This window comes from Rhizobacter sp. OV335, from assembly GCF_900142965.1.
Taxonomy (GTDB): domain Bacteria; phylum Pseudomonadota; class Gammaproteobacteria; order Burkholderiales; family Burkholderiaceae_C; genus Rhizobacter.
In genome coordinates this window covers 1-56359 of record NZ_FRCQ01000036.1, presented here as the reverse complement: position 1 = coordinate 56359, position 56359 = coordinate 1, and the positions used below count along the sequence as shown (strand labels likewise).

Here is a 56359-nt window from a genome sequence, read left to right as displayed (position 1 = left end):
GCTGCGCGAAGGCAGGAACGTTCGCCAAGTCCAGGCGCACGTGCAGCAAGGCGGCGAGACCGCAGCCCTGCTGCTGGGCGTGTTCGGCAGCGAGCGCGAAACCACGCTGCCTGGGCTGGCGCCGGCGATGCCGGCGGCCGGGCGCGGTCCGGACGACACGCCGGCGCTGCCGTTCATTCCCGGCATCGCCCCGAATTTCATGCAGCACCTGGACATGCGCTGGGCCGAAGGCGGGCTGCCGTTCACCGGCACCGACACCTGGCACAGCCGCATCCACCTGCGCACCAAGGGCGAGCCGCAGCCGCTGCCGCTGGAACTGCTGACCGTGCTGCTGGCCGACGCCCCGCCGACGCCGGCGCTCAGCCGCTTCAAGCGCCCGGTGCCGGCCAGTTCGGTGTCGTGGGAGCTGGAGCTGCGCCCGGTCGCGCACGAGCTGCCGGCCGACGGCTGGTGGCGCATCGACACCGAGGCGCTCGCGGCGGCCGGCGGCTACGTGAACCAGGTGTCGAAGCTGTGGTCTCCGAGCGGCGACCTGGCAGCGCTGGGCTACCAGGTCGTGACCGTCTACGCCTGAGACCTGCGGACGCTCAAGGCGTGGCGGTGTGCCACACGCCGTTGAACCCGTCGCCGGTCTTGTCGCCCGGCTTCGCGTCCTTGGCCCAGAAGTACAGCGGCTTGCCCTTGAAGGCCCACTGCTTCTTGCCGTCGTCGCGGGTCACGACGCTCCAGTCGCCGTTCGCCTTCGCGGCATCGTCGGCCATCAGCGGCGGCCAGTTGGTCGCGCACGGGCCGTTGCAGACGCTCTTGCCGGTGCCGGCCGTGTCGCGGTCGAAGGTGTAGAGCGTCATGCTGTTGGCGCTGCCGACCAGCGCGCCATCGGCGGTCTTGGCAGGTGCCGGGCCGCCCATCATCGACGACATCGACGAGCAGGCGGCCAGCACGAGTGCGCCGAGCAGCGGAACGAGGGTCTTGGTCTTCATCATCTGGGTCTCCGTGGGTGTGAGGATCCCCTGTGTACGCCTGGAGGGCCGCCCCTATTGCAAGCCGGGCAATCTATTTCTTCTTCAGCGCCTTGCCCAGCAGCTCCACCAGCAGCCCGGTCATGCCGCCTTCGTGCGCCACCGCCCGCTCGCTCAGCTGCTGCGCCAGCTCCGACGGCAGCTTGCAGGCGAACGGCACCAGCCCGGCGGCGGCGTCGCGGCGGCGCTGCTCGCGCTTGTCGACCGGGGCCGTGGCCTCCTGGCCGAAGCGGCCGGGCACCCCGCCCGCCTTCAGCTGGTTGTTGAGCTTCAGGGCCAGGTTCTTGGCCAGGTCGAACTTCTTCTGTGTCATTTCACGAATTTGAATGGGCGGCGATGTGCGAATTGTCACCCCTGCGGCGATTTGGCAGTGAGTACCTGCCCCGCGGGGGGCACTGATGCAGATACATTTCTACTGAGACAACTTGTCACTGCTTCGTCTACGTCGTCGCACCGTTCGATGACGTTCGTTCACACTCTGGAGAACCCCGCATGCGCATTTTCCGTCCCGCCCGGCTGTCATCGGTCGTGGCTGCCGCCTCTCTCGCCCTGCTGGCGGCCTGCGGACCGAGCATCCCGCCCACCATCAAGATCGGCGTGGCACAACCGCTGTCCGGTCCGTCGGCCGCGCGCGGCCAGGACCTGCTGAACGGCGTCAAGATGGCGGCCGACGAGCTGAATGCCTCGGGTTTCAAGGTCGCCGGCAAGGTCGTGAAGATCGAGGTCGTCGCCGTCGACGACAAGGCCGACAAGGAAACGGCCAAGAAGGTCGCGCAGGAGCTGGTCGACCAGAAGGTCACCGCGGTGATCGGCCACCTGAGCTCGGACATCTCCGAGGTCACGATCCCGATCTACAAGAGCGCCAACATCCCGCAGCTGTTCACCTCGTCGGCGGTCGAACTGGCCAAGCTGGGCGACGGCAACACCTTCCGCCTGGTGGCCAATGACGGCCTGCAGGCCAAGGCGATCGGCGGCTACATCGCCGAGAGCCTGAACGCGACCAACGTCGCGATCGTCTTCGAAGACACCGCCTTCGGCCGCCCGATGAGCAAGGACGTGAGCGAGGCGCTCGGCAAGCTGAAGAAGAAGGTCACGCTGAACGAGTCGGTCAACAACAAGACCACCGACTTCGCGGCCTTCGTCGCCAAGCTGAAGGCCACCCCGCCCGACGTGCTGGTGGCCGTGCTGCGCGACAACCAGCTGCTGCCGCTGTTCGAGCAGATGAAGGCCGCCGGCCTGTCGGGCGTGCCGGTGCTGTCGACCAACTCCTCGAAGACCGAGAAGCTGGCCAAGTCGCCGAACGACGTGACCACGCTGTACGTCACCTCGAGCGCGCTGGAGCCGCGCGAGTTCGCGGCCGGCCCGACCTTCCTGAAGAAGTTCCAGACCGTCTTCAAGGCCGACCCGGTGTGGGGCGCCCACTACGCCTATGACGCGATGTACGTGATCGCCGATGCGATGCGCCGTGCGGACAGCGTCGATTCGGTCAAGCTGCGCGAAAAGCTGCACACGATCGACCCGGTGTCGCCGGTGACCAGCTCGATGCGCTTCACCGCCGACGGCGAGCAGGCCTATGGCGCGATCACGGTGTACCGCCGCCGTGACGGCCAGTGGGAACCGCTGATGCGCTCCGACCGCTGGTAAGCCGTTCCACGCTTCGCTGCGAATCTTCCTTCTGAAAGGGGTCTGGTCTAATCCAGGCCCCTTTTGCTTTTCCGGACTCCCTCCCGCCATGGCATTGAAAGCCACCATCTACAAGGCCACGCTGCAGCTGGCCGACATGGACCGCAATGTCTATGGCGACCACGGCGTGACGATCGCGCGCCACCCGTCGGAGACCGACGAGCGGATGATGATGCGGCTGCTCGCGTTCGCGCTGAACGTGCCGGCCGACAACGACAACGGCGCGCTCGAATTCGCCAAGAGCCTGTGGGACACCGACGAGCCCGACCTGTGGCAGAAGGACCTGACCGGCCAGATCATGCAGTGGCTCGAGGTCGGGCAGCCCGACGACAAGCGCCTGATGAAGGCCAGCCCGCGCGCCGAGCGCGTGGTGGTGTACAGCTTCAGCCACAGCACGCCGATCTGGTGGGGCGGCATCGCGACCAAGGTCACCCGCGCGCGCAACCTCGCCGTCTGGCAGGTGCCGGCCGAGCAGAGCCAGGCGCTGGCAGCACTCGCGCAGCGCACGATGCAGCTGCAGGTGACGGTGCAGGACGGCACGGTCTGGGTCGGCGACGGCACGCGCAGCATCGAGGTCACGCCGCAGCGGCTCACCCCGGAACCCTGAGAAACCCGGGGCTGCACACAAACCGTTCAAAAAACCGGCCCGGTGCTGGCAGACTCCGGCTGGTCTTTCAGCCGTTGAACACCGTCGTTGGAGAACAGGCCATGAGCAATCCCGTGCTCGTCACCCACAACCCGGCGCAGCAGCGCTTCGAAGCCACCGTCGAGGGCCTGCTGTGCGTGGCCGACTACCGGCTGGCCGGCAGCGTGCTGCAGATGACGCACACCGAGGTGCCGCCCGCGCTGCAGGGCCGCGGCATCGCGGCCGAACTGGTCGAGGCCGCGTTCGACCACGCGATGACCGAGAACCTGAAGATCGAGCCGCTGTGCTCGTACGTGCGCGTCTACATGGAGCGCCATCCCGAAACCGCGTTCCTGAGGGCCTGAGCTTGACCAACGTCTCCGCTTCCCGCCGCCGCCTGCTCGCAGGCACCGTCGGCGCCGTTGCCACCCCTCTGCTGAGCCTGACCGCCACGCCTGCCATGTCGCAACCCCCCGCCTCCGCTGCGTCCGCCGCTTCATCCACCGCGCCATCCACCACCGGCACCCCCGCCGATCCGTTCACCTGGCTCGAAGACGTGCAGGGCGAACGCGCCCTCGCCTGGGTGCGCGAGCGCAACGCCGCCTCGCAGAAAGAGCTGACCGCACGGCCCGAGTTCGCGCCCACGCGCAGCCAGCTGCTCGAGGTGCTGAACGCGAAGGACCGCATCCCGGCCGTGTCGCGCCGCGGCGACTGGCTCTACAACCTGTGGCAGGACGAGCACCACAAGCGCGGCCTGTGGCGGCGCACCACGCTGGCCGAGTACCGCAAGGCCGAGCCGGGCTGGGAGACGGTGATCGACCTCGACGCGCTCGGCGCATCCGAGAAGGAGAACTGGGTCTGGGGCGGCGCCAGCGTGCTCGGGCCCGACTACCGCCGCTGCCTGGTCTCGCTGTCGCGCGGCGGTGCCGATGCGAAGGTGGTGCGCGAGTTCGACGCCGTCACGAAGCAGTTCGTCAAGGACGGCTTCACGCTGCCCGAAGCCAAGTCCGATATCGACTGGCTGGACGCGGACACGATCTACGTCGGCACCGATTTCGGGCCCGGCTCGCTGACCGATTCGGGCTACCCGCGCGTCATCAAGCGCTGGAAGCGCGGCACGCCGCTGGCCGAGGCCGTGACGGTGTTCGAAGGCGAGGCCAAGGACGTGGCGGTCAGCGTCAGCGTCGACCGCACGCCGGGCTTCGAGCGCATCGTCTTCAGCCGCGCGCTCGACTTCTACAACAGCCACCAGTTCCTGCTGAGCGGCGACAAGCTCGTCAAGCTCGATGTGCCGGACGACGCGTCGGTCGGCTTCTTGCGCGACACCCTGCTGCTGCACCTGCGCAGCGATTTCCAGGCCGGCGCCGACACCTTCCCCAGTGGCTCGCTGCTGTACGGCGACGCGGCCGCGTACCTGCGCGGCGAGCGCAAGCTGCGCGCGCTGTTCACGCCGACGCCGACGCGCTCGCTGTCGGGCTACACCACCACGCGCGACCACGTGCTGCTGAACGTGCTCGACAACGTGGCGGGCAAGCTGGAGCAGTGGCACAAGGACGCCGCCGGCTTCACGCGGCGCGAGATCGCCGCGCCCTTCCCCGGCGCGCTGGGCATCAGCAGCCTGCACGACCCGCTGCTGAAGACCGACCCGCTGGCCGAGCGCTACCTGCTGACCTACACCGATTTCCTGACACCCGATTCGCTGTACCTCGCGAGCACCGCGAACGACCAGCGCGAGCTGCTGAAGTCGCGCAACGGCCTGTTCGATTCGAAGGGCATGCGCGCCGAGCAGCGCTTCGCGACCTCGAAGGACGGCACGCGCGTGCCCTACTTCGTCGTGTGGCCGCAAGGCGCCAAGCCTGACGGCAGCAACCCGACGCTGCTGTACGGCTACGGCGGCTTCGAGATCTCGCTGAAGCCTTGGTATTCGGGCAGCTTCGGCCGCGCGTGGTACCAGCGCGGCGGCGTGCTGGTGGTGGCCAACATCCGCGGCGGCGGCGAGTACGGCCCGGCCTGGCACCAGAGCGCCGTCAAGGCGAACAAGCAGCACAGTTACGACGACTTCATCGCGGTCGCCGAAGACCTGGTCGCGCAGAAGATCACCGCGCCGCGCCACCTCGGCATCATGGGCGGCAGCAACGGCGGCCTGCTGGTGGGCGCCACCTTCACGCAGCGCCCCGACCTGTTCAACGCGGTGGTCTGCCAGGTGCCGCTGCTCGACATGCGGCGCTTCCACACGCTGCTGGCCGGCGCCTCGTGGATGGCCGAGTACGGCAACCCCGACGACCCGGCCGAATGGGCCTTCATCTCGAAGTACAGCCCCTACCAGAACGTGCGCAAGGGCGTGAAGTACCCGAAGGTGCTGTTCACCACGTCGACGCGCGACGACCGGGTGCACCCGGCCCATGCCCGCAAGATGGCGGCGCTGATGCTGTCGCAGGGGCACGAGCTGCTGTACTACGAGAACATCGAGGGTGGCCACGGCGGCGCGGCCGACAACGAGCAGCGCGCACACCTGCAGGCGCTGGAGTACAGCTACCTGTGGCAGCAGTTGGGTCGTTGAGACCGGGTCGCTGAAGACGATGGACCCGCGCGCAGCCGAGCTGCTGGACTGGTGGTTCGGGCCGGAGCCCGGCGAGATCCGCGCGCTGTGGTTCACGAAGAGCGCGCAGACCGACCAGGAGATCGCCGAGCGCTTCGGGCTGCTGATCGACGAGGCGCTCGCCGGCGGCCTGGCCGGGTGGGAGGCACCGGCCGAGGCCGCGCTCGCGCGCATCCTGCTGCTCGACCAGTTCACCCGCAACGTGTTCCGCGACCGCGAGCGCTCGTTTGCCGGAGATGCACTGGCGCTCGATGCCGCCCGCGCGCTGTGCGCCGCCGGGCTCGATGCCAGCCTGCCCCCGCTGCGACGCGCCTTCGTCTACATGCCGTTCGAGCATGCCGAAGACCTCGCCTGCCAGGACGAAGCGGTGGCCCGCTTCACCCGCCTCGCCCAGGAAGCGCCGGCGCTGCAAGGCATGCTGGACTATGCGCACAAGCACCGCGAGGTCATCGCGCGCTTCGGGCGTTTTCCGCACCGCAACCCGATCCTTGGGCGCGCCTCCTCTCCCGAGGAGGCGTTGTTCCTGCAGCAGCCCGGGTCGCGCTTCTAACCGGCTCTAGATTCGTCCCATCAACAGCAAGACGATCAGGATGATCACCACCAGCCCGAGCCCGCCGCTCGGGCCATAGCCCCAGCTGCGGCTGTGCGGCCAGGTCGGCAACGCGCCGACCAGGATCAGGATCAGGACGATCAACAAGATGGTTCCGAGCGTCATGTGGTGCTCCTTTTTCTGGTGAGTGATTCAAGGCCTCCACGGTAAGGAGCCGGCCGGCTTTCCCAAGCGGGCCGACGGCGCGAGCCGCTGTAGTCGCGCAGCGCCACCGGTTGTCGCCGCTGTCCTACATGTTTTGGCCTGCGGCCGGAACTGATGGCAGAAAAAGCATCTATTCGCCGGATTGGTACCTTCGTCAGTTTTTTACGATGGATCAGGCGCTGCAAGGCCTCGTTGTTCAACTGACAGAAAGCGCTCCGATGAAGCTCAACCACCTCAAACTCGGCCAGCGGCTGGGCATGGCCTTCGGGCTGATTCTCGCGATCACCGCGCTCGTGTCGACGATCGGCGTGTGGCGCCTCGAGACGCTGAAGACGGCCAGCCAGGCGCTGGCGACCACCGAGATGCAGCGCCATGCGCTGGCGGCGCGCTGGGCGGCCCACATCAACCTGAACTGGGTGCGCACGGCAGCGTCGCTGAAGGCGAGCGATGCCACCTACATCGACACGCTGAAGCGCGACATGGACAGCACCTCCGCCGCGATCAGCGAGATGCAGAAGAAGCTCGACGAGCTGGTGCAGGATGAGACCGGCAAGCAGCTGATGGCCGACGTCGCCACGCGCCGCGAGAGCTACCGCGTCTCGCGCGTCGCGCTGTTCAAGCGCAAGCAGGCCGGCGAGGACGTCGGCGCGCAGGTCGACAAGGAGCTGCAGCCGCTCGCGCAGGAGTACCTGAAGGGGCTGGTCGCGATCGATGCCTACATGGACGAGCACCTGGCCGCGAGCCAGGCGCAGACGCTGGCGGTGGCGCTGAGCGGCCAGCGCATCCTGGCCGGCGGCGCGGTGTTCGCGGTGCTGGCCGGCCTGCTGCTGGCCGTGCTCGCGACGCGCTCGATGACGGGCCCGCTGCACCAGGCGGTCGGTTCGGCCGAGGCGATCGCCGAGGGCGACCTGTCCCGACCCATCCACGCCGAAGGGCGTGACGAATGCGCGCAGCTGCTGGGGGCGCTCGGCCGCATGCGCAACCGCTTGTCCGAGCTGGTGAGCGACGTGCGGCGCAATGCCGAGGGCGTGGCCACCGCGTCGGCCGAGATCTCGCATGCCAACAACGACCTGAGCGGGCGCACCGAAGAACAGGCGAGCGCGCTCCAGGAAACCGCCGCGGCGATGGACCAGCTGTCGAGCACGGTGCGCATGAACGCCGACAACGCCCGCCAGGCCAACGTGCTGGCGCAGAGCGCCTGCGAGGTCGCGGTGCAGGGCGGCGACGTGGTCGGCCAGGTGGTCGACACGATGAAGGGCATCAACGACAGCTCGAAGAAGATCGTCGACATCATCGGCGTGATCGACGGCATCGCGTTCCAGACCAACATCCTGGCGCTGAACGCCGCGGTGGAAGCCGCGCGGGCCGGCGAACAGGGCCGCGGTTTCGCGGTGGTGGCTGGCGAGGTGCGAACGCTCGCGCAGCGCAGCGCCGACGCGGCCAAGGAGATCAAGGCGCTGATCTCGACCAGCGTCGAGCGCGTCGAGCAGGGCACGCTGCTGGTCGACCGTGCGGGCACGACGATGCAGGACGTGGTGAACTCGATCCGCCGCGTCACCGACATCGTCGGCGAGATCAGCACCGCGAGCAGCGAGCAGAGCACCGGCGTGTCGCAGATCGGCGAGGCCGTGACCCAGATGGACACGACGACGCAGCAGAACGCCGCGATGGTCGAGCAAGGCGCCGCCGCGGCCGAGAGCCTGAAGGCTCAGGCGCAGGACCTGGTGAACACGGTGGCGGTGTTCAAACTTGCGGCCTAGCGCTGCAGACCTCGTTCTTCACGTCCGAGTCGACGTGGCACAGGACGAGGACGTGGTCGATGTTCTTGCGCTTCAACTCGGCCTCCATCTTGTCGATGTGACTGGCGCCGACGGATGCGATGTAGGCGTGGCGGGGATCGGCCGACGCCTCCGCATCCTTGCGGACCTGTGACGCGATCCGACGCGCCATGCTGATCGAGCGCTTGTCACGCACGTCCTTGAGCGAAGCGGTGTAGTCAGCCGAGAGGCTGAGTTCCTGCTGCAGCAGCGCCTGGTAGGGGGCGTCGCGCTCCAGCATCGGCTTGTTCGCTTTTTTTTGGGCCTCGACATCCAGTCGGCGGCGCAGATCGATCAGCGCGGTCGACCCCAGCCCATCCGGAAGGGGCGGCTGCTTCCACAGTTCGAGCAGCCGACCAAGCCGCTTCACGATCGCAGCATCCAATTTTTCGCGGATCGCCAGCGGTCGAGCTCGAAGCTTGTCGCTGTCGATCCCGACGCAGCCGCCCTGGTGTCGGTCCTGCCGGCGCGGGATGCCTCGGCACAGTCCCAGGTTCTGGTCCAGCTCGCCATCGGGAAACTCGACGAACAAGAGGTCGTCGGCGCGGAACACATGGTCGACCAACCGGTCGATCTGCGCCTGGACTTCGGCACCGTAGTGATCGGGATCGGCGATCAGCAGCACGACACCGTCGAGGGATCGATCGGGCCGCTGCTGAAGGGCCTCGCTCTCGACCAGCGTGAAGGCGCTGCGGATGAAGCGACGCAGTTCATCGATGCTCGTGTGCGCCGGCATGCTGGCGTCGCAATCGCCGTCCACATCACAGACCTCCTCCTGGGGTTGAGCCTGCGCGCCAGGCAGCACGTTCCACGAGGGGTACAGCGCGTCGTTGCCGAGGGCCACAACGTCGTTCAGCCACGTCCACCAGGCGCGCACGACCGAGACGGCATCGCGCGCATTGCGCTTCTGCTGCTGCATGCGATCTGACGCCCGCTTGGCGCGGCGTCGCACTTTGCGGTCGGGGCCGTGGATCCGCAAGAAGGGTGCAGGTCCCGAATGTCTCGGGATCGGCCATGGGGCTGCACCCATCGAATTCGGGGCGGCCGGGATTGTCGCGTTGCTCAGCATGGCAATGAGTGCCAGCCGCGTCGAGACGGTTCCACTCAGGGGACAAAAGCAAGAAGGCCCTGCCGCTTGATCGCGGCAGGGCCTTACCCGACGAACGCCTCGATCAGAAGCGGTAGCCGACGAACACCGCCGTGGTCAGCGGGTCCAGCTTGATGTCGAGCGTCTGCCCTGTCGACAAGGTCGTGGTCGTCTTCAGGAAAGTCTTCAGCACGGTCGCGTCGACGAACCAGTGCTCGTTGAAGCTGTAGCTCGCGCCGATCTGGATCGTCGGGGCAAACTTCGAATCGACCTTCAAGGTGGTGGGATTGCTGGCCGAGCCGCCGGTCAGGCCGGTCAGCGTCGCGGTGCCCTTTTCCTTGTAGAACTTCGCGTAGGTGATGCCGGCGCCGACGTACGGGCGGAACGGCGAGCTCGCCTCCAGGAAGCGGTACTGGCCCATCAGCGTGATCGGCAGCGCCTTGGTCTCGCCGATCTTGCCGACGCCGGCGATCGCACCGTCACCGTTGATGTCGTGCTTGAACGGCATCGACAGCGGCAGGTCGATCGCGAAGTTGTCGGTCCACATGTAGGTGAGGCCGCCGCCGAACTGGGTGCTCGAGTCGACGTCGGCCTTGGTGCCCGGGAAGGCCGGCGAGCTCAGGTCGCCGCTGTCGACCTTCGGCGAGATCTGCACCGCACCGGCACGCACCAGCCACGAGCCGGCGGATTGCGCGCTGGCGGTGCCGCCGGCGAACAGGCTGGCCACGCAACCGGCCAGCGCGATGCACTTGAATGTCTTGTTCATGGTTGTTGTTCCTTCGTGCATCCGGGTTTACAGCCAGCCCTTGGTGGCCAGGCTCCGCGCGATCAGCTGGCCCAGCAGCTGGTGGGCGAACGGCGTCGGGTGGAAGCCGTCGGCGAAGGCGTAGCTCTTCCACCAGTTCGTGTCGGTCACGCCGGTGGGCGGATGGGCCTGCAGGTAGGCCTCGGTGCAGGCGGGGAAGGTGTAGGTCGGCAGGCCGTCGGCACCGGGCGTCGCATCCGCCGGGCACACCGGCGTCTTGACGTTGCTCAGGCTGTACTGCGCCGGAATCGCCACCTCTTCATTGAACGAGGTGTAGAAGTCGACCACGACGACCTTGCCGTTGCCGGCGTAGTGCGTGGCGAGTGCGCCGTTGAACGCCTCGATCCATTGCTTGAACATGCCCTCGGAGGCGGCGCGAGCTGCGGCGCCTGCCGTGCCGCCGCCATTGCCAAGGGCGATCCGATCGAGCACGGCCTGGAAGCGCGGCGTGTTGGTGACGCCGGGCATGTTCAGGATGGCGACGTAGTTCGCGCCCTTGCCCAGGATGCTGGTGTCGATCGCGGTGGAGAACTTCGTCGCCAGCGCCGCCATGTACTGGCCGCCCAGCACCGGGAAGGCTGTCGGGGCGGCGGCATCGATGGCCGCCGTGTCGTTGACCAGCACGGTCTTCAGCAGGCCCTTGAAGGTGGCACCGCCATCGGTGCTCGTGCGCAGGTAGGCGCCCACCAGGTCGGCCGCGTCATTGCCGCCGCCGTCGATCAGCGCCAGTTCGCTGGCACCGATGTTGGCCGTCGCGGTGGCGTCCGTCATCTGCTGGATCACCGACAGCTGCGAGGTCGGCGCAGTCGGGTTGTTGATGCGGCTGCCGGCGATCGCGTAGTTGGTGCAGCCGGTCTTCGCGGTGTTCGGCGTGAAGGTGGTGGCACCCGTCGGGGTGTAGTAGTTGCACATCGACGTGATGCCGTAGCTCAGCGCGACGCGCTCCGGGTACACCAGCGCGTCCGAGGCCACCGTCGTCTGCACCGTGGCCTTGAAGCCGAAGGTGCCCGAGTCGGCCAGGCTGTCGCCGATCACCTTCACCGAGGTGATGTTGACCTTGGTCGTCGTGTCGCTTCCGCCGCCGCCGCAAGCTGCCACCAGTGCCACCGCGCCCAGCGCGACGACATTGCGTTTCCATTGATGCATCCGTGTCTCCTGCTTCCCAGTAATGAATCCAGCCGAGGCCGAGGGGGGAACGCCGCGCAGATTCAGCACGACCGTTCGATTTTTAAGATCAGGGCGAATGTTAGGGGCGGAGCAATACCCCTGGCCTGCTGGAAAGCCCGGATACCCGCGCAAAAAAAGCATGGTTCGTGGCCCGGAGGCCCATCCGGTCTACGGCGATTCCTGCTCCTGCAGCACGCGCCACAGCACCTTGCCGGCACCCGATTTCGGCAGGCTCTCGGCAAAGCTCACCAGCCGCGGCGCCTTGTAGGCCGCCATGTGGTCGCGCGCCCAGTCGACGATGTCCTGCTCGCTCGTCACGCCGCGCGCCTCGCTGCGCAGCACCACCACCGCCTTCACCGTCTCGCCGCGGTAGGCGTCGCGCGCGGCGATCACGCAGGCCTCCTGCACCGCCGGGTGCTTGTACAGCAGCGCCTCGACCTCGGCCGGCCACACCTTGAAACCGCTCGCGTTGATCATCCGCTTCAGCCGGTCGGTGATGAAGAAATAGCCCTCGTCGTCCATGCGCCCCAGGTCGCCGGTGCGAAAGAAACGCCGGCCCTCGATCTCGATGAAGGCGGCCCGCGTCGCCTCCGGATGCCGCCAGTAGCCTTGGAACACCATCGGCCCGCAGGTGACGATCTCGCCCACTTCGCCGACCGGCATCTCCTGCAGCGTGACCGGGTCCACCACCCGCGAGTCGACGCCGAAGATCGGGATGCCCAGGCACTGCAGCTTGGCGCGCTCCGGCGGGTTGGCATGGCTAGGCGCCGCGGTCTCGGTCAGCCCGTAGCCCTCGGCGAAGGTCAGCCCGAACTCCGCCTGCAGCCGCTCGGCCACCGCCTGCGGCATCGCCGCGCCGCCGCCGCTCAGGTAGCGCAGGCTCGACAGGTCGAAACTCTTGTAGTTGGGGCTGCCGAACAGGTCGATGATCATCGTCGGGATGCAGGTCCAGTGCGTCGGCCGGTGGCGCGAGATCAACCGCCCGGCCAGCTCGCGATCCCAGCGCGGCATCAGCACCGTCGTGCTGCCGTTCCAGACCGGCCCGAGCACGCCATAGACCATGCCGGTGATGTGGAACATCGGCACCACGGCCAGGCTCACCGTCTCGGCGCCGGCATTGCCCCAGCAGCCGCCCACCGTGTTCGACATCAGCGTGCGGTGCGTGTGCATGCAGCCCTTCGGCAGCCCGGTGGTGCCCGAGGTGTAAGGCAGCAAGGCCAGGTCGTCCGGCTGCGCGGTGTGCGGGCCGGGCGCGTGGCGCTGCGCGAGCGCATCGGCCCAGCGGGTGTAGCGCTCCGACGTGCCCTCGGGCAGCGGCGGATCGGCGCGCAGCCAGGCCTCCATCGCCGGCGGCGGGGCGATGTCGGCGTCGATCGCGTCGGGCAGCGCATCGGCATAGCGCAGCACCAGCACCTGGCGCAGCCGCTGCGCCTCGGGCAGCCTGGCGTTGGCCTGCGCGACGAAGCCGGTCAGGTCGGCGCTGCAGATCGCGACGCGCGCCTCGGGGTCGGTGATGTAGTGACTGAACTCCTCGGCCTTGTTCATCGGGTTGACCGGCACGACGACGGCGTTGGCACGCAGGATGCCGTAGTACGCCGCCGCGTACTGCGGGCAGTTCTGCAGGTACAGCGCGACCCGGTCGCCGGCCCGCACGCCGGCCTGCTGCAGCCAGCCGGCCACCTGCTCGGCCTGCGCATGCAGCGTGCGGAAATCGAGCGCCCGGCCGAAGAACAGGTAGGCCGGCTTGTCCGGAAAGCGCTGCGCGGTGACCTCGAGGTTGAACCACAGCGTGGTCGACGGTATCGCCAGCGCGCGCGGCAGGCGGCGCGGCCAGATCGTGTGGTGCGGACGCGGTGGAACTTCGGGCAACGGGTTCACGGCAGACCTCTCCTGGAGACCGGCAAGGTATACCGCGCCGCACCGGCAAGGCCTACGGCGTCAACCCGCAGCCGGCTTGTCGCCCCCGCGACAGCGGGGTCTCCGGCCGGGAACGCCGTTTGCCCTCCGGTCGCACCACTCACGGGGAGACTGTCATGGCGAATTGGCGATCGGCGATCGGATGGATGGTCCTTGGCAGCGGATTGCTGCTCGCAGGCTGCGGCGGAGGAGGCGACGCGCCCCCACCTGCCAGTGACGCGCGCAGCGACGCCACGGCCGGCGCGGGCGCGGCGACCGAAGGACCCCAGGTGGCAGACGTCACCGCCGCCGACACGCAGCCACCGACGCTGGTGCTGAACACCCCGGCCAACCTGGCCGCCAACCTGACCGGCCGCATCGACATCACGGCCGACGCGAGCGACGACGTCGGCATCGCCGGCGTCGAGTTCCAGATCGACGGCGCGCTCTGGGGTTCCGACGACACCAACCCGCCGTACATGACCAGCATCACGACGACCCGCCTCACCACCGGGCAGCACGTGATCCGCGCCCGCGCACGCGACACCTCGAACAATCGCTCCGCGTGGGTCACGCGCACCGTGCAGTTCGGCAACGACGTGCAGGTGCCCGAAGGCTTCGCGAAGACGGCCCTGGTCGGCGGACTGACCGGCGCGACGGCCTTCGCGCAGGCGATCGACGGCCGCATCTTCGTCACCGAGCAGGCGGGCACCGTGCGCGTGATCAAGAACGGCGTGCTGCTGCCGACACCGTTCGCGACACTGCCCAACGTCGTCTCGGGCGGCGAGCGCGGGCTGGTCGGCATCACGCTGCACCCGAACTTCGCGACCAACGGCTGGGTGTACGTGTACTACACCACCTCCGAGGGCGGCACGCACAACCGCATCAGCCGCTTCACCGCGAACGGCGACGTGGCCGCCGGCCCGCCGACCGCGCTGTTCGGCCTGCCGACGCTCACCACGACCATGCACAACGGCGGCGCGATGCATTTCGGCCCCGACGGCAAGCTGTACGTGGGCGTCGGCGACAACGGGCTCGGCGCGCCGGCGCAGGACCGCAACAGCCTGTTCGGCAAGCTGCTGCGCCTGAACGACGACGCCACCATCCCGACCGACAACCCGTACTACGCGACCAACACCGGCAACGCCCGCGCGGTGTGGGCGATCGGCTTGCGCAACCCGTTCACCTTCGCGGTCCGCCCGAGCGACGGCCGCATCCACATCAACGACGTCGGCCAGAACACCTGGGAGGAGATCGACGTCGGCGCCGCCGGCGCCAACTACGGCTGGCCGAACTCCGAGGGGCCCGACAACATCACCGCCGGCGTCACCGCCCCGCTGTTCAGCTACCGCCACACGGCCGCCACGCCGCCGGGCAGCGCCGTCGGTGGCTTCATCATCGGCCGGTGCATCGCCGGCGGCGCGTTCTATCCGGTGGGCGGCGGCTTCGCGGCCCTCTTCCCGGCGCGCTTCCAGGGCAATTACTTCTTCGCCGATTTCACGACGCACGAGATCAGCCGCGTCGACCTCGCGAACGGCAACGCCGTCTATGCGTTCGCGAAGACGGTCGGCGAACCGGTCGACATGCGCGTGGCCACCGACGGGGCACTGCTGGTGCTGACGCGCAACAACATCGTGCGCATCGCGCCGATCTGAGCCTATTCGCGATACATCGGCGCGCCATCGATACCGGTTTTCGATGGCTCGCCCCCACGCTCGCATCGGGCGCGAAGCAGCGACACAATGCGCGACATTCCTTGCGGCGGCGACACACACCGGCGCAGGGACATCGCCCCATGCTGTGCGCCAAGCACACACGCGCCCACACGCGACCCGAGGATTCCATGGCCCCACTTTCTTCACCCTTCCTGAACACGGCCCGGCTGGCCGCGCTGACCTGCAGCCTGCTGCTCGTTGCCTGCGGCGGCGGCAGTGGCGGCGACAGCCCGCCCAACCCGCCGGCGCCGGTCGGCAACTCACCGACCGCGCGCATCGACAGCCCCACCGAAGGCACGACCTTCGCGGCCGGCGACACCCTCACCTTCACCGGCAGCGCGACCGACCCGGAAGACGGCACCTTGCCCGCCGGCTCGCTCACCTGGTGGGCCGACCTGCACCACGACGCCCACAACCATCCGTTCCAGCTGCAGACCCCCGGCGCGAGCGGTACCGTGACGATCCCGGTGCACGGCGAGACCTCGTCGAACATCTGGTATCGATTCCACCTGAAGGCCACCGATTCGGCCGGCAACGTCAACGAGGTCACGCGCGACATCCAGCCGCGCAAGGCGCAGGTCACGCTCGTGACCGTGCCGTCCGGCCTGCAGCTGACGATCGACGGCCAGCCCGTGACCGGACCGAACACCTTCACCGGCGTGGTCGGCATGGAGCGCGACATTGAAGCAGCCACGCAGACGCTGAATGGGCGCAGCTATGGCTTCGCCACCTGGAGCGACGGCGGTGTTGCGAAGCACACCATCGCGACGCCGGCCGCCGACACCACCTACACCGCGACTTTCACCGACCTCGGGCCGGTGACGAACCAGCCGCCGACGATCACGCTCGCGGCCGCGGCCACCGGCACGGTCGGCACCGCGATGACGCTCACGGCCACCGCGGCCGACCCGGACGGCACGGTCGCGAAGGTCGATTTCTTCGACGGCGGCACGCTGCTGAACTCGGACACGGCGACTCCGTTCGCCTTCTCGTGGACGCCCGCCACGGCCGGCGCCCATTCGCTGACCGCGCGTGCCACCGACAACATCGGCGCGGCGACCACCAGCACCGCGGTGGTCGTGACCGTCGCGACGCCGCAAGGCCCTGACACGCAGGCGCCGACCATCGCGATCACCGCGCCGGCCAACCTCGCGCCCAACTTGACCGGCACGCTGAACATCACCGCCACCGCGACCGACAACGTCGGTGTCGCCGGCGTCGAGTTCCAGTTCGACGGCGCGGCGCTCGGTGCCGAAGACACGACGGCGCCGTTCGCCGCGAGCGTCGTGACGGCCAACCACGCGAGTGGCCAGCACGTGATCCGTGCGCGCTCGCGTGACGCCGCCGGCAACCGCTCCGACTGGACCGCCGTCACCGTCAAGTTCGGCGGCACGGTCGCGCTGCCAGCGGGCTTCACGAAGAACGAATCCTGGGTCGACGGCCTGAGCAACGCGACCGCATTCGCGCAGGCGCCGGACGGCCGCCTGTTCGTCGCCGAGCAGGGCGGCACGCTGCGCGTCGTCAAGAACGGCGTGCTGCAGGCCCAGCCCTTCGTGTCGCTGACGGTCGACTCGCAGGGCGAGCGCGGGCTGATCGGCGTCGCGCTGCACCCTGATTTCGCGACCAACGGCTGGGTCTACGTCTACCACACGACCACGCAGAACGGCACGCACAACCGCATCACGCGCTACACGGCTGCCGGCGACGTCGCGGCCCCCGGCAATCCGACGGTCATCTTCAACCTGCCGGCGCTGTCGAGCGCGACCAACCACAACGGCGGTGCGATGCACTTCGGCAACGACCGCAAGCTGTACGTTGGGGTCGGCGACAACGCGCGCGGCTCGCCGGCGCAGGACAAGACGATGCTGTGGGGCAAGCTGCTGCGCCTGAACGACGACGGCACGATCCCGACCGACAACCCGTTCTTCGCGGCGAGCAACGGCGCGGACTTCGGCGCGGTGTGGGCCTACGGCCTGCGCAACCCGTTCACGTTCGCGGTGCGCCCGAGCGACGGCCGCATCCACATCAACGACGTGGGTGAGGTCACGTGGGAAGAGATCGACGTCGGCACCGCCGGCGCGAACTATGGCTGGCCGGGTTCCGAGGGCAACGAGCGCGTGACCGCCGGCATCACCGGTCCGCTGTTCACCTACAAGCACGGTGCGACCAATCCGGAGGGCAACGGCGCTGGCGGTTTCTTCGTCGGCCAGTGCATCGCGGGCGGCGCCTTCTACCCCGCCAATGGCAACTTCCCGGCGATGTACCGCGGCAGCTACTTCTTCGCCGACTACGTGACGCATGTCGTCGGCCGCGTCGACCTGGCGAACGGCAATGCCGCGTATGCGTTCGCGAAGCTCGACGGCGACCCGGTCGACATGCTGGTGGGTGCCGACAACGCGCTGTACATCCTGCGGCGCGGCGGGATCGTGAAGATCTCGGCGAATTGAATCCGCCACATCCGTTCGCGTTGAGCCACATCCCAGCGCGTTGAGCCACGCCCGTTCGCGTTGAGCCACACCCGTTCGCGTTGAGCTTGTCGAAACGCTGGTGCCAGAGGCAGGGCTTCGACAGGCTCAGCCCGACCCTTCGACAAGCTCAGGGCGAACGGAGTTCGGGCTTCGACAGGCTCAGCCCGAACGATGCCGTCACGCGGCCGGCAGCGTCTTCGTGAACAGCGTCGCCCCGGTCAGGTCCTTCAGGTTCACCGTGAAGGCCTTCGTCTTCGCGTCGATGTCGACCTGCCCGAAGAACTGGTAGCCCTCGCTCGGCGCCGTGTTCTGCACCGGCGGCGCCTTCTCGTAGACCACCTGCACGCCGAAGGTGGCGTCGGGCTTGTTCGGCCCGAAGCTGCCGGCGTTCAGCGGGCCCGAGATGAACTCCCAGAACGGCAGGAAATCGCTGAACTTCGCCTGGCGCGGGTCGTAGAAATTGGCCGCGGTGTAGTGCACGTCGGCCGTCAGCCAGACGATGTTCTTGATATTCGCCCGCTTGATCTCGCGCAGCAGCCGCGCGATCTCCAGCTCGCGGCCGAGCGGCACGCCGTCGTCGCCGTTGGCGATCGCCTCCCACTTGTCGCGGCCCTGCGCATCCTTGCCGTCGGGCACCTGCACGCCGATCGGCATGTCGGCGGCGATCACCTTCCAGGTCGCCTTCGAGCGCTTCAGCCCGTCGAGCAGCCACGCGATCTGCGGGCGGCCCATGAACGCGCTGTCGGGCGTCTCGTCAGCCTGCAGGTTCGCGCTGTTGGCACCGCGGTAGCTGCGCATGTCGACGACGAACACGTCGAGCAGCGGCCCCTGCGGCAGGTGGCGGTACACGCGCTCGCTCTCGGCATCCGGCCCGCGGCGCAGCGGCGCGTACTCGAGGAAGGCGCGGCTCGCGCGCGCCACCAGCAGCGGCACGTTCTTCTCGGTGTAGCGCGCGTCGCCCGACACGTCCTTCGAATCCGACCAGTTGTTGCTGACCTCGTGGTCGTCCCACTGCCAGATCTGCGGCACCTCGGCCGACAGGCGGCGGATGTTCGCGTCGAGCAGGTTGTAGCGGTAGCGCCCGCGGTATTCGTTCAGCGTCTCGGCGACCTTGCTGACCTCCTCGGTCACCAGGTTGTTCCAGGTCGAGCCGTCGGGCAGCTTCAGCTGCGCGGCAATCGGGCCGTCGGCATAGATGGTGTCGCCGCTGTGCAGGAAGAAGTCAGGGTTCACGCGGCGGATCTGCTCGTAGATCTTCATGCCGCCCCAGCCCTCGTTGATGCCGAAGCCCTGGCCTGCCGTATCGCCGCTCCACGCGAAGCGCAGGTCGCGCAGTGCCTTGCCCTGCGAGGCTGCCGGCAACCGCAGGTGGCCCGGCATCGGCTCGGACAGCACGCGCTCGTTGTGCAGGTCCTGCAGCACGACGCGGTAGAACACCTCCTGCCCGGCCGGCAGGCCCGTCAGGTCGAGGCGGCCGGTGAAGTCGGAATCCTCCAGCAGGTGCGGCCCGCGCACGCGGTTCACGCTCGCGAAGCTCGCGGTGCTCGACCACTCGACCCACATGCGCGCCGGCCGGTCGCCGCGCGTCCAGACGATCGCGCTGTCGGCCCGCGCATCGCCCGACTGCACGCCGGACGGGAACTGCGGGCGCATCGCGTCGCGCGTGATCACCGCAGGAGCGGCCGACTGACCAGATGACAGGCCTGGCAGTGCACCCGCACCGGTGAGCAGCAGGGCTTTCGACAACAGGGTCCGGCGGTCCATTCGATCCATCCTCGGTGATGCATGAAAGCGCGCAGTCTGCGGCGCCCGTGTGGCAGCTTCATGAACCGATCCGACACGTCCCTCCATAGTCGGCAATCGCGCAGACATCGTGCAGGTCATGCATTTCGCAGAACGCAACATGAACAACTTGTATGGCCTGGCGTGAGCCACTTTGCCGACGTTCCCATACGCTTGCGAAGCGGCCGATGGCAGGCCCGCGAAGTCCAGGGAGAAGCCAACATGAATCACCGCTCTGCATTGAACGCATGGGCCGCCGCCGCCGCGTGGGCCTGGGTCGCCGGCCGGTTGACCTGGCGCCTGGCGCGCAGCCGGCTGGGCCGCATGCGCACCCTGGTGCCGCCGATCGGGCTGCTGCTCGGCAGCGCCTTCACCTGCCTGACGGCCAGCCGCCTCGGCCTCAGCGACGCGGCAGCGGTGCTGATGATGCCGGGCGACCTCGGCCCCGGAGGCCGCGGCACCGACGACATGATGCTGTTCTGGACCTTGTCCTACGCGCTGTTGCCGCTCCAGGTGCTCGGGCTGCACGAGGTGGCGATGCGTGGGAGCCTGATCGATCAACTGCGGCCGCTGGCCGTGCGCGCCTCGCAGCAGGGGCCGGGTTGGCGGAGCCTGCGCGGCGCTGTCGCGGCCATCGCCGTGCTGGCGCTGCTCGGCATCGGGAAGATCCTGTTCGGCTCCACCGCGCAGGGCCCGGTGGTCCACGCGCCGGGCGCGCTGGCGGCCTTCCTCGTCGTCAACTGGCTGCTGCTGCACCTGCTGATGGCGATCGTCACGCTGACGACCATGTTCTTTGCGGCCTGCGGCACCCACGCGACGGGCAACCGCGACGCGACCGACCGCCACCGCCGGCATCCTGCCGATTCGCGCCACGCCCCGGGTTGAAAGGCAGGCCATCCCCGGGCTTCTCCCGGGATCGGCCGATGCGCCGAATGCCTAAGCTGGCACATGGCCCTCGTGCAGCCCCTCATGTCCCCCGCCACCGCGCTCGCCCCCGCGCCGTCGTCCGCGGGCGCACCGGCCATCCTCGACATCGAGGCCTCGGGCTTCGGCCGCGACAGCTACCCGATCGAGGTCGGCTACGTGCTGGCCGACGGCAGCAGCTTCTGCAGCCTGATCCGTCCGGCGCACCACTGGACGCACTGGGATTCGGCCGCCGAGCAGGTGCACCACATTCGCCGCGAGACGCTGCTGGTGCATGGCCGCCCCGTTCCCGAGGTCGCGCAATGGCTGAACGACCAGCTGCACGGCCTGACGCTCTACAGCGACGGCTGGGCGCACGACTACCCCTGGCTCGGCGCGCTGTATGAAGAAGCCGGCCTGGTGCCCAGCTTCCGGCTCGACAACCTGCGCTCGATGCTGTCCGAGCGCGAGGCACGCGACTGGTACGAGACCAAGCAGGCGGTCAGCAACGAGCTGCAGCTGACCCGGCACCGGGCCAGCGCCGATGCGCGCCTGCTCCAGAAGACCATCCTCCGCCTGCGCGAGCGCGCCGCCTGAGAGCCCGCAGGCCCGGCGCTTGCATACAAGCCTGCAGCACCCTCACCCGGTGCTGTTCGAGCGCCGGAACGCCTCATTTTGGTGAGCCGGCTTGTATGCAACCGATCCATGCCTCCTGCTGGTGCCTGCCATCCGCCACAAGCCCCACCAGATTGCCGACCGCATCGTCGACGCGATCCTCGCGCGCAAGCTCGCGCCCGGCGCACGCCTGGGCGAGCAGCCGCTCGCCGACCTGTTCGGCGTCAGCCGCACCATCGTGCGCGAAGCCCTCACGCGGCTGGCGGCGCGCGGCATGGTCGAGGTCAACTCGCGCCGCGGCTGGTTCGTCGTGCAGCCCTCGCCCGAGGACGCACGCGAAGCGTTCGCCGCGCGGCGGCTGATCGAGACCGGGCTGCTGCAGTCGCTCGACGCACCGCTGGCAGGCGTGCCCTTGCAGCGCCTGCAGGCGCACGTGGCCCAGGAGCAGGCCGCGGTGGCGGCTGCCGATGCGGGCGAACGCAGCTTCCTGCTCGGCGACTTCCACGTCTGCCTGGCCGAGTGCGCCGGCAACGGCACGCTGGCCGAGATCCTGCGCGACCTGACCGCCCGCACCACGCTGATCGCGGTGCTGTACCAGTCGAACCACGAGGCCGCGCAGTCGTGCGCCGAGCATGCCGAGATCGTCGCCGCGCTCGAACGCGGCGATGCGGCGGCCGCGGCCCGGTTGATGCTCAGCCACATCGACAGCGTGGCTGCGCACCTCGATCCGAGCCTGGCCGTCGACCCGCTGGCGTCGCTGCGCAGCGCGCTGTCGCCGGTGGGAACCGGCAAAAGCAAGGCACAGCCCTTGCATACAAGGCCTGAAGCACCCCCTTCCTCGTCCACCCCGGAGTACTGACGATGAGCCACCGCGCTTTCCTGAAAACCCTCGGCCTGCTGGCCGCCGCCCCGCTGCTGTTCGCGGCCTCCGTCGCGCAAGCGCAGACCGCGCTCGACGAGGTGCTGGCGAAGAAGCTGATCACGATCGCGATCCCGACCGATTACCCGCCCTACGGCTTCGTCGGCACCGACCTGAAGCCGCAGGGGCTGGACGTCGACATGGCGACGCTGATCGCCGCGAAGCTGGGCGTGAAGGTCGAGCTGGTGCCGGTGACGAGCTCGAACCGCATCCCCTACCTGCAGACCAAGAAGGCCGACCTGGTGATCTCGACGCTCGGCAAGAACCCGGACCGCGAGAAGGTGATCGACTTCACCGCCGCGTACTCGCCGTTCTTCCAGGCGGTGTTCGGCCCGAAGACGCTGGCGGTGAAGACGCCGGCCGACCTCGCCGGCAAGAGCATCGGCGTGACGCGCGGCGCGATGGAAGACCAGGAGCTCGGCAAGATCGCGCCGTCGGGGCTGGACGTGAAGCGCTTCGAGGACAACAACGTGACCGTCTCGGCCTACGTGTCGGGCCAGACCCAGCTGATCGCCACCGGCGCCTCGGTGGCCGGCGCGATGATGGCGAAGAACCCGCAGCTGGGCACCGAGTTCAAGCTGCTGCTGAAGGATTCGCCGAACTTCATCGGCGTGGCCAAGGGTGAAGACAAGCTGCGCACGAAGGTCAACGAGATCATTGCCGATGCGAAGAAGAGCGGCGAGCTCGACAAGATGGCGGTGAAGTGGCTCGGCCGCCCGGCCGGCGACCTGCCCCAGTAAGCAAACCGCGTTCGCGATGATCAGCCTCGACTTCCCGGCCGTGCTGGCCGAGTGGCCGCTGATGGCCAAAGGCGCGGGCATCACGCTCGCGCTGACCGGCGTGTCGGCGGTGTTCGGCCTCGCGCTCGGCGTGGCTTGCGCGTGGGCGCGGCTGCACGGTGGGGCGGGGCTGCGCTTCGTGGCCGGCGCGTATGTGGAGCTGATCCGCAACACGCCGTTCATCGTGCAGCTGTTCTTCCTGTTCTTCGGGTTGCCGAGCCTGGGCGTTCGCTTGTCGCCCGAGGCCGCGTCGGTGCTCGCGATGGTGATCAACCTCGGGGCCTATGCGGCCGAGATCGTGCGCGCCGGCATCGCCACCACGCCGCGCGGCCAGATCGAGGCAGCGCGCAGCCTGGCGCTCAGCGAGATGCAGGTGTTCACGCGTGTCGTGCTGCCGCCGGCACTGAAGCGCGTGTGGCCGGCGATGGTCAGCCAGATCGTGATCGTGATGCTGGGCTCGGCGGTGTGCGGGCAGATCGCGACGGCCGAGCTCTCGCATGCGGTGAACCTGATCCAGGGGCGCAACTTCCGGGCGTTCGAGGCCTTCATCGTCGGCACCGCGATCTACCTGGTGCTGTCGATTGCGCTGCGCCGGCTGCTGAACTGGATCGGCCCCCGCTTCATCTTCGGAAGGTAGCCGATGGTCGAGTTCACGCTGTGGGAGATCCTGCGCAACCTGTTGCTCGCGCTGCGCTGGACGGTGGCGCTGTCGCTGGTCGCCTTCATCGGCGGCGCGATCGTCGGCCTCGCGCTGCTGATCGCGCGGCTCGCGAAGCTGCCGGGCGCCGAGCGGCTGGTGTCCGGCTACGTGCAGCTGTTCCAGGGCACGCCGCTGCTGATGCAGCTGTTCTTCCTGTTCTTCGGGCTGTCGGGCCTGGGGCTGTCGCTGTCGAACTGGACCGCCGCAGCCATCGCGCTGACGCTCTACAGCAGCGCGTTCTTCACCGAGATCTGGCGCGGCTGCGTCAACGCGGTGCCGAAGGGCCAGTGGGAGGCGTCGACCGCGCTCGCGATGAACCTCGGCGAGCAGCTGCGCCACGTGATCGGCCCGCAGGCGCTGCGGGTGGCCGTGCCGCCGACGGTCGGCTTCGCGGTGCAGATCATCAAGGGCACCGCGCTCGCGTCGGTGATCGGCTTCGCCGAGCTGACCAAGACCGGCTCGACGATCGCCAACGCGACCTTCCGCCCGTTCACCGTGTTCGCGTTCGTCGCGCTGCTGTATTTCGGGTTGTGTTTCCCGGTGTCCCTGTGGGCCCGTTCGCTGGAGAGAAAACTGCATGGCCACGCCTGAAGTCATCGTCGAGATCGCCGCGCTGCGCAAGCGCTTCGGCACGAACGAGGTGTTGAAGGGCATCGACCTGTCGGTGACGCGTGGCGAGGTGATCGCGATCATCGGCAAGAGCGGCTCCGGCAAGAGCACGCTGCTGCGCTGCGTGAACGGGCTGGAGCAGTTCCAGGAAGGCACGCTGACGGTCGACGGCCAGCCGCTGCTGTACGGCAATGCCGCGGCGATGCGCGCACTGCGCCAGCGCGTGGGCATGATCTTCCAGGGCTTCAACCTGTTCCCGCACCTGAGCGTGGGCCGCAACGTGATGCTCGCGCCGACGCTGGTCAAGAAGACGGCGAACCCGGACTGCACCGCGCAGGCGCGCAAGCTGCTGGAACGCGTCGGGCTGGCCGAGAAGTTCGATGCGCAGCCGGAGCAGTTGTCGGGCGGTCAGCAGCAGCGCGTCGCGATCGCGCGGGCGCTGGCGATGGAGCCGGCGGTGCTGCTGTGCGACGAGATCACGTCGGCGCTCGACCCCGAGCTGGTCGGCGAGGTGCTGCGCGTCGTCGAGACACTGGCCGACGAGGGCATGACGCTGCTGATGGTCACGCACGAGATGAACTTCGCCCGCAAGGTGGCCGACCGCGTGGTGTTCATGCACGCCGGGCGCATCCACGAGGTCGGGCCGCCGGAGCAGGTGTTCGGCGCGCCGCAGACGGCGGAACTGAAGCAGTTCCTGTCGGCGCTGCACTGAGAAGCCCAGCCCACAAACCGCTCGCGCTGGTCACACACAAAAAACCGTTCGCGCTGAGCCTGTCGAAGCGCTGTTCGCAGGCTTCGACAGGCTCAGCCCGAACGGAGGTGCGAACAGGGCTTCGACGAGCTCAGCCCGAACGGGATGTCGAGAACGGAACGTCGAGATTCGACTACCCGCCGCTCAACTCCTTGCGCTTGCGCTCGTCCTCGAGTTCCCTCGCTCGCACGCAGTGCGGGTGGTCGTGGAACGCGGGGTTGGTCTCGCATTCGCGCAGGATGCAGGTCAGGCGCGCGAGGAACTTGCGAGCGCCGCAGGCTTCGCCGGGCGTTTTCGGGCCGGCAGCCTCGGCGGGTGCGGCAGCCGCGGGCGCCGTGGTCGCCGCCGGCTGCGTGGCCTGGGTCGCGGGCGGCAACTCGGCCACGGCGGTCTTCGGTTCGGCTCGGCGCTTCGCCGCTGCGGCCGCCTTGGCATCGGCCTGTGGCGTGGCTGCAGGCTCGGACGCCGCGGTGTCAGCCGCCGCAGGCAGCGCCGCCACGGCGGGCTCGACGACTGCGGCCACCGGCGCGGACGCCGGTGGCTCGATCACTGCCATCGCGGCGGGAGCCGACGCGGCCGACGGCTCGGCATAGGTCGGCGCCACCTCGGGCTGGCCGCGTCCCTTCATCGCGAACACCGCCGCGATCGCCAGCACGGCGACACCCGCGATGCCGGCGATCAGCACGCCGCGGCGCTTCGGTGATTCGGCGGCCGCTGGCGCCGCCGCATCGCGGCGCGGCGGTGCAGGCGGAGGGGGGGGCACCGCCGCACCCACCGCCCGATGCGCACCCGCGCTCTGCACTGGCACCGGCGCGCCCGGCTGCGTCGCCGCGACCGTCGGCTGGAACACCGTGGCCTGCCCGTCGATCGGCTGCGTCGGCGACCACGCCGCCTGCACCTGCTCGCGCGACACCGGCTGTGTCGCCTCGCCGTCGGCCAGCGGCCGCTCCGGCGGCACCAGCTTGCCGTCGAGCGCATCGCGGAACTGCGCGACGTTCTGCGGCCGGTGGCTCGGCCGCACCGCCAACGCCCAGTCGATCGTGCGCAGCAGCGGCTGGCCGATCGTGCCACGCTGCACTTCGTCGAGCTGCGCGAGCGGCTTGGCATCGTCGTGCACCGCGCGCGCAGCCGACGGCACCGGCGGCCGCCCGGTGATCACGAAATGCAGCACCGCGCCGAGCGCGTACAGGTCGGTCCACGGCCCCTGGCGCAACTGGCCGACGTCGGCGTACTGCTCGATCGGCGCGTAGTTGGGCTTCAGGATCGCGGTCAGCGTCTGCGTGCGGTCGCCGATCACGCGGCGCGCGGCGCCGAAATCGAGCAGCACCGGCAGGCCCGACGGCAGCAGCAGGATGTTGTCGGGCGCGATGTCGCGGTGGAACACGTCTTCGTCGTGCAGCACCTGCAACGCGCCGAGCAGCGGGTCGATCACGCCGCGGATCCACGCATCGCTCGGCACACCGGCGAGCGCCTTGCGTTCTTCCTTCAGCGTGCGGCCGGCGTAGTACGGCATCACCATGTAGGCGGTGCCGTTGGCTTCCCAGAAGCGGTAGACCTTGACCAGCGACGGGTGGTCGAAGCGCGCGAGCAGCTTGGCCTCGTTGACGAACGAGCGCAGCCCGATGCCGAAGGTCTCGAGGTGCGCCTGCGAGCGCAGCGACACCTGGTCGCCGTCGCCGCGCGCGGCCATCGCGGCGGGCATGTACTCCTTGATCGCGACCTGGCGCTCCAGCGCATGGTCCATCGCGAGGTAGACGATGCCGAAGCCGCCGACACCGAGCACGCGCAGGATCTCGAACTCGCCGAGCCGGGTGCCGGGGCGCAGCGCCCCCTGCTCGTCTTGAAGGCCCGCGCTGCCGGTCGGTGTGCTCATCGGGGCAGTTTACCCGGCGACTTCGGCCGTTTCATCCGGCCTCTTGCCAGGTGACGTCGCCGCACACGACGTTCAGCTCGTCGCCGATGCGGAACGCGACCGACACCGTCACGCACAGGTGCGCGCCATGCAGCGTGCGGTAGGGCCGCGTCACCTGCACCCGCCCCACCGCCTCGATCGCGCGGCGGTAGTACGGCCGGCGCGCCCAGCGCGCGCCCTGCGTGTTGCGCATCGGCTCGAAGGCCGGCTGCTCGCGCTGCGGCCGGCTCGCGGCCCAGTGGTTGATGCCGATCTGCCGCGCGTCCGCGCCCAGCAGGTAGCCCACCTCGGCGCCCGGCAGCGCGAGGAACGAGGCCAGCGACTCCTCCATCGAGCGGCCGGCGGACAGCAGCGCCGACGCATACCCGATCGCGTTGGTGTACGGGCCGATGTGCTCGCGCTGCGCGGTGTGCTCGTCCATCCAGCGCGATTCGAACGCGTCCCACAGGTTCTGCAGCGCGGGTGGCGTGTGGTGGGCGGGCACCATGCGCGCCTGCGGCTTCGCGAACAGGAAGCCCTGCACGAAATCGGCATCGGCCTCGAGCGCGACGAAGGCCTCGTCCTGCGTCTCGACGCCCTCCATCAGCACCAGCGCGCCGCACTGGTGCAGCAGCGAGGTCATCTGCGTGACGACGCGGCGCGCGCGCCGGTCGTGCGCGGCGCGGGCCACCAGGCTGCGGTCGAGCTTGACGATGTCGGGCTGGATGCGCCAGACGCGGTCGAAGTTGGAATGCCCGGCCCCGAAATCGTCGAGCGCCAGCAGGCAGCCGCGCCGGCGGGCCAGCGCGACGGCGGCATCGAAATCGTCCTCGTCGGAGACGGCGTCTTCCAGCACCTCGATCACCAGGCGGTGCGGCTCCAGCCCGCTGTGCGCCATCAGCGCGGCCTGGAAGCCGTCGGCATCGAGCCGCGGTCCCTGCAGGAAGACCTGCGGATGCATGTTGCAGAACAGCCAGTGTGCCGGCCCGGCCTGCTCGGCGAAGTTCAGCATGTGCACCAGGCGCGACGCGCGGTCGCGCAACAGCGCATCGGCGAGCGAGCCGTCGCCGCGCAACGCGTGGGCCGGTGCGAGCGGCATGCGCTGGCCGTCGACCGCGCGCAGCAGCGCCTCGTGGCCGACCGGGCGGCCGTGCGACAGGCTGTAGATCGGCTGGAAGTGGCTGTGCAGCGTCAGCCCGCCGACCTGCGACACCCAGGCCTCGCCGTCGCGGCGCACGGTGTCGCACAGCGACGAAAAACCGGCTTCGGCCGCGGTGTCGGTCATGGAACGAAGAGAGATGGCGGGGTTGCGGGGCGGAAGCAAGGATCAGACCGCCCCGGCCCTTAAACTCGCCCGCTCCTACTTCCAGCAAATGAGCTGACCATGCCCACCGACAAGATCACCGCCACCATCTCCACCCGCGCCAACGTCTACTTCGATGGCAAGTGCGTCTCGCACGGCATCGAACTGGCCGACGGCAGCAAGAAGAGCGTCGGCGTGATCCTGCCGTCGACGCTGCGCTTCACGACCGGCGCGCCGGAGGTGATGGACATCGTCGAAGGCGCCTGCCGCATCCGACTGGACGGCAGCGAGACCTGGCAGTCGTACGGCGCCGGCCAGTCGTTCCCGGTGCCGGGCCAGTCGGCCTTCGACATCGTGGTGACGAGCACGATGCACTACATCTGCCACTTCGGCTGACGATACCGCGCGGCCGGGCCAGGCTCAGTCGCCGCCCCCGCCGCCGCAGCCACCCCCATCTCCTCCACCGCCGCCGTCCCCGCCATCGGCACTGCTGCCCGAGCCATCGCTCGAGTCGCTGCCTGACCCGCACGAGCTTCCGCAGCTGATGTCGCTCGCGCAATGCGTGCTGCCGCGGTCGGCGCCGAGCAGGCTGCAGTCGGGCACGTACTGGTAGCCGTCGGGAATCGCGAGCGCCGCATCCAGTGCGAACAGCATCGGCAGCCGGCCGGCGCGCTGGGGGTCGATCCCCTCTTCCTTGCAACTCCAGAACCAGGCGCGGCGCAGGCCCGCCTTGCGATCGCCATCGGGGCTGGCGGGCACCAGCGCCTGCGCCGGCGTGTGGTGCAGCATGCGGCCGAACGCGCGCCGGCAGAACGCGTCATAGGCGCGGGTGTGCAGGATGAACTCGTGCCACAGCGCGTCGACGACGCGCGACGGCATCGCGACGAACGCGCCGCGCGAGCGCGCACAGGCGACGAAGAACTGCCGCAGCCCACGCTCCACGTCGGCCAGCGCCTCGTCGTCCAGCCCGGGATACAGGCCGCGCAGCTTGCCGCGCAGGAAGCCCGGGAAGGCCTGCTCGCGGATCACCCGCAGCCCGGATCGTTCGCGCCAGGCCACCCAGGCACGGCGCGCAAGCCACACGCCGAGCGTGCCGGCGACGGCGATGAAGAACACCCGGCTCACGGAGGTCGATGTCATCGGCTTGCAGTATGCCGGCCCGTGATGACAGGTCACGAGGGGGTCACGACGTGAAACCAATGCAGAATCCGTCAGATGGGACGACCGGGACATGGGGGGGGACATTGGCGGACACGCTGGGCCTGCGCGCTGCTCGCCGCGGCCGGCCTGCTGGCGGCCGGCGCGGTGCGTGCGGCCGACGCGGCTCCCGAGGGCAAGCCGCTGCTGACGATCGCCGGCAGCATCCAGCAGCGCAACGGCCCCGATGGCCTGTCGTTCGACTTGGCCGCGCTGCAGAAGCTGCCGCAGCAGAGCTTCTCGACCCGCACACCGTGGTACGCCAAGCCGCGCAAGTTCACCGGCGTGCGGTTGCGCGACCTGCTGACCGCCGCCGGTGCGCAAGGCCAGGTGGTGCGGGCGGTGGCGCTGAACGACTACAAGGTCGACATCCCGATCGAGGATGCAGCGGCCAGCGACGTGATGGTGGCCTGGCTGCTCGACGACAAGCCGATGCCGGTGCGCGACAAGGGGCCGCTGGTCATCATCTACCCCTTCGACGACCAGCCCGAGCTGCGCACCGCGGTGCACTACGGCCGTGCGGTGTGGCAGCTGCGGCTGCTCGAGATCCGATGACCGGGGCCGCCGCTTCCGACGCCTTGCCGGTGACCCCGCCCCGCCGCGGCTGGCTCGTGATGCTGGCGACCACGCTGGTGCTCGCGCTGCTGGCCGCCGTCTACGTGCAGTGGCGCCAGTACAACCTGCTCGACAGCAGCGTGCACTACCAGAACGACGCGCTCGGCTGGAGCTTCTTCCAGCTGGAGACCGAGCACCTGCGGCTGCGCAACCAGATGCACGAGGCGCTGGCCGACCTGTCGCTCGCGCAGTCGCATGCCGCGGCGCCCGAGGCGCTGCAGAACCGCTACGACATCTTCGTGAGCCGCATCAGCCTGGTCGACCACGACCGCGCGGCGCGCATCATGCCCGACCACGGCATCTACACGCAGGCGATGCAGCAGGTGCGCGCCTTCGTCGACGAGGCCGACCGCTACCTGGGCGAGAAGCCGGCGGCCCCGCTCGACGCCGCCGCGCTGCGCCAGCTGCTGGTGCGGCTCGACGGCCTGAGCGTGCCGCTGCACGACCTGTCGCTCGGCGCCTCGCACCTGCTGTACGAACGCGTGTCGCAACGCAATGCCGCGGTGCGCACGCAATCGCAGCTGAGCCTCGGGCTGACGCTGTTCCAGTGCGTGCTGCTGATCGCGTTCGCGTTGATCGTGCTGCGGCAGTTCCGCGGCCTGTCCGATCGCGGCGAACGGCTGCAGGCGCTGGCCGACAACCTCGCGGTGGCGCGCACCGAGGCCGAATCGGCCAGCCGTGCGAAGAGCGTGTTCCTGGCCAACATGAGCCACGAGATCCGCACGCCCTTCCACGGCATGCTGGGAATGATGTCGCTGCTGCAGGACACGCCGCTGTCGACGCAGCAGGCCGGCTTCCTGACCACCGCGAAGGAGTCGGCGAACCACCTGCTCGCGATCCTGAACGACATCCTCGACATCTCGAAGCTGGAGTCGGGCAACCTGCAGGTCGCGCCGCAGCCGCTGGACCTGGTGGCGATGCTCGGCCAGGTCGATGCGCTGATGCGCGTGCAGGCGCATGCCAAGGGCCTGCAGCTGCAGGTCAGCATCGCGCCCGACGTGCCGCCGTGGGTGCGTGCCGACGCGACCCGGCTGAAGCAGATCCTGTTCAACCTGCTGAGCAACGCGCTGAAGTTCTCGAACGCCGGCATGGTGAGCCTGGCGGTGACGCGGCATGCCGACGGCGCGCTGCTGTTCAGCGTGGTCGACACCGGCATCGGCATGGATGCCGCGATGCTCTCGCGCTTGTTCCAACGGTTTTCGCAGGGCGACGACACCACCTCGCGCCGCCACGGTGGCGCGGGCCTCGGGCTGGAGATCTCGCGCAGCCTGGCGCGGCTGATGGGCGGCGACATCGCGGTCACCAGCCAGGCGGGCGTCGGCAGCCGCTTCGTCGTGAGCCTGCCGCTGCCGGCGATCGATGCGCCGGCCGGCATGGCACCCGGCCTGGCCGCGAATGGCGCGGCCACCGTGCAGCCGATGCGCGTGCTGGTCGCCGAGGACCATCCGGTGAACCGCGCCTACCTGGAGGCGGTGCTCGACAAGCTCGGCCACCAGGCGGTGTTCAGCGAGAACGGCGAGCAGGCGGTGCGCGCGGTGCAGGCGCAGGAGTTCGACGTCGTGCTGATGGACCTGCACATGCCGTTGATGGACGGCTTCGCGGCGGCGCGGGCGATCCGCGCGATGCCGCCCCCGAAGGGCGAGCTGCCGATCATCGCGCTGACCGCCGATGCGTTCGAGGAATCGCAGGAACGCGCCCGCCAGGCCGGCATGAACGGTTTCCTTACCAAGCCGGCGCACCTGCCGCAGCTGCGCGAGGTGCTCGGCCGCTACGGGCAGCATGCGGCGCCGGTGTTCACGTCGATCGACGGCGGCGCGGCGGCCGCTCCCGCGTCGCCGCTCGACCAGGCGACGGTCGACAATGTCAGCGTCGCGTTGTCGCCCGCCAAGTACGCCGAGCTGCTGGGCCGCTTCTTCAGCCTGCACAGCGGCACGCTGCAGTCGCTGCGGCAGACCCAGGGCCGGCGCGACCACGACAGCATGCGCAGCCAGGCGCACGCGCTGAAGGGCGCCGCACTGAGCCTGGGCCTGCGCAGCGTGGCCGACACCGCGACGCGGCTGCAGGAGGCCGCGGCAGAGGGCTCGACGACGCCGGTCGAGCCGCTGCTCGACGAGCTGGACCGGCACATGGGCATCACCCGCGACCTGTGCGTGAAGCTGGGGCTGCTGGCGGGTTGACGTGACGCACCCCCCATGCATGTTCCAATCGGGGATTACCGATCTGGAACCCACCATGGCCACGCTGAAACTGAAGAAAGTCGCGGGCAAGTCTGCCGCCGACAAGCCGGCGCGCGCGCCGCTGCGCGGTGCCGGGGCCGGCGTGCAGAAGCGGCCGACGCTGGCGCAGGCCCAGGCCGAGCGCGCCGAGCGCGAGGCGCGCTACCAGGAGCAGCTGCGGCAGCGCTTCGGCGACCAGCCGCCGGCCGAGTTCACGCGCCGCGGCGAGCCGCCGCCGGCGTCGCGCGGCAGGGCCGGTGGCAGGCCTGACGACAGGACCGGTGACAGGACCGACAACAGAACCGACAACCAGCGGCCCCGGCCCACTGGCCCGGCCACCGCGCGCCGCGACGAAGCGCCGATGCAACGCCCGCGCCGCGACCCGCTGCCGCCGGCCCGCCGCAGCGAGCCCGTCCCGCAGCGCGGTGGCCCCAACACCAACACTGCGTTCGGTCGCCCATCGCAGCCCGGCGGGCCGTCAGGCCCCCGCGACACATCGTCTCGCAACCCGACCCCTCGCCACAGCGGCCAGCGCGATGCGGGTCCCGCCGACCGCGGCGCCCGCAACACCGGTCCGCGCGACACCCCCGCCGCGCGCAACACCGCGTTCGGCCACAACCGCCCTGCCCCGCAGCGCCGCGGCGAACGCTTCGAGCGCGACGACGACGAGCCGGTCTACCACGCCGAGCAGCCAGGCAGCCTGCGCCTGTCCAAGCGCATGAGCGAACTGGGCATCGCGTCGCGCCGCGAGGCCGACGAGTGGATCCCCAAGGGCTGGGTGCGCGTCGACGGCTCGGTCGTCAAGGAACTCGGCTCGCGCGTGATGCCCGGCCAGCGCATCACCGTCGATGCGCAGGCGCGCCACCAGCAGGCGCAGCGCGTCACGGTGCTGATCAACAAGCCGGTCGGCTACGTCAGCGGCCAGGCCGAAGACGGCTACGAGCCCGCCTACGTGCTGGTGAAGCCCGAGAACCAGTGGCACGACGACAACTCCGGCACCCGCTTCCTGCACACCCACCTGCGCGGCCTCGCGCCGGCCGGGCGGCTCGACATCGACTCCGTCGGCCTGCTGGTGCTGACGCAGGACGGCCGCATTGCCAAGCAGCTGATCGGCGAGAACAGCGAGATCGAGAAGGAGTACCTGGTGCGCGTGCAGCGCCCGGACGGCACGCCGCTGCCCGACAGCGAGCTTGCGCTGCTGAAGCACGGCCTCGAGCTCGACGGCGAGCCGCTGCGCGAGGCGCAAGTCGAATGGGTCAACGACGACCAGCTGCGCTTCGTGCTGCGCGAAGGCAAGAAGCGCCAGATCCGCCGCATGTGCGAAGCGGTCGGGCTGGAGGTGCTGGGCCTGAAGCGGGTGCGCATCGGCCGCGTGATGCTGGGCGACCTGCCGACCGGGCAGTGGCGCTACCTGCGGCCGGACGAGGCGTTCTGAGCCCGCTGCCCTTCATCGAGCTGCCCGCACCGTTCGGGCTGCGGGTATGGTGGCTGCGGCTGGACGAGATGCCCGATGCCGCTGCGCTGGCCACGCTGTCGGCCGACGAGGTCGCTCGCGGGCAGCGCTTCGCGTTTGAGGGCCTGCGGCGCCGTCACCTGGCCTCGCATGTCGCGCTGCGGGCCATCCTCGCGCAGCAGACCGGGCTGCCGGCCGCCGCGCTGGTGTTCGGCGCGGGCCCGTTCGGCAAGCCCTTCCTGCAGGCGCCGGCGGCCTGCGTCTTCAACATGAGCCACAGCGACGACGTGGCGGTGATCGCGGTGGCGCCGGATGCACCGGCGGGCACCGAGATCGGCGTCGACGTCGAGGTGCTGCGGCCGATGCGCGACGCGATCGCGCTGGCCGAGCGCAACTTCACGCCGGCCGAACAGCAGGCGCTGCGGGCCGTGTCCCTCGAACAACGCGACCTCGCCTTCATGCGCGGCTGGACGCGCAAGGAGGCCTGCCTGAAGGCGATCGGCAGCGGGTTGTCGATTCCGCCGGAGGCGGTGGATGCCGGGTTCGCACCCGAGCGGCGCTGCCTGACGGTGACGCATGAAGCCATGCACTGCGCCTTGCATGTGCAATCGCTCGCGGACCATCACGCCACGGTGATTGCGGTCGCGACAACTTGACGGGTCGTTCCTGCTTGGAACCTGGCAGGCGCGCTGGTGACTCATGAGGGTCATTTGCCACTACACGCTTCAGCGCATTACCCCATGTACCCGATTCAATCAAGTAAGAAGCCATCAACTCAGACGACAGCAATAGCACATAAGGCTTTCATTCCTTTGAAAGCCCTTGTAGTTGAAAATAAACTAAATTCATCGAAGACGCTAGAAGAAAGCGGCATTACACCGACGGTGGCCAACAAGCAAAACTGGATAAATGTGGTTGTGTCCAACGTCCACTCCAATGATGTTTTCCGGGAGCATATTGAAGGAATTTCTTCAGAAGCAAAGAAGATCAACATCATTGTTCATGAACGTGACGGCGATTATCAGATTGCTTTCAAAGGCGAAAAGACCGCGTATTTTGAGACCAATGATTCTGTCAGGCTGCTGGGATTCGATCCGGAGAATAACCACAGCCGTGCCGCGGCTCAGGAGTTGCTCAAGTCGGTCATGACAAACCGCGACATTTCGATCGCCACAAGCCGCAAGGTTGCATCCAATCTAGGCCCCGACTGCGAAGTCGCTCTCGATGAAGGGTTGGTGCATATTTTACCAGGCACGAGAAAGGGGTGTTATCAATTGGTCGTGAAGATCAGCTCCAGCATGGGAAACGCCAGGCGACATGAATTGTTGAAGCCGTTTTATTACGACAATAATTTCTACGTTGAAAGCCACTCTGGCCCAGTATTCATCGGAATCAACAAAACCGTCGATCTGATGGGCAATAATCACACTGACATGGACTCGTACAAAGAAGCTCAAGACACATTGAGGAAAATGGCGGAGTATTCACACTACTCACAGAGCCAATCGGGTTGACCTTCGAAACGTGCATCGTTCAAAGCGCTGCCCGCCTGAACGTCAGGTTGATCCGCGAGCGCCCCGTGGCCGGATGCTCGCCATCGACCAGCGGCGCGACGCCATGAAACGCCAGCCGCGTGGCCCCGCCCCACACGACGACATCGCCATGTGCCAGCCGCAGCCGCTTCACCGGCTGTTGGCGCTGCGTTCCGCCGAACAGGAACACCGCCGGCAACCCGAGCGACACCGACACGATCGGCGCGCCGTAGTCCGCTTCATCGCGGTCCTGGTGCAGCGACAGGCGCGCGCCCGGCGCGTAGAGGTTGACGAGGTTGGCGTCCGGCTCGAAACCGTCGAAGCCCGCGCAGGCGGCCGCATGCACCGCCAGTTCGCGAAAGCTGCGCGGCATCGCCGGCCAGGGCGCGCCGCTCAGCGGATCGGTGGCCTGGTAGCGGTAGCCGCGCCGGTCGGACACCCAGCCGAGCGGCCCGCTGTTGGTCATCGCGACCGACATGCGCTGCCCGCCCGGCGTCACCAGATGGCGCCACGGCGCGGCCGCCAGCACCGGCTGCAGGTCGGCCAGCAACTCGGGTGCCCGCGACAGCGCGAGCCGGCGCAGCAGCACCGCACCGTCGGCGATCACCTGCTGCGACGGCGGCCCGTCGTCGATCGGATCGAACAAGTCTGCGGTCACGGCGCCCCGGTCACTGCGCCCGCTGGAACCCGGCGTCCGGCGTGAACCAGCCGTCGCTGACCGCCTTCACGTCCAGCGTCCTCACCTCGTAGCTGTAGCTCAGCAGCGGGCCCCCGGCGGGCTTGCCGTCGCCACCACCGCCGCCCATCAGCCCGCCCAGCAAACTGCCGACGCTAGGCGCCGAGGTGTTGCCGCGCGCGGCCGACGCGTCGTCGCCGCAGGCGTTGCCGTCGGCCGTCCACGCCAACGTCATCGCCATCGGGTAGCCGCGCACCTTCTTCAGCTCGTTGCCCCAAGCTGCGGTGGTCTTCGCGTTGGCACCGCCCAGGTTGCGCAGCAGCGCGCCCATCGAGCCCATCACCTCCTTCGGCAGGTACTTGCCGAACGGATGCTCGCCGCCGGCCGACACCGCGGCCGCATGGCGCGACTGGAAGGCCTGCGTGATCGCCTGCACCTCCTTCACCGCGCCGACCTCGGGCGTGGTCCACAGGTCGAGCTGCACCCGGTTGCTGTTGCGCCGGCCCTGCGGGTCCTCCAGCTCCATCACCCAGTTGATCTGGAAGCGCTCGCTGTTGTAGGCGCTGATCGCCTTGCGCTCGCCGGTCGCCACCACCTTCAGCTCGTTCTTCTTCAGCACCAGCGGGCAGGACGGCTCGGACGGCTTCGATGGCTGCTCGGGCGGCTTCGGCTTGTCGGGCTGCGGCTGCGCCGGCCGCGGGCAGCCGGTCAGCGGGCATTCGGTGTAGGTCTTCTTCGCGATGTTCTGCGTCCACACCAGCTTGCGGTCGAGCCGCGTGATGTCGGACGAGCGAGTGTCGCCGGCGAAGGTTCGCAGCAGGCGGTTGTCGAAGCTCAGCACGCTGTCGTTGCGGCGCATGTCGGTGCGGGTTTCGGTCAGCTGCTGGCCGCGCATCACCGGCATGATCGCGCCATCGATCGCATACGTGCTGTTGAGTACCGCGGTGCGCGCGGCGGGCGCGGCGCTGGGCACCTCGGGCAGCGTGGCCGCGACGGCCGGTGCGGCGGCCGGGGCCTCGGCACCTGCGGGCGCCGGGGCGGCCGCGCCGCCGAACGGGTTCGGCACATTGGCGCAAGCCGTGAGTGCCAACGCAGCGGCCAACGAAGCCGACAACGGAACAAGACGCGCGGCGCTCTGGGGCAGGTTCATGGGATCTCCCGGGGTGGAGGCGGCATCCTAGCGTTGGATGCCCGGAAGTGGCGGACCGCGCGCCTGCTTCTCCGCACATCGGGGGGCGGCGGCAGGTCGACAATTCGTGCGTGATCCACCCCGCCCACCTTCCGCGACCGCGCCTGCGGACGCTGCGCCCGCAGGCCGGCGTGGGGATTGGCGTGCTGCTGACGCTGGTGTCGCTGGCGCTCCGGCCGCCGTGGGCCCTCGGCTGGAGCATCGGCATCGGCCTGCTGTGCGCGCTGGCGGCCTGCTGGTGGATCCCGCTGCTGGTCGCGCCGGTCGAGGAACCCGCGCAGGCGCTGCGCCGTGGCGACGGCGCGCCGCGTCCGCCCGGTGTGCAGCCCCGGCGGCGCAACAACGTGCAGCAGATCGCCGCCACCGTCGTCCGCCTGCAGGACACGCTGACGGACCGCGACCCCACCGTGCCAACGCTCGAACAGCGCGCGCTGCGCGACCCGCTGACGGGCCTGTGGAACAGCAGCTTCCTGGCCGAGATGACCGAGCGGCTGGCCGACGACGTCGCGGCTGCCCGGATCGAGGTCTGCCTGCTGTGCCTGGCCCTGGACGGCTTCCAGCCCATCCACGCGCGCCACGGCCACGAGGCCGGCGACCAGGTGCTGGTGCAGGTGGCCAGGCGCCTGCGCAAGCTGGGCCGCGCGCAGGATTTCGCGTTCCACCTCGGCGGCGACGAGTTCCTGGTGCTGATCACCTGTCCGCCGGGCGAAGGCGCGGCGCTGTCGCGCACGCTGGCCGAGCGCATCGTCAACGACATGCGCCGGCCGATGAACTACCTGACGCTGAACAACCTGCGTGTCGGCTGCAGCATCGGCGCGGCGGTGTGGCCGACGCACGGCCTCGCGTTCGCCGAGGTGATGCACCACGCCGACGAGGCACTCTGCGCGGCCAGGAACGCCGGGCGCGGGCAGTTCAGGCAGTACGCCCTGGCCGCCTGATCGATCAGGCGAAGCTGCGGCAGTCGGAAAGTGGCAGGCCGCAGGAGCGAGGGTTCTCGGCGGCGAGCCAGGCGTCGGCCACTTCGGTCGATCGATCGAGGAAGCGCTCGACCCAGACCATGAAGACCTCGATGTCGAGCCCGGTCATCGGCATCGCCGACATGCTCAGCATCTCGCCGGTGTAGCCGTTCCAGCAGACCTCGAAGCGGGGATCTTCCTGCTGGGCGCGCGACACGCAGCCCCAGTAGCCCTCGTGCGCCGGGGCCGCGACCAGCGAGTGGCCGACCTGCGTGCCGATGCGAACGCACTCGCAGCGGGTGTCGAGGAACAGGTCGACGGCGAAGCGTTCGTTGCAGACGAAGCGTGCCTGGTCGGCCACCACGTCGAAAGGCGAGCTTCCGATGCGGCGGGCGAATTCGTCCAGGAGGATCTGCAAGGCGCTCACTTACCACTCGCGCTGTGAAGGCTTGCGTCAGTAACGCGGGCACGTGTTCGGTTCCATGCGCCGAAGCGAACGAGCAGACGGGGTGGGGGTCACATGTCTGCCGCTGGCGAGTGAACCGATGACGCGGAGGCGTTACTCAGCAAGCGGCCCTACCCGGGCATTCGAATCAACGTCTACCCTGACTCGGAAATCACATGCGTCCTGTATCGCCATGCACCGGCACACTGCCCACCGGCAGAGAGTTCAGCGTCCCCAAGGTGCTTGTCATGAAGAATCGTGCCGCCGGGCACCTCTTCTTCAAACACAGCATCCTGCCCGTCGCGGCCTCGGACAAGCCCTTCCGGGAGCAGTACCAATTGGACGACCGCGACACGCCGCCGCCCTAGCCCTGGCTCAGTGAGCCCCGCCCCCACCGCCGCCGGCCCCGCCCTTCTTGGGCCGCGTCAGCCACACCAGCCCGATCAGCAGAATGAACAGCGCTGACGACAGGTAGAACAGGTCGGTCGCGGCCATCGTGTAGGCCTGCTGGTCGACCAGCCGGTTCACCGTCGCGAGCGCCTGGTCGGGGCTGTAGCCGGTGGCGCCGAGGTTCGACAGCGTCTGCGTCGCGGCAATGCTGTTGCCGTTCACCGTCTCGGCAATCTGCGCGTGGTGCAGCACCGCGCGGTTCTCCCACGCCGTCGTGAAGATCGACGTGCCGATCGCGCCGGCGGTGATCCGCACGAAGTTGCTCAGCCCGGCCGCGGCCGCCATCTGGTGCGGCTGCAGGCCCGAGAAGATGATCGCCTGCAGCGGGATGAAGAAGAACGCCATTGCCGCGCCCTGCAGGATCGTCGGCACCAGGATGGTGTTGAAGTCGGCCTGCGTATTGAAATGCGAGCGCATCCACAGCACCAGCCCGAAGCCGAGGAAGGCCACCGTGGCCAGGCGCCGCGGATCGACCTTGCCGATGTTCTTGCCGACCCACGGCGACAGCAGGATCGCCAGCACCCCCACCGGCGCCAGCGCGATGCCGGCCCAGGTGGCGGTGTAGCCCATGTACTGCTGCAGCCACAGCGGCATCAGCACCACGTTGCCGAAGAACAGGCCATAGCCCACCGACAGCGCCACCGTGGCCAGCCAGAAGTTGCGCCGCGCGAACAGCCGCAGGTCGACGATCGGGTTCTTCTCGGTCAGCTCCCACGCGAGGAAGAACAGGAAGCCGACGACCGCGACGACGCCCAGCGTGATGATCTGGCCGGACTGGAACCAGTCGAGCTCCTTGCCCTTGTCGACCATCACCTGCAGCGCGCCGACCCACAGCACCAGCAGGCCCAGGCCCACGTAGTCGAGCGGCACCTTCTGCGGCAGCGCATCGCGGGTGCGGTAGATCGACCAGGTGAACATCGCCGCGAGGATGCCGACCGGGATGTTGATGTAGAAGATCCACGGCCACGAGATGTTGTCGGTGATCCAGCCGCCCAGCAGCGGGCCGACCACCGGCGCGACGAGCACCGTCATCGCCCACATCGCCATCGCGGTGCCGGCCTTGGCGGCCGGGTAGCTCGCGAGCAGCAGCGTCTGCGACAGCGGGATCATCGGGCCGGCCACCAGGCCCTGCAGCACGCGGAACGCGATCAGCGTCTCGATGTTCGGCGCGAGGCCGCACAGCCACGACGAGAACACGAACAGCAGGATGCTGGCCATGAACAGCCGCACCGGGCCGAAGCGGCGGGTGAACCAGCCGGTCAGCGGCACCGAGATCGCGTTGGCGACGCCGAACGACGTGATGACCCAGGTGCCCTGGTTCGGGCTGACGCCCATGTCGCCGGCGATGGCCGGAATGGAGACGTTGGCGATCGAGCTGTCGAGCACGTTCATGAACGTGGCGAGCGACAGCGCGATCGTGCCGAGGATCAGCTGGCTGCCGGTCAGCGGCGGATGGGCCGCCGGACGCGGCGGCGCGACCGGGGCGGGCGCGGGTGCCGGCGCGTCGGCGCCGGACACCGCATCGGCGGTGGTGGATGACATGGGGAAAGGCTCCGCTGTGCTTGCAGGGCTTGTCAGGCTTATTGCTTGACCGGGGTCAGCTTGACGGCGGCGGCCACGGCCGACGAGGCGACCGTCTCGCCGCTGGCCGCAGCCGCGGCCGGCGCGGCCACCTCGCTGCGGCGCGCCACCTTGGTGTCGGCCTTCAGCGCATGGCCGAGGTTGCTCGCGATGATCTTGCGCACCTCGCCGTCAGCCGACTGGTTGACCAGGTCGAACACCGTCGTCTGCGCGATCGCCGAGCTGCGCTGCACGTCGGCCAGCATCTTGCCGTCGGTGTTGCTCACGTCGACCTTGGCGTCCATCGACAGGCCCACGCGCAGCGGGTGCTCGGCGAGTTCCTTCGGGTCGAGGGCGACACGCACCGGCACGCGCTGCACCACCTTGATCCAGTTGCCGGTGGCGTTCTGCGCCGGCAGCAGCGAGAACGCCGAGCCGGTGCCGGCGCCCAGGCCTTCGATCTTGCCGCGGTACTCGACCTTCTTGCCGTACACGTCGGCCTGCAGCGTGACCGGCTGGCCGATGCGCAGGTTCCTCAGCTGGCTTTCCTTGAAGTTCGCATCGACCCACAGCTGGTTCAGCGCGATCACCGACATCAGCGGCGCACCGGCCTGCACGCGCTGGCCGACCTGCACGCTGCGCTTGGCGATGTAGCCGTCGACGGGCGACAGCAGGTCGGCGCGGCGCAGCGCCAGGTAGGCCTCGCGCACGCGGGCCGCGGCGCGCTGCACGTTCGGGTGCTCCTCGACCGAGGTGTTGTCGGTCAGCGCCTGGTTCGACGTCAGCTGCTCGCGCGCGGCCAGCGAGGCCGATTGCGCGGCGGCGACGGCGCTCTTCGATGCGGCGAGCTGCGCGTTCGCGTGGTTGAACTCTTCCTTGCCGACGGCGCCGCTGGCGACCAGCGGGGCGCGGCGGCTGACGTCGTCCTGCGCCCGGACCAGGTCGGCCTGCGCACGGGCCAGGTCGGCCTCGCGCAGCGCGATCTGCGCCTTCAGCGTCGAGTTGTTCGCGAACAGCGTGCGCACCTCGCGCACCGTCTGCGCGAGCTGGGCTTCGGCCTGGTCGAGCGCGACCTGCGCATCGGCCTGGTCGAGCCTGACGAGCGGCTGGCCGGCCTTCACGAAGTCGGTGTCATCGGCGTTGATCGCGAGCACCGTGCCGCCGACCTGCGGCGTCAGCTGCACGACGTTGCCCTGCACGTAGGCGTTGTCGGTCGATTCGTAGTGGTTCAGCACCAGCGCGTAATAGGCGCCATAGGCCACGCCGATCACGGCGACGGCGGCCGCGACGGCGGTCAGGGCCTTCTTGCGGGTCGGGTTGCCGGCCGGGGCGACTGCGGCGGGAGCGGTGTTGTCTTGGGGGGAGGTCATGAAAGGTTCTCCGGAGGTCTTGCTGTGTTCGTATTGAAATTCGGATCGAAGCGGCTCGGGATCAGAGCGCCTGCGCGGTGCGCACCGGCGCGGCCGCGGTGGCCGTCTTGGCTGCCACCGTGTAGCCGCCGCCCAATGAGCGGATCAGCGCCACTTGCGTGTCCAGCGCACGCGCCTTCAGGTCGGTGCCCAGGCGGCGCTGCGTCAGCACCGTGGACTCGGCGTTCAGCACGACCAGGTAGGTGCCGAGGCCGGCCTTGTAGCGCTGGGTCGCGATGTCGTAGGCGGCTTCGGCCGACACCTGCGCGCTGGCCTGTTCCTTCTGCTGGCGCTCGATCGATTGCAGCGAGCTGATCTGGTCGGCCACGTCGCGCACCGCGTCGAGCACCGCGGCGTTGTAGCTCTCGATCGCCAGGTCCAGGTCGGCCGACTTGCCGCGCAGGTTGGCGCGCAGCCGGCCGCCGTCGAAGATCGGCAGGCGGATCGCCGGGCCGATGCCGTACTGCTGGCTGTCGGACTTCAGCAGGTTGTCGAGTCCGATGCTGGAGAAGCCGGCAAAGCCCGTCAGGCTGATGTTCGGGTAGAACTGGGCACGCGCCGACTTGACGTCGCTGGTGGCGGCCTCGACACGCCAGCGCGCGGCGCTGATGTCGGCGCGGCGGCCCAGCAGGTCGGCCGGCACGTTGGCCGGCAGCGGCACGGCCTGCACCGGTTGCAGGCGCGGGTTCAGCGTGTCGAGCGCATTCGGCGCCTGCGCCGTCAACGCGGCCAGTGCATGGCGGGTCAGCGCGATCTGCTCGTTCAGCGCCTCGACCTGCTGGCGGGTCTCGGGCAAGGCGCCCTCGCCCTGGCGCAGTTCGACCGTGGTGTCGAGCCCGGCCTGCACGCGCTGGCGAATGAGCGACAGGATGTCGTCGCGTTGCTGCAGCGAGCGGGTCGCGACATCGCGCTGCTCGAGCAGGCGCGCCAGTTGCACGTAGTTGCGCGAGACGTTGGCCGCCAGCAGCACGCGCGCCGCCTGCAGTTCAGCCTCTTGCGCACGCTGCGAGCCGAGGGCGGCATCGAGCGCGGCACGGTTGCGGCCGAAGAAGTCGAACTCCCACGACGCAGCGGCCTGCAGCGTGGCCGTGGTCTGCATCGTGCCGCCGATCGGGGGCGGCACCAGGCCGGTTTCGGTGAAGCGCTGGCGGGTCGCGTCGAACTGGCCGGTGACCTGCAGGCCGTCGGCCGCCGCCACGTTGTCGATCGCGGCCTGGGCACGCGTGATACGGGTCTGCGCCACCTTCAGGGTCGGGCTGCCGGTCAGCGCCTTGTCGACCAGGCCGTTCAGCGTGCTGTCGCCGAACGACTGCCACCAGCTGGCCTCGATGGCCGGCGACACGGCATCGGCCTGGTCAGCCAGGCCGACTGCGGTCGGCTCGACCAGCTTGGCGCCCGGCGCAATGCCGTTGGTGCTGGCGCAGCCGGCCAGCGTCAGCACCAGCGTGGAAGCCAGCGCCACCACCAGCGCGGTCAGCGCCGGAAGCTCGCGGTGCGCGCGCAGGGCCTGCAAGGAAGGGATCGCGGACATGAGACCAGACTTTCTGTCAGATGATTGTTTCGGCTGTATTTGCTCAGGCAAGCATTGGGACGACATGGTCCACCTCGTTCGACTTTTCGTGTGATTGACGGGTGTCGCGCGGCCGGCCTCAGGCCTCGTCGCGCAACGCCTCTCCGTTGGCCAGCATGCGCTGCAGGTAAATCTTCAGCGCCTGCCATTCGGTCTTCGAGAATCCGGCCAGATGGGCGTTCAGCACCTCCGCCAGAACGGCGGGCACCTCGGCGATCGAGGCCTCGCCTTCCGGCGTCAGCTCGATCTCGACGACCCGGCGGTCTTCGGTGCTGCGCACCCGCTTGCACAGGCCCTTGCGCTCCAGCCGATCCAGCAGGCGCGTGGTGGCGCCGGCATCGGACTGCAGCCAGCGCGCCAGCTCGGCGACCGTCGCCTTGCCCTGGCCCGAGTGGAAGACCTTGAACAGCGGGCCCCATTGCGCGCTGGTGAGACCGTGCTCGCCCAGCTTGCTGTCGACCTGGGAGCTGATCGACAGCATGATCCGTTTCATCAGGTAGCCCACGCTCTCCTCGGCGCAATACGCGTCGCGGTTGTAGAAGTCGGCGGGAACGGGGCTGCGGCTCATGGCGGTCGGATGGGGTCCGTTGGCTATCTCGATGCCTGGACTTTATTTGCTTAGGCAGTCATTGTCAAGGCCGCCTTTGCCCCGGCCTTGTTCGGCTACAGTGCGTGGCGCCTTTTCGCCACAGCTTGCCGATACGGCTCCTCCCGATGCCCACTTCTTCCACGACCGCGCCCTCGAACGCGCCCACTGCGGCGGCCACCCCGGCGCCCGCTCGCGACGTCCGATCCCTCAGCGGGCTGATGCCCTTCCTGCGGCCGTACCGCGGGCGCATCGGGCTGGCCGTCGTCTTCCTGGTGATGGCCGCGGTGGCGACGCTGGTGTTCCCGGCCGCGCTGAAGTCGCTGATCGACCAGGGGCTGGTCGCCTCCGATCCCGGCGAGCGGCTGCTCGCGCTGCGTGGCCACTTCTTCGCGCTGTTCGGCGTCGGCGCGGCGCTCGGGGTGTTCTCGGCGGCGCGCTTCTACATGGTGACCTGGCTCGGCGAGCGGGTCACCGCCGACCTGCGCAGCGCCGTCTACGCCCACGTCATCGAGCAGAGCCCGGAGTTCTTCGAGACCACGCAGACCGGCGAGGTGCTGTCGCGGCTGACCACCGACACCACGCTGGTGCAGACCGTGGTCGGCTCCAGCCTCAGCATGGGCTTGCGCAACACGGTGATGGGCCTGGGCGCGATGCTGATGCTGATCATCACGAACCCGCTGGTCATGACGCAGGTGCTGGGCATCCTGATCATCGTGGTGCTGCCGTCGCTGTACTTCGGGCGGCGCGTGCGCAAGCTGTCGCGCGCCAGCCAGGACCGCGTCGCCGATTCGAGCGCGATCGCCGCCGAGGTGCTGAACGCGGTGCCGGTGGTGCAGAGCTACACGCAGGAGGCGCGCGAGGCGAAGCGCTTCAGCGACTCGACCGAGAACGCCTTCGCCACCGCGGTGCGCCGCACGCGCGTGCGCTCGGGGCTGGTCGCCTTCATCATCACCGCGACCTTCGGCGCGCTGCTGTGGGGCCTGTACCAGGGCACGCAGGCGGTGATCGCCGGCCAGGTCAGCGCCGGCCACCTGGGGCAGACGGTGGTCTACGTGATCATCCTCGTCAGCTCGGTCGCGGTGCTGGCCGAGGTGTATGGCGACCTGCTGCGCGCGGCGGGCGCCACCGAGCGGCTGATGGAGCTGCTGGCCACGAGTTCGTCGATCGCGTCGCCGGCGCAGGCCGCGGCGCTGCCGGCCACCCGCGGCGGCTCGGCGGTGGCGCTCGAAGGCGTCAGCTTCCGCTACCCGTCGCGGCCGCAGCATGCGGCGCTGGCGGATTTCACGCTGCAGGTGCGGCCGGGCGAAACGGTCGCGCTGGTCGGGCCGAGCGGCGCCGGCAAGAGCACGGTGTTCCAGCTGCTGCTGCGCTTCTACGACGTGGCCGAGGGCCGGGTCGCGGTCGACGGCGTCAGCGTGCGCGACACCGCGCTGCAGGCGCTGCGCCAGCGCATCGGCATCGTGCCGCAGGACAGCGTGATCTTCTCGGCCAATGCGCTCGAGAACATCCGCTATGGCCGGCCGGAGGCGAGCGACGACGAGGTGATCGCGGCCGCGCGCGCCGCGTTCGCGGACGACTTCATCAGCGCGTTGCCCGAGGGCTACCAGACCTTCCTCGGCGAGCGCGGCGTGCGGCTGTCGGGTGGGCAGCGCCAGCGCATCAGCATCGCGCGGGCGATGCTGAAGAACCCGCCGCTGCTGCTGCTCGACGAGGCCACCAGCGCGCTGGATGCCGAGAGCGAGCGCATGGTGCAGGCCGCGCTCGAATCGGCGATGAAGGACCGCACGACGCTGGTGATCGCGCACCGCCTGGCCACGGTGCAGCGCGCCGATCGCATCGTCGTGATGGAGCACGGGCGCATCGTCGAAACCGGCACGCATGCGGAACTGGCGGCTGCCGGCGGGCTCTATGCGCGGTTGGCGGCGCTGCAGTTCGATCTGTGACGCCTCGTTGTTGACACCCCGGCTGTAAGCGCCGGCCGACATCAACTGTTACCGACGGCCGACAGACAGCTGTCAAACGCGCGGTCGATACTCGCTGTCCGCTCGCGCGCACGAACCTTTTTTCCAGGAGAAGACCATGAACACCCTCACCTTCCGATCCACCGCGCTGATCGTCAGCGCTGCCGCCGCCGTGCTACTGGCCGGCTGCGAAAACATGAGTGAACGCCAGAAGGGCACCGCCGTCGGTGCCGGCGCCGGCGCAGCAGCCGGTGCCGTGCTTGGCTCGGTGACCGGCGGCAAGGCCGGCACCGGCGCGGTGATCGGCGGCGCGCTCGGCGCGGTGGCCGGCAACATCTGGTCGAAGCGCCAGGAAGAACGCCGCGCCCAGATGGAGCAGGCGACCAAGGGCACCGGCGTCGAGGTCACCCGCACCGCCGACAACCAGCTGAAGCTGAACGTGCCGAACGACGTGTCGTTCTCAACCGGCAGCGCGACCATCAAGCCCGAGCTGCGCGCCGTGCTCGACCCGTTCGCCGAGAGCCTGAAGAACGACCCGAACGTGCGCCTGAGCATCGTCGGCCACACCGACAACACCGGCTCCGACGCGATCAACAACCCGCTGTCGCTGGAGCGCGCCCACAGCGTGCGCGACTACCTGAGCACGCGCGGCGTGGCCGCGAGCCGCATCGAGACCGCGGGCCACGGCGAGCGCGAGCCGGTGGCCGACAACGGCAGCGAAGCCGGCCGGGCGAAGAACCGCCGCGTGGAGCTGTTCCTGCGCGAGCCGGGCCAGTCCTGATCCCCAGGATCCTGTGAAGTGCGGGCGCTTCGGCGCCCGTTTTTCATTGCCCCGATAATCCCGCCTTCGTTCAGAAGCCCCCCCATGAAACAGTACCTCGACCTCGTCCAGAGCATCTTCGACCACGGCAGCTGGCAGGACAACCGCACCGGTGTGCGCACGCTGAGCATCCCCGGCGCCACGCTGCGCTTCGACCTGCAGCAGGGCTTCCCGGCGGTGACGACGAAGAAGCTTGCGTTCAAGTCGGCGGTTGGCGAGATGGTGGGCTTCCTGCGGGCGAGCCGCAGCGCGGCCGAGTTCCGCGCGCTGGGCTGCAAGGTGTGGGACCAGAACGCCAACGAGAACCCGCAGTGGCTGGCCAACCCGTATCGCCTGCAGGCCGACGACCTCGGCCCGGTGTACGGCGTGCAGTGGCGCAACTGGCCGGCCTACAAGGTGATCGACGCAACGCAGACGGCACAGATCGACGACGCGATCGCGCGCGGCTACCAGTTCACCGCGGTGTTCGACGACGGCGAGGCCGAGCGCGTGCTGCTGTACAAGGCGATCGACCAGCTGCGCCAGTGCCTGGACACGATCATCAAGGACCCCGGCAGCCGGCGCATCCTGTTCCACGGCTGGAACTGGGCGCAGCTCGACGAGATGGCCTTGCCGCCCTGCCACCTGCTGTACCAGTTCCTGGTCAGCCAGGAGAAGCGCGAGATCTCGCTGTGCCTGTACATCCGCAGCAACGACGTCGGCCTGGGCACGCCGTTCAACCTGACCGAGGGTGCGGCGCTGCTGCACCTGGTGGGGCGGCTCACCGGCTATACGCCGCGCTGGTTCACCTACTTCATCGGCGACGCGCACATCTACGAGACCCACGTCGACATGCTGCGCGAGCAGCTGACGCGGACGCCGTTCGCATCGCCGCAGCTGCAGTTGTCGGACCGCATTCCCGACTACGCGAAGACCGGGCGCTACGAGCCGGAGTGGCTGGAGAAGGTCGAGCCGTCGGACTTCTCGCTGGTGGGGTATGAGCACCATGCGGCGTTGACGGCGCCGATGGCGGTTTGAACGCAGTTACTCGGCCATGCGCCTTCTGAGAAGACTCAGGAATTTGCACTGCGCATAGAAAGAGAACGCGACCGCCAAAGGCGTCTTGTTCCACTCGGAGTAGAGGTAGCCACCCGGGGCGAATGCGTTCAAACCTAAAGGTTTGGACGATAGATCGGGAAAGAGGTATTGAAGGACAACATGCCCGCGCTTCTCGATAGCGTGCAGATCCATCAGCCTCATCACAACAGGAACCGGCTCGTCGATACCGCTTTCGAATTCGGCGAAATCGCCACTCATTTTCAAATTTCCCTTGACCCGATAACCTTCGCTCTCGGCGATCCGCCGGATTATCTGGATCATGCGCTGGCGAGGATTCGATGGGCCGATGAGAATTTCCAGTTTCGGACGGAAATGTTCCATTTCCATTATTTTCTGCTCCCTGAATACATTCAACCATTTGTCGTCGGTGTCGGAATCAAGCTTCAGGAACAGGTTGTAATTCGGATCAAGCGATACACCCGGCGGCGGGCTGCCGAAGTTGGCTGCGAGCATCTCCAGGTAAGGCGACCTTTCGTCCGGTGAAAGCGTGTCCCGCATGACAGGACGCCATGGAAATTTCAGGGCCGTATGCTCCAGCATGACCTCGTCCAAATAATGGTCGTAGGTCTGTTCTGCTGTGCCCCTGCTTCTCATCGATTCGATGGTCCCAAGGTAGATCTCGGGCAGCTTGAACCCCAATGACGAGAAATCACGCCTGACATCGGAAATTTTCTCGAGAAGTACTCGCGCAAAACGTGTCATGACGTGCTTCACTTTTATGACAATGACCGCACCTGCGGCGTATCTGCTTCTAATTCAATTGTATCGATCCCGATCGCGCGGAGAACCTCCGGGCAACGGAAGAATGTTGAACTTGTATATTGTGACAGGCCTTTGGTACTCGAACCTTTCGTAGGTAATCAACCCATGACCTTGATTCGTGTATTGGTAGTCAACATCGCCTATCGACAAGGTGAACTTCTCATTGACCGCAAAGCCCTTGATATCACTACCCCGCGTCAGATTCGTTTCCGGTTGGGTATAAGCATCGAGCGCCTTCTCGCCCATTGCAATCCCATGCCAACTAAATCTTTTGATTTCCCATACCTCGAGAGTCTTGGCATCGGCGATGTCGAATCTACCGTCAACACAGGCGTCGAAGTTGGCACACTTGGCTTCTACCACATAACCTTTCTTTTCGACCCAGTCCTGCAGCAACTTATGCGCCTCCTGACCGTGCATCATCAATTCAAGCTCATGCGCCCAATGGTTGAAAAGATAACCATATGCCGCGGTCTGAGCACCATTCGAGAATTTGCCGCCACCTAGTGCCGAAGCGGTCCCGCCCAGGGTGGCGGCCATTGCCAAGTTGGCGACGGTGCCCCAGCCTTCATCCTTGACGGAGAAGCCATAGTTGGACCATGCAGCACCGGCACCGGCCGCCAGAGCTCCGTGTCGACATTGCCCACCGCCGGCCATGGACGACAGGCAACCAACCGCGACGTGAGCCAGCACATTCTCATACCCGCTCGGGAACGCCGAGCCGACCATGTTGAACGCAATCGCCGTCCCCAGGCTGACAGCCCCAGCGTTCAATGCCGCATGCATGTCCCCCGTGCTCTGATAGGTGTAGTAGCTGGACCAAGCCGCCGAACCCACGGGGCCGCCGTAGAACGACGCCGCGATCGACCCCACCGTGTAGGCCCACTGGTGCGTCATCACATAGCGATCGACTGCCGCCTGCCCCGGCAGGTGATGGACCTGGTTGAACAGCGACTTCGTGACGTTCTGCGTTGTGCGCCCGTTCGGCTGCCAGAAGCAGTCCATGAAGCAATAGCCGCTCGGGTCCGCGCCGTTCAACGGGCTGTTCCACGCATACGCGTAGCGGTTGTAGCTTTGCTGGCTGTTCGGCGACTGCACGCCCGGATCCGCGCTCATGAACCGGCCCAGTGCCGGGTCGTAGATGCGGCCGTTCATGTTGATCAGGCTCACCTCGTCGAGGTGCTCATGGCCGGTGTAGCCCCGGTCGGTGCTGCTGGCGGTCAGCGTGCCGTTGCCGTCGGTCTGGCCGGTGCTGTTGCGGCGCTTGCCGAACGGCTCGTAGGCCATGCGCTCGATCGGCGTGCCGACCGCATTGGTGACGACGCTGACTGAGCCCAGGTGGTCGGTGTGCCAGTACTGGATGCTGGTGTTCGCGATCGTGGTGCACGGATCGGTCGTGCACACGATCATGCCGATCGACATGCCACCGGCGCTCAGGTAGTGCTTCTTCCTCGTGCCGGCCACGCCGCTCTCTTCTTCGTAGAAGAGTCCCGACCCGTCCGGCGAGTTCAGGTACACCGTGGTGCGCTGCGACACGCCACCGAGCAAATAGGTTTCCTTCACGCGCTCATGCTCACTGCCGTACAGGTAGGTGAGCTGCGTGCTGTTCTGGCTGATGCTCGACACCTTGTCGAAGCTGGTCCACGCCATCGTGCGGCCGGCCCCCGACACCAGGTTGCCGTCGGCGTCGTACTGGTATGACGGCACGGCCAGGCCGTTGACGAAACCGCTGACGTTCGCGACCGCATGCGGGCGATTGCTGCCCGAGCCGCTGGGGTTGTAGTTGTAGGTGTTGGTGGCGCCGCTTTCGGTGCGGGTCAGCATGTTGCCGATCGCGTCGTAGGTCCACGCGATCGCCTGCGACGGCAGTCCCCCGCCCGATCTGGTTTCGCTGAGAACCCGGCTCAACTCGTCGTAGGCGTAGCTGGAGTTCACGGTGGTCAACATGTCGACGCGGGTGCTCAACGCGCCGGCATCGTCATAGGTGTGAACCAGGTTCTGGACGCTGTTGCCGCTGCCGGCACGGGTGATGTTCAGCCGCCCCGACCCCGGGAAGAACTGGTTGCTCGTCGTGACCGTGTTGCCGTACGTGAACTGCGTCAACTGCCCACTCGCATTCGACGCATCGGCGGTCCAGAGGGCTTGGCCGTTGCGGGTGTCGACCAGCTGCTTGAGGAAGCCCAGGCCCGCCGTGTAGACGTTGCGCGTCACGAGCCCGGTGGGGTATGACTGCGTGTCGACCCGTCCATGCACGTCATAGGTCACGCCCGCCGCGTAGGCCGCGCCGATCGTCGTCGTCGCGCTCTTGAAGCGCCCGAATTCGTCGTAGACGATCTTGCGCGATGTGTCGTTCGCAGCCGTCACTTCGCAGAGCTTGCCGGTGCCACGACCACACGCCTGGCCGTTCGCGTAGGAGTCGTAGCGCCAGGTGCTGGTGGCATCGGGCTCGACGCGCTGCGTCAGCCGTCCCAGCACGTCGTAGGCCATCGTGGTCCAGTCGGGCAGCGCTTGCGCCACGGTGCCGGTACCGGTCGATGCCGGGCAGGAGGCCAACGCGTTGCTGCCGCGCATCCGCGGGCTCTGCTGCGCCTTCAGCTGGCCCAGCGCGTCGTAGCAATAGCCCCAGACGCCCATGTCGGCGTCGTACAGCGCGGTCTTGCGGCCGCGACGGTCGTAGACCAACGAGGTGATGTTGCCCTTCGAGTCCGCCGTCTGCACCAAGTTGCCGACTGCGTCATAGGTGCGGAGCAGCACGTTTTTCGCAGCGTCGGTGATCTTGACGACCTGCCCGAGGACGTCGCGCTCTTCGGTGGTCGTATGCGACAGCGGATCCTTGACGGTCGTCACAAACTGGTCATAGGCTGTGGTCGTCGACACGATGCCGGTCCCGGCGTCATCGGGAGAGTCGACGCGGGTCACCCGGCCCAGCTGGTCGCGCTGGAACACCGTCCAGTACTTCGTCTGACCGTCGAAATACGCACGGCTCTGGCGATAGACGTTGCCGTTGGCTTCGTACTCGGTGTCTTGCAGCACCAGTTGCGACGCGCCATTGATGTCGGAGCCCTGGGTCTCGACACGCGTGGCGCGGCCCAGGCTGTCGTAGTAGGTGCGCACGTAGGGACCGTTGGCGGCCCATGCCGTGTCGGAGCTGAAGTGGATCGGCGTGGCCGTCACGGCATAGGCGCTGGCAGCGCCGCCGACCGCCGGACAAAAGAGTGTCCCGCCGTTGATGCCGGAGCAATACTGGTAGGCCCAGGTGGTGCCGTTGCCATCTGCGCGGTGCTCGCGGATCTTGCGACCGAACCCGTCGTAGGTCCAATTCGTCGTCAGCTGGTTCGGCCCGGTCGAACTCGTCACCCCCCCCAGCTGGCGGTCGTAGACGCGCGTCTCCTGCTGCTGGAGCGCGTTGGTCGCCGTTTTCACGAAACGCGGATCGTCCGTGTCATACACGCTGCTGGCCGCACGTTCCGGAAATGCCGCGGCGGCACTCGGTGCGGCTGCCTCCACGACAGCACCTGGCGTAGAGCCAGCGCTGCCGTTGCAGTTGCGCGTCTTGATCGATGCCTTGCGGCCATACGGATCGAAGCCGTACTCGGTGACCACGCACAGGTCCGCAAAACCCGGCTCGACCACCTCCTTCTTCAGCAGCCCGCTGACCGGGTCGTAATCGAACGAACTGGTGCGCGTGATGGTCTCGACGGCCGACGCCGCGTGCGACACCACGAGGCCGCAGAGCAGGATGCCCACCAGCGACAACCCGCGCCAGACCCCGCGCCCTTGCTCCCTGTGCCTGTCATTGCTCATCGAAGGCCTCCCTCTCGGCTTGCCGCCGTCCGCTCACAGCGGACGGCGTGTCATCGGTTCTTGAATGTCTGCGAATCGTCAGAGACATTCGCGCGTCAGTCGTCGAGCAGGATGCTCAGAATCACCTGCAGCACCGATGCGGGCAACTGGGGCGGGGGTGCAGGCGGCAGCCCACCCGTGCCCTGCACCACCGGCGCCGGAATGTCCGGGCCCGTCGAGGTGACCGTGCTCTTCAGCAGGCGGCCCAGGTACCAGTTGCCCAGGTCGGGGGCGGCATAGGTGTTGACGACGGTCTTGGCATAGCCCGTCGCGTTGCCGTTGGCATCGAGCGTCGAGGTGATGATCCGGCCGACATTGCCGTAAGCGTCCACGTCCAAGGTCTCGGTGCGCGTGCGCGGCATCGGCTTGCCGTTCAGCTCCCAAGTGCGGGCCTCCACCGTCTTCGGGTAGACGAAGTAGCGCTTGCCCGGGCCGACCGTGCACGGCGCGGGCGGGATCGTCGTCGACGCCGGATCGATGCAGTCGTAGGTCGTCGTCGTGCTGCCGAGGTTGAAGCCACTGGCCAGCGAGAGCCCCTGCAAGGCCTGGGTCGTCATGCCGGTGTACGGGAAATTCAGGTTCGAGATCGTCCGTGTCACGACACCCGTTGCCTCATCGACCGACTGCAGCCAGTTGAACCCGAGGAAGCCTCGGCCGTTGCGCTCCATCTGCGCGGAATCGTAGCTGTAGCTCGTCTTGCGAAAACCGCCCAGGCCGTCGGAAACCTGCGACGCCGTCACCACCTGCATCGGCGGAATCACAGTCCAACGCCCATCCACGGACGACACCAACATCGAGTAGCTCGACACCAACTTCCCGAAGACCTCGGCAAGGCCCTTCAGCGTCCACGATACCTCGCCTCCCAGCCCGTTCAAGATGCGATCGCTGCCCTGGAACCTCGTGGGATACCAGCCTGTGAAATGGCCCAGATCGTCGTTCATGTGGATCAGGTCAGTTTTGTAGCCGTCGCCCATCGTGTCCATCGCGAGCCACCGACCGCAGGTCAGACACTGGTCACCCACCCCCGCGTTTCGCGGACCCGACACAGCGAATGTTCCATCGCCTCTCGACCGCCACAATTGAAACTCGTAGTTGTTCGTCGTCAGGTGAATCAAGTCGTTGAGCCCATCCCCATTGACGTCGACCACCTGCCAGCTGCCGTTCGCGAGATTGGTATCGACTACCGAGGTGAACTGAGAGGCAGCGAAGGTGCCGTCCCCTTTGGCAAGCCACATCACGAGGCCGCCCGTCGTGCTGCTGAGGTTGATGAGGTCGGGCAAGCCGTCGCCGTTGACATCGAGGACTTGCCAAGCACTTCCGTCATTACTGGTCACCGCACCCGGGTTGGCCGATTTCACGATGTTGAACGTGCTGTCCCCATTCGACATCCAAGTCACGATGCCGGCATACCCGGAATTCGGAAACAGCCCGAGGAGGAACTTGTTGGAAAGATGAATCACATCGGCACGACCGTCACCGTTCAGATCCATGGTGAAGATCGGGCCGGATCCGGGCGTCCCAATGAAGTCCCCGGCGCTGTTCGACACCTGGGTGACTACGAACCCATTGCCCGGCGTTCCAGTGGACCGCCATACGAAGGCCCCTGCGATGGAGGTCGCCGGAAAGTGCATCAGATCGGGCAGGCCGTCACCGTTCACATCAAGCACTCGCCAAGTTCCCTCGGTCAATTGCCTGTCGACCGTGTTGACCGGTTGCGGTGAGATCGCAAATGCTCCTTGCCCCGTCGAGAACCAGAAGGAGAAGTTCCCGGAGTTGTCCTTCAGGTGAATCAGGTCCTGGATACCGTCGCCGTCCACGTCCATCACCTGCCACGAGCCCACCGTCAGGTCCTCATTCGTGGTGTATTCGGTCACGTTGAAGGTGCCGTCGCCCTTCGAGAGCCAAATGCTGTAGTGACCGGCACTGTCCTTCAAGTGCACCAGATCCGAGATGCCGTCATGGTTGATGTCGATGGCTTGCCACGAACCACAAGTCGCGAGGCATAGATCCGCCGGCGAGGGACTGTCCCCCGATCCGAAGCCAATCGACCCGGGTGCGCCCGACGGGGCCTGGATCACGATTTCAGGCAGACAACCGGCCGACGCGGAGCACACCTTGATCGATTCGATGCGTGAGCGCGTTCCCTGCGGTGCCGCCACATAGGTCAGCTGATAGCTCAGCACGTTCACGCCGACGGAGTTCGTCGCGATGGCGCGCAGCCGAAGTCGATTGGTGACAGGGAAACCGGCCTGATAGCCGACGTTGCCATCCGTGCGGATGGTCTCGTACGCGAACTGCACATTGCTCGCCGGCAGCAAGCCCGTCGTCGCATTGCCCGTGTAGTCGATCTGCAGCGGGTAGTACCCGCCGTTGAACACGCCGTTCGTCGTGTCCTTCTGGTAGGTCACGGTCAGCGTGTTGCCCTTGGTATCGACGATCTTGTTGAGGGGCCACGCACGAATCACGAGCGGCGTCTTGCCCACCACCTCGATGCTGCTGTCGGCACTGTTGCCGAACTCCATCGTCAGCCCGGCCTTGGTCTTGACGACGAAGCTGGTCGGCCCGCCTCCGGCCGCTGCGCCGTTGGCCACCACCTTGGAGAAGCTCTCGAGCTCGGTGCGGTACTCGGACCCGGCCGCACCATAGGTGCCGGCCACCACCATCAGCCGCTGCCCATCCAGGCAGAAGCGGTCGGACGACGTGTAGTTGACGCCGGTCTGCGCGCCGTCCTGCGGTACGGTCTGCGGACACCGCGTGATCTGCGACAGCCCCGACACATTCCAGCCGACACCCAAGGGGCCATTACCCGAGCGGCTGTTGTACCCGAGCGTCAGCGACGGCTCGATGCCGGCGATGCCGGGCGGCACCTGAATCGGAATGCCATAGGTCGCGGCACCATCGGGCGAGACCGAAAAACTCCCGGGAATCGCCATCTGTGCCTGCGCAACGCTGGCCAACAACGCACAGGCCACCAGCGCCGCAGCGCGGCGCGCCACCTGCCATGCGGGCACGCCACCACGAGCGTGCAACGCTTCCATACGAAACATGTTGTCCTCCCTGACGGCGACCGGCGGTCGCCTCCGTACCCGCGTGCTATGGCGCTTCAACCGGCCTTCTGTGGAAGCCTCGCGCTCGTCTGGCCACGCTGCTTCGCATCGGAGGCAGCATGACGGCAGAGGGCGCAGCTTATCGCAAGCCCGTGACGGGCCACAAGCGCAGCCGCCGCGCCTGACTGCGCGATGAACGGAATCTGACAAACGCGTCATCTTCCGGTCAGGTTCCTGTACGGGACGGGTTTCTACGATGCGGGCCTACCACCCCCTCGGAGAAAACTCGAATGAAGTTCGCCACCTTTGCCGTGACCGCGGTCGCACTGGCCGCCTCGGCCGCTGCCAACGCGCAAGACGCACAACAATCCACCACCAACGTGACGCTGTACGGCGTCGCCGACGCCTACGTGCAGATCGCCAATGGCGCGGCCAACCTGAGCCGCGTGCAGTCCGGCGGCCTGCAAGGCTCGCGCTTCGGCCTGCGCATCACCGAAGACCTCGGCGGCGGCCTGCGTGCCCTGGCCGTGCTCGAGAGCGGTGTCAACATCGACGACGGCACCAACGGCCAGAACGCCTTCTGGGGCCGCCAGTCGTACGTCGGCCTCGGCTCGGCGCAGCTCGGTACCCTGACCCTGGGTCGCCAATACGGCAGCATCTACAACCTGTCGAGCGACTTCAGCGAGTTCTCGAACGTCTCCACCGGTGCCAGCACGGCGGTGATCGGCGGCTTCGGCGGCTACGAGCCGGTGCGCGGCGGCACCACCTACAGCGCCACCGGCAACGGCGGCCCGGCCCGCATCAACAACTCGGTCAAGTACGAGTCGCCCACCTTCGCCGGCTTCAAGGCCGGTGCGCTGTGGGGCTTCGGTGAAACCACCGGCGCCACCAACGACCAGCGCGTCGCCGACATCTATGCCCGCTACAGCGGTTACGGCTTCGATGCGATGGTCTCGTTCGTCGACGACAAGCAGGACCTGACGTCGCAGGACGTGCGCACGACCTCGGGCGCGGTCGGCTACACCTACGGCGACTGGCACGGCACCGCCGGCGTGATCGCGGTGAACGACCGCAGCGCGGTGGA

At 68.1% G+C, this 56359-nt stretch carries 48 protein-coding genes (1 of these 48 cut by a window edge); 27 read left to right on the top strand and 21 right to left on the bottom strand.

The features are described 5' to 3' along the window. A protein-coding gene (locus BUE42_RS27640; protein ID WP_073468500.1) for an acyl-CoA thioesterase crosses the window boundary here: on the top strand, positions 1-574 show its 3' portion. 251 nt of this gene lie to the left of the window's left edge; only the last 574 of its 825 coding nucleotides appear in the window; the start codon falls outside the window, past its left edge; it ends in the stop codon at positions 572-574. A 13-nt stretch (positions 575-587) separates the two neighbouring features. Here BUE42_RS27640 and BUE42_RS27635 read toward each other — a convergent pair whose 3' ends face one another. Together BUE42_RS27635 and BUE42_RS27630 are read right to left on the bottom strand one after the other, a co-directional pair. Then, positions 588-980: a COG4315 family predicted lipoprotein gene (locus BUE42_RS27635; protein WP_369823011.1), complete on the bottom strand. Its 393-nt coding sequence runs from the start codon at positions 978-980 to the stop codon at positions 588-590. Between the two features lie 73 nt (positions 981-1053). Then, entirely contained in the window at positions 1054-1332 is a 279-nt protein-coding gene (locus BUE42_RS27630) for a hypothetical protein (protein ID WP_073468498.1), read from the bottom strand. 179 nt (positions 1333-1511) lie between these two features. Here BUE42_RS27630 and BUE42_RS27625 point away from each other — a divergent pair, with 179 nt between their 5' ends. The 5 genes from BUE42_RS27625 to BUE42_RS27605 all read left to right on the top strand — a co-directional run bounded on the left by BUE42_RS27625 (position 1512) and on the right by BUE42_RS27605 (position 6476). Beyond that, positions 1512-2663 (top strand): branched-chain amino acid ABC transporter substrate-binding protein, encoded by a 1152-nt coding sequence (locus BUE42_RS27625; RefSeq protein ID WP_073468497.1) that lies wholly within the window; start codon positions 1512-1514, stop codon positions 2661-2663. Between the two features lie 88 nt (positions 2664-2751). Further along, positions 2752-3309, top strand: a complete 558-nt coding sequence (locus tag BUE42_RS27620) for a YaeQ family protein (RefSeq protein WP_073468496.1) — start codon at positions 2752-2754, stop codon at positions 3307-3309. Between the two features lie 101 nt (positions 3310-3410). Beyond that, entirely contained in the window at positions 3411-3692 is a 282-nt protein-coding gene (locus BUE42_RS27615) for a GNAT family N-acetyltransferase (RefSeq protein ID WP_073468495.1), read from the top strand. A 95-nt stretch (positions 3693-3787) separates the two neighbouring features. After that, positions 3788-5887, top strand: coding sequence for a prolyl oligopeptidase family serine peptidase (locus tag BUE42_RS27610; protein ID WP_073468508.1), 2100 nt, complete (start codon positions 3788-3790; stop codon positions 5885-5887). A 19-nt stretch (positions 5888-5906) separates the two neighbouring features. Further along, positions 5907-6476 (top strand): DUF924 family protein, encoded by a 570-nt coding sequence (locus BUE42_RS27605; RefSeq protein ID WP_073468494.1) that lies wholly within the window; start codon positions 5907-5909, stop codon positions 6474-6476. A 6-nt stretch (positions 6477-6482) separates the two neighbouring features. Here the strand turns inward: BUE42_RS27605 and BUE42_RS27600 are convergent, their stop codons facing one another. Continuing rightward, on the bottom strand, positions 6483-6641 hold the full coding sequence (locus tag BUE42_RS27600) for a DUF3309 family protein (RefSeq protein WP_047587341.1): 159 nt from the start codon (positions 6639-6641) through the stop codon (positions 6483-6485). Positions 6642-6898: 257 nt separating this feature from the next. Between BUE42_RS27600 and BUE42_RS27595 the strand changes: the two genes are divergently transcribed. After that, the gene (locus BUE42_RS27595) at positions 6899-8440 is read left to right on the top strand and encodes a methyl-accepting chemotaxis protein (protein WP_073468493.1); all 1542 of its coding nucleotides are present in this window, start codon (positions 6899-6901) and stop codon (positions 8438-8440) included. Here BUE42_RS27595 and BUE42_RS27590 read toward each other — a convergent pair. The 4 genes from BUE42_RS27590 to BUE42_RS27575 form a co-directional block, all read right to left on the bottom strand. After that, positions 8424-9416: a hypothetical protein gene (locus tag BUE42_RS27590; protein ID WP_073468492.1), complete on the bottom strand. Its 993-nt coding sequence runs from the start codon at positions 9414-9416 to the stop codon at positions 8424-8426. The genes BUE42_RS27595 and BUE42_RS27590 overlap by 17 nt on opposite strands. Before the next feature lie 253 nt (positions 9417-9669). Next, positions 9670-10350 (bottom strand): OmpW/AlkL family protein, encoded by a 681-nt coding sequence (locus tag BUE42_RS27585; protein ID WP_073468491.1) that lies wholly within the window; start codon positions 10348-10350, stop codon positions 9670-9672. A gap of 27 nt (positions 10351-10377) precedes the next feature. Then, complete coding sequence (locus tag BUE42_RS27580) at positions 10378-11535, bottom strand: SGNH/GDSL hydrolase family protein (protein WP_073468490.1); 1158 nt, start codon at positions 11533-11535, stop codon at positions 10378-10380. A 189-nt stretch (positions 11536-11724) separates the two neighbouring features. After that, positions 11725-13434, bottom strand: a complete 1710-nt coding sequence (locus tag BUE42_RS27575; RefSeq protein WP_369823009.1) for a long-chain fatty acid--CoA ligase — start codon at positions 13432-13434, stop codon at positions 11725-11727. A gap of 155 nt (positions 13435-13589) precedes the next feature. Here BUE42_RS27575 and BUE42_RS27570 point away from each other — a divergent pair, with 155 nt between their 5' ends. Next, the gene (locus BUE42_RS27570; protein ID WP_083614650.1) at positions 13590-15107 is read left to right on the top strand and encodes a PQQ-dependent sugar dehydrogenase; all 1518 of its coding nucleotides are present in this window, start codon (positions 13590-13592) and stop codon (positions 15105-15107) included. A 188-nt stretch (positions 15108-15295) separates the two neighbouring features. After that, entirely contained in the window at positions 15296-17614 is a 2319-nt protein-coding gene (locus tag BUE42_RS27565; RefSeq protein WP_143171800.1) for a PQQ-dependent sugar dehydrogenase, read from the top strand. Positions 17615-17812: 198 nt separating this feature from the next. Here the strand turns inward: BUE42_RS27565 and BUE42_RS27560 are convergent, their stop codons facing one another. Continuing rightward, positions 17813-19399: an alkaline phosphatase D family protein gene (locus BUE42_RS27560; protein WP_143171799.1), complete on the bottom strand. Its 1587-nt coding sequence runs from the start codon at positions 19397-19399 to the stop codon at positions 17813-17815. A gap of 240 nt (positions 19400-19639) precedes the next feature. On the opposite strand from BUE42_RS27560, the gene BUE42_RS27555 reads away from it, so the two are divergent. The 7 genes from BUE42_RS27555 to BUE42_RS27525 all read left to right on the top strand — a co-directional run bounded on the left by BUE42_RS27555 (position 19640) and on the right by BUE42_RS27525 (position 24654). Next, positions 19640-20302, top strand: a complete 663-nt coding sequence (locus BUE42_RS27555; RefSeq protein WP_143171798.1) for a hypothetical protein — start codon at positions 19640-19642, stop codon at positions 20300-20302. An 84-nt stretch (positions 20303-20386) separates the two neighbouring features. Then, on the top strand, positions 20387-20917 hold the full coding sequence (locus BUE42_RS27550) for a 3'-5' exonuclease (RefSeq protein ID WP_073468506.1): 531 nt from the start codon (positions 20387-20389) through the stop codon (positions 20915-20917). Between the two features lie 121 nt (positions 20918-21038). Further along, the gene (locus BUE42_RS27545; protein WP_235002647.1) at positions 21039-21794 is read left to right on the top strand and encodes a GntR family transcriptional regulator; all 756 of its coding nucleotides are present in this window, start codon (positions 21039-21041) and stop codon (positions 21792-21794) included. Between the two features lie 2 nt (positions 21795-21796). Beyond that, positions 21797-22594 carry a transporter substrate-binding domain-containing protein gene (locus BUE42_RS27540; RefSeq protein WP_073468485.1) on the top strand — a complete coding sequence of 266 codons (798 nt, stop codon included), beginning with the start codon at positions 21797-21799 and terminating at the stop codon, positions 22592-22594. A 16-nt stretch (positions 22595-22610) separates the two neighbouring features. Further along, positions 22611-23270, top strand: coding sequence for an amino acid ABC transporter permease (locus tag BUE42_RS27535; protein WP_073468484.1), 660 nt, complete (start codon positions 22611-22613; stop codon positions 23268-23270). Between the two features lie 3 nt (positions 23271-23273). Further along, positions 23274-23924 carry an amino acid ABC transporter permease gene (locus BUE42_RS27530; protein ID WP_073468483.1) on the top strand — a complete coding sequence of 217 codons (651 nt, stop codon included), beginning with the start codon at positions 23274-23276 and terminating at the stop codon, positions 23922-23924. Continuing rightward, positions 23911-24654, top strand: coding sequence for an amino acid ABC transporter ATP-binding protein (locus tag BUE42_RS27525; RefSeq protein ID WP_073468482.1), 744 nt, complete (start codon positions 23911-23913; stop codon positions 24652-24654). Before BUE42_RS27530 ends, BUE42_RS27525 begins: the two co-directional genes overlap by 14 nt. Before the next feature lie 172 nt (positions 24655-24826). Here the strand turns inward: BUE42_RS27525 and BUE42_RS27520 are convergent, their stop codons facing one another. Next, on the bottom strand, positions 24827-26566 hold the full coding sequence (locus tag BUE42_RS27520; RefSeq protein WP_073468481.1) for a serine/threonine protein kinase: 1740 nt from the start codon (positions 26564-26566) through the stop codon (positions 24827-24829). 31 nt (positions 26567-26597) lie between these two features. After that, positions 26598-27869 (bottom strand): EAL domain-containing protein, encoded by a 1272-nt coding sequence (locus BUE42_RS27515; protein ID WP_073468480.1) that lies wholly within the window; start codon positions 27867-27869, stop codon positions 26598-26600. Positions 27870-27968: 99 nt separating this feature from the next. Here BUE42_RS27515 and BUE42_RS27510 point away from each other — a divergent pair, with 99 nt between their 5' ends. Further along, entirely contained in the window at positions 27969-28283 is a 315-nt protein-coding gene (locus BUE42_RS27510) for a pyrimidine/purine nucleoside phosphorylase (protein WP_073468479.1), read from the top strand. A 24-nt stretch (positions 28284-28307) separates the two neighbouring features. Here the strand turns inward: BUE42_RS27510 and BUE42_RS27505 are convergent, their stop codons facing one another. Next, on the bottom strand, positions 28308-29027 hold the full coding sequence (locus BUE42_RS27505; RefSeq protein WP_073468478.1) for a glycine-rich domain-containing protein: 720 nt from the start codon (positions 29025-29027) through the stop codon (positions 28308-28310). Positions 29028-29102: 75 nt separating this feature from the next. Here BUE42_RS27505 and BUE42_RS27500 point away from each other — a divergent pair, with 75 nt between their 5' ends. The 5 genes from BUE42_RS27500 to BUE42_RS32705 all read left to right on the top strand — a co-directional run bounded on the left by BUE42_RS27500 (position 29103) and on the right by BUE42_RS32705 (position 34882). Next, on the top strand, positions 29103-29639 hold the full coding sequence (locus tag BUE42_RS27500) for a putative pterin-binding protein (protein WP_143171797.1): 537 nt from the start codon (positions 29103-29105) through the stop codon (positions 29637-29639). Continuing rightward, positions 29636-31876, top strand: a complete 2241-nt coding sequence (locus tag BUE42_RS27495; protein WP_073468477.1) for an ATP-binding protein — start codon at positions 29636-29638, stop codon at positions 31874-31876. The genes BUE42_RS27500 and BUE42_RS27495 overlap by 4 nt, the downstream gene beginning before the upstream one ends. Positions 31877-31931: 55 nt before the next feature. Continuing rightward, complete coding sequence (locus BUE42_RS27490; RefSeq protein WP_073468476.1) at positions 31932-33350, top strand: pseudouridine synthase; 1419 nt, start codon at positions 31932-31934, stop codon at positions 33348-33350. 68 nt (positions 33351-33418) lie between these two features. Next, complete coding sequence (locus BUE42_RS27485) at positions 33419-34024, top strand: 4'-phosphopantetheinyl transferase family protein (protein ID WP_159445505.1); 606 nt, start codon at positions 33419-33421, stop codon at positions 34022-34024. Between the two features lie 84 nt (positions 34025-34108). Next, a complete protein-coding gene (locus BUE42_RS32705; protein ID WP_143171796.1) occupies positions 34109-34882 on the top strand; it encodes a hypothetical protein in 774 nt (257 codons plus the stop codon). A gap of 19 nt (positions 34883-34901) precedes the next feature. Here the strand turns inward: BUE42_RS32705 and alkB are convergent, their stop codons facing one another. Both alkB and BUE42_RS27475 read right to left on the bottom strand, forming a co-directional pair. Next, entirely contained in the window at positions 34902-35558 is a 657-nt protein-coding gene (alkB, locus tag BUE42_RS27480; protein WP_073468474.1) for a DNA oxidative demethylase AlkB, read from the bottom strand. A 10-nt stretch (positions 35559-35568) separates the two neighbouring features. Then, positions 35569-36726 carry a hypothetical protein gene (locus BUE42_RS27475; protein ID WP_143171795.1) on the bottom strand — a complete coding sequence of 386 codons (1158 nt, stop codon included), beginning with the start codon at positions 36724-36726 and terminating at the stop codon, positions 35569-35571. Between the two features lie 110 nt (positions 36727-36836). Between BUE42_RS27475 and BUE42_RS27470 the strand changes: the two genes are divergently transcribed. Next, complete coding sequence (locus tag BUE42_RS27470) at positions 36837-37703, top strand: GGDEF domain-containing protein (protein ID WP_073468472.1); 867 nt, start codon at positions 36837-36839, stop codon at positions 37701-37703. A 4-nt stretch (positions 37704-37707) separates the two neighbouring features. On the opposite strand, the gene BUE42_RS27465 is transcribed toward BUE42_RS27470, so the two are convergent. The 5 genes from BUE42_RS27465 to BUE42_RS27445 form a co-directional block, all read right to left on the bottom strand. Then, positions 37708-38139, bottom strand: coding sequence for a hypothetical protein (locus BUE42_RS27465; protein ID WP_073468471.1), 432 nt, complete (start codon positions 38137-38139; stop codon positions 37708-37710). Between the two features lie 402 nt (positions 38140-38541). After that, positions 38542-40158 carry a DHA2 family efflux MFS transporter permease subunit gene (locus BUE42_RS27460; protein WP_073468470.1) on the bottom strand — a complete coding sequence of 539 codons (1617 nt, stop codon included), beginning with the start codon at positions 40156-40158 and terminating at the stop codon, positions 38542-38544. A 38-nt stretch (positions 40159-40196) separates the two neighbouring features. Further along, positions 40197-41546, bottom strand: coding sequence for an HlyD/EmrA/EmrK family protein (locus tag BUE42_RS27455; RefSeq protein ID WP_073468469.1), 1350 nt, complete (start codon positions 41544-41546; stop codon positions 40197-40199). A gap of 61 nt (positions 41547-41607) precedes the next feature. Then, positions 41608-43116, bottom strand: coding sequence for an efflux transporter outer membrane subunit (locus BUE42_RS27450; protein ID WP_073468468.1), 1509 nt, complete (start codon positions 43114-43116; stop codon positions 41608-41610). Between the two features lie 118 nt (positions 43117-43234). After that, positions 43235-43723 carry a MarR family winged helix-turn-helix transcriptional regulator gene (locus tag BUE42_RS27445; protein WP_073468467.1) on the bottom strand — a complete coding sequence of 163 codons (489 nt, stop codon included), beginning with the start codon at positions 43721-43723 and terminating at the stop codon, positions 43235-43237. Between the two features lie 146 nt (positions 43724-43869). Between BUE42_RS27445 and BUE42_RS27440 the strand changes: the two genes are divergently transcribed. The 3 genes from BUE42_RS27440 (at position 43870) to BUE42_RS27430 (ending at position 47542) form a co-directional block, all read left to right on the top strand. Beyond that, entirely contained in the window at positions 43870-45687 is a 1818-nt protein-coding gene (locus BUE42_RS27440) for an ABC transporter transmembrane domain-containing protein (protein ID WP_073468466.1), read from the top strand. Positions 45688-45823: 136 nt separating this feature from the next. Next, the gene (locus BUE42_RS27435; RefSeq protein ID WP_073468465.1) at positions 45824-46486 is read left to right on the top strand and encodes a YiaD family glycine zipper/OmpA-like lipoprotein; all 663 of its coding nucleotides are present in this window, start codon (positions 45824-45826) and stop codon (positions 46484-46486) included. 84 nt (positions 46487-46570) lie between these two features. Beyond that, positions 46571-47542 carry a thymidylate synthase gene (locus BUE42_RS27430; RefSeq protein ID WP_073468464.1) on the top strand — a complete coding sequence of 324 codons (972 nt, stop codon included), beginning with the start codon at positions 46571-46573 and terminating at the stop codon, positions 47540-47542. 6 nt (positions 47543-47548) lie between these two features. Here BUE42_RS27430 and BUE42_RS27425 read toward each other — a convergent pair whose 3' ends face one another. From BUE42_RS27425 to BUE42_RS27415, 3 genes are all read right to left on the bottom strand, one after another. Continuing rightward, positions 47549-48325 (bottom strand): hypothetical protein, encoded by a 777-nt coding sequence (locus tag BUE42_RS27425; protein ID WP_143171794.1) that lies wholly within the window; start codon positions 48323-48325, stop codon positions 47549-47551. Positions 48326-48379: 54 nt separating this feature from the next. Further along, complete coding sequence (locus BUE42_RS27420; protein WP_083614646.1) at positions 48380-52189, bottom strand: RHS repeat domain-containing protein; 3810 nt, start codon at positions 52187-52189, stop codon at positions 48380-48382. Between the two features lie 95 nt (positions 52190-52284). Beyond that, positions 52285-55275: an FG-GAP-like repeat-containing protein gene (locus BUE42_RS27415; protein WP_159445504.1), complete on the bottom strand. Its 2991-nt coding sequence runs from the start codon at positions 55273-55275 to the stop codon at positions 52285-52287. Positions 55276-55565: 290 nt separating this feature from the next. Between BUE42_RS27415 and BUE42_RS27410 the strand changes: the two genes are divergently transcribed. Further along, positions 55566-56359 (top strand): porin (locus BUE42_RS27410; protein WP_143171793.1); only part of this gene is annotated, 794 nt, incomplete at its 3' end.

What these genes read in the sequence shown, in the direction of transcription:
- BUE42_RS27635 (WP_369823011.1), bottom strand. Translation starts at nt 980, where the DNA reads ATGAAGACCAAGACCCTCGTTCCGCTGCTCGGCGCACTCGTGCTGGCC.
- BUE42_RS27630 (WP_073468498.1), bottom strand. Translation starts at nt 1,332, where the DNA reads ATGACACAGAAGAAGTTCGACCTGGCCAAGAACCTGGCCCTGAAGCTC.
- BUE42_RS27625 (WP_073468497.1), top strand. Translation starts at nt 1,512, where the DNA reads ATGCGCATTTTCCGTCCCGCCCGGCTGTCATCGGTCGTGGCTGCCGCC.
- BUE42_RS27620 (WP_073468496.1), top strand. Translation starts at nt 2,752, where the DNA reads ATGGCATTGAAAGCCACCATCTACAAGGCCACGCTGCAGCTGGCCGAC.
- BUE42_RS27615 (WP_073468495.1), top strand. Translation starts at nt 3,411, where the DNA reads ATGAGCAATCCCGTGCTCGTCACCCACAACCCGGCGCAGCAGCGCTTC.
- BUE42_RS27610 (WP_073468508.1), top strand. Translation starts at nt 3,788, where the DNA reads ATGTCGCAACCCCCCGCCTCCGCTGCGTCCGCCGCTTCATCCACCGCG.
- BUE42_RS27605 (WP_073468494.1), top strand. Translation starts at nt 5,907, where the DNA reads ATGGACCCGCGCGCAGCCGAGCTGCTGGACTGGTGGTTCGGGCCGGAG.
- BUE42_RS27600 (WP_047587341.1), bottom strand. Translation starts at nt 6,641, where the DNA reads ATGACGCTCGGAACCATCTTGTTGATCGTCCTGATCCTGATCCTGGTC.
- BUE42_RS27595 (WP_073468493.1), top strand. Translation starts at nt 6,899, where the DNA reads ATGAAGCTCAACCACCTCAAACTCGGCCAGCGGCTGGGCATGGCCTTC.
- BUE42_RS27590 (WP_073468492.1), bottom strand. Translation starts at nt 9,416, where the DNA reads ATGCAGCAGCAGAAGCGCAATGCGCGCGATGCCGTCTCGGTCGTGCGC.
- BUE42_RS27585 (WP_073468491.1), bottom strand. Translation starts at nt 10,350, where the DNA reads ATGAACAAGACATTCAAGTGCATCGCGCTGGCCGGTTGCGTGGCCAGC.
- BUE42_RS27580 (WP_073468490.1), bottom strand. Translation starts at nt 11,535, where the DNA reads ATGCATCAATGGAAACGCAATGTCGTCGCGCTGGGCGCGGTGGCACTG.
- BUE42_RS27570 (WP_083614650.1), top strand. Translation starts at nt 13,590, where the DNA reads ATGGCGAATTGGCGATCGGCGATCGGATGGATGGTCCTTGGCAGCGGA.
- BUE42_RS27565 (WP_143171800.1), top strand. Translation starts at nt 15,296, where the DNA reads ATGGCCCCACTTTCTTCACCCTTCCTGAACACGGCCCGGCTGGCCGCG.
- BUE42_RS27560 (WP_143171799.1), bottom strand. Translation starts at nt 19,399, where the DNA reads ATGGACCGCCGGACCCTGTTGTCGAAAGCCCTGCTGCTCACCGGTGCG.
- BUE42_RS27555 (WP_143171798.1), top strand. Translation starts at nt 19,640, where the DNA reads ATGAATCACCGCTCTGCATTGAACGCATGGGCCGCCGCCGCCGCGTGG.
- BUE42_RS27550 (WP_073468506.1), top strand. Translation starts at nt 20,387, where the DNA reads ATGTCCCCCGCCACCGCGCTCGCCCCCGCGCCGTCGTCCGCGGGCGCA.
- BUE42_RS27540 (WP_073468485.1), top strand. Translation starts at nt 21,797, where the DNA reads ATGAGCCACCGCGCTTTCCTGAAAACCCTCGGCCTGCTGGCCGCCGCC.
- BUE42_RS27535 (WP_073468484.1), top strand. Translation starts at nt 22,611, where the DNA reads ATGATCAGCCTCGACTTCCCGGCCGTGCTGGCCGAGTGGCCGCTGATG.
- BUE42_RS27530 (WP_073468483.1), top strand. Translation starts at nt 23,274, where the DNA reads ATGGTCGAGTTCACGCTGTGGGAGATCCTGCGCAACCTGTTGCTCGCG.
- BUE42_RS27525 (WP_073468482.1), top strand. Translation starts at nt 23,911, where the DNA reads ATGGCCACGCCTGAAGTCATCGTCGAGATCGCCGCGCTGCGCAAGCGC.
- BUE42_RS27520 (WP_073468481.1), bottom strand. Translation starts at nt 26,566, where the DNA reads ATGAGCACACCGACCGGCAGCGCGGGCCTTCAAGACGAGCAGGGGGCG.
- BUE42_RS27515 (WP_073468480.1), bottom strand. Translation starts at nt 27,869, where the DNA reads ATGACCGACACCGCGGCCGAAGCCGGTTTTTCGTCGCTGTGCGACACC.
- BUE42_RS27510 (WP_073468479.1), top strand. Translation starts at nt 27,969, where the DNA reads ATGCCCACCGACAAGATCACCGCCACCATCTCCACCCGCGCCAACGTC.
- BUE42_RS27505 (WP_073468478.1), bottom strand. Translation starts at nt 29,027, where the DNA reads ATGACATCGACCTCCGTGAGCCGGGTGTTCTTCATCGCCGTCGCCGGC.
- BUE42_RS27500 (WP_143171797.1), top strand. Translation starts at nt 29,103, where the DNA reads ATGGGACGACCGGGACATGGGGGGGGACATTGGCGGACACGCTGGGCC.
- BUE42_RS27495 (WP_073468477.1), top strand. Translation starts at nt 29,636, where the DNA reads ATGACCGGGGCCGCCGCTTCCGACGCCTTGCCGGTGACCCCGCCCCGC.
- BUE42_RS27490 (WP_073468476.1), top strand. Translation starts at nt 31,932, where the DNA reads ATGGCCACGCTGAAACTGAAGAAAGTCGCGGGCAAGTCTGCCGCCGAC.
- BUE42_RS27485 (WP_159445505.1), top strand. Translation starts at nt 33,419, where the DNA reads ATGCCCGATGCCGCTGCGCTGGCCACGCTGTCGGCCGACGAGGTCGCT.
- BUE42_RS32705 (WP_143171796.1), top strand. Translation starts at nt 34,109, where the DNA reads ATGTACCCGATTCAATCAAGTAAGAAGCCATCAACTCAGACGACAGCA.
- BUE42_RS27475 (WP_143171795.1), bottom strand. Translation starts at nt 36,726, where the DNA reads ATGAACCTGCCCCAGAGCGCCGCGCGTCTTGTTCCGTTGTCGGCTTCG.
- BUE42_RS27460 (WP_073468470.1), bottom strand. Translation starts at nt 40,158, where the DNA reads ATGTCATCCACCACCGCCGATGCGGTGTCCGGCGCCGACGCGCCGGCA.
- BUE42_RS27455 (WP_073468469.1), bottom strand. Translation starts at nt 41,546, where the DNA reads ATGACCTCCCCCCAAGACAACACCGCTCCCGCCGCAGTCGCCCCGGCC.
- BUE42_RS27450 (WP_073468468.1), bottom strand. Translation starts at nt 43,116, where the DNA reads ATGTCCGCGATCCCTTCCTTGCAGGCCCTGCGCGCGCACCGCGAGCTT.
- BUE42_RS27445 (WP_073468467.1), bottom strand. Translation starts at nt 43,723, where the DNA reads ATGAGCCGCAGCCCCGTTCCCGCCGACTTCTACAACCGCGACGCGTAT.
- BUE42_RS27440 (WP_073468466.1), top strand. Translation starts at nt 43,870, where the DNA reads ATGCCCACTTCTTCCACGACCGCGCCCTCGAACGCGCCCACTGCGGCG.
- BUE42_RS27435 (WP_073468465.1), top strand. Translation starts at nt 45,824, where the DNA reads ATGAACACCCTCACCTTCCGATCCACCGCGCTGATCGTCAGCGCTGCC.
- BUE42_RS27430 (WP_073468464.1), top strand. Translation starts at nt 46,571, where the DNA reads ATGAAACAGTACCTCGACCTCGTCCAGAGCATCTTCGACCACGGCAGC.
- BUE42_RS27425 (WP_143171794.1), bottom strand. Translation starts at nt 48,325, where the DNA reads ATGACACGTTTTGCGCGAGTACTTCTCGAGAAAATTTCCGATGTCAGG.
- BUE42_RS27420 (WP_083614646.1), bottom strand. Translation starts at nt 52,189, where the DNA reads ATGAGCAATGACAGGCACAGGGAGCAAGGGCGCGGGGTCTGGCGCGGG.
- BUE42_RS27415 (WP_159445504.1), bottom strand. Translation starts at nt 55,275, where the DNA reads ATGTTTCGTATGGAAGCGTTGCACGCTCGTGGTGGCGTGCCCGCATGG.